At 61.6% G+C, this 57,671-nt stretch carries 42 protein-coding genes and 1 pseudogene (1 of these 43 running past the window's edge); 24 read left to right on the top strand and 19 right to left on the bottom strand.

The window, feature by feature from the left end; translation table 11 throughout:
- The 4 genes from gltB to ACF8Q6_RS03175 form a co-directional block, all read left to right on the top strand.
- Nucleotides 1–2,413, top strand: the 3' portion of a protein-coding gene (gltB, locus tag ACF8Q6_RS03190; RefSeq protein WP_004575494.1) for a glutamate synthase large subunit. 2,033 nt of this gene lie to the left of the window's left edge; only the last 2,413 of its 4,446 coding nucleotides appear in the window; its start codon lies beyond the left edge, outside the window; the stop codon is at nucleotides 2,411–2,413.
- Between the two features lie 123 nt (nucleotides 2,414–2,536).
- Entirely contained in the window at nucleotides 2,537–3,955 is a 1,419-nt protein-coding gene (locus ACF8Q6_RS03185; protein WP_003249156.1) for an FAD-dependent oxidoreductase, read from the top strand.
- Nucleotides 3,956–4,149: 194 nt separating this feature from the next.
- Nucleotides 4,150–5,214, top strand: coding sequence for a uroporphyrinogen decarboxylase (gene hemE, locus ACF8Q6_RS03180; RefSeq protein WP_003249158.1), 1,065 nt, complete (start codon nucleotides 4,150–4,152; stop codon nucleotides 5,212–5,214).
- 118 nt (nucleotides 5,215–5,332) lie between these two features.
- Nucleotides 5,333–5,680, top strand: a complete 348-nt coding sequence (locus tag ACF8Q6_RS03175; protein WP_003249161.1) for a YgiW/YdeI family stress tolerance OB fold protein — start codon at nucleotides 5,333–5,335, stop codon at nucleotides 5,678–5,680.
- A gap of 67 nt (nucleotides 5,681–5,747) precedes the next feature.
- Here ACF8Q6_RS03175 and ACF8Q6_RS03170 read toward each other — a convergent pair whose 3' ends face one another.
- Nucleotides 5,748–6,935, bottom strand: a complete 1,188-nt coding sequence (locus ACF8Q6_RS03170; protein ID WP_392493889.1) for an MFS transporter — start codon at nucleotides 6,933–6,935, stop codon at nucleotides 5,748–5,750.
- Between the two features lie 165 nt (nucleotides 6,936–7,100).
- On the opposite strand from ACF8Q6_RS03170, the gene ACF8Q6_RS03165 reads away from it, so the two are divergent.
- The gene (locus ACF8Q6_RS03165) at nucleotides 7,101–8,000 is read left to right on the top strand and encodes a LysR family transcriptional regulator (protein WP_010955618.1); all 900 of its coding nucleotides are present in this window, start codon (nucleotides 7,101–7,103) and stop codon (nucleotides 7,998–8,000) included.
- A gap of 76 nt (nucleotides 8,001–8,076) precedes the next feature.
- Nucleotides 8,077–8,850: a ParA family protein gene (locus ACF8Q6_RS03160; protein WP_392498283.1), complete on the top strand. Its 774-nt coding sequence runs from the start codon at nucleotides 8,077–8,079 to the stop codon at nucleotides 8,848–8,850.
- Here ACF8Q6_RS03160 and trxC read toward each other — a convergent pair.
- From trxC to ACF8Q6_RS03140, 4 genes are all read right to left on the bottom strand, one after another.
- On the bottom strand, nucleotides 8,847–9,281 hold the full coding sequence (trxC, locus tag ACF8Q6_RS03155; protein WP_010955616.1) for a thioredoxin TrxC: 435 nt from the start codon (nucleotides 9,279–9,281) through the stop codon (nucleotides 8,847–8,849). The two genes, ACF8Q6_RS03160 and trxC, sit on opposite strands and share 4 nt — an antisense overlap.
- A 130-nt stretch (nucleotides 9,282–9,411) precedes the next feature.
- Nucleotides 9,412–10,872: a protein adenylyltransferase SelO gene (selO, locus tag ACF8Q6_RS03150; RefSeq protein ID WP_392492000.1), complete on the bottom strand. Its 1,461-nt coding sequence runs from the start codon at nucleotides 10,870–10,872 to the stop codon at nucleotides 9,412–9,414.
- Between the two features lie 183 nt (nucleotides 10,873–11,055).
- Nucleotides 11,056–14,364 (bottom strand): mechanosensitive channel MscK, encoded by a 3,309-nt coding sequence (gene mscK / locus ACF8Q6_RS03145; protein WP_392491998.1) that lies wholly within the window; start codon nucleotides 14,362–14,364, stop codon nucleotides 11,056–11,058.
- A 35-nt stretch (nucleotides 14,365–14,399) separates the two neighbouring features.
- The gene (locus ACF8Q6_RS03140) at nucleotides 14,400–16,142 is read right to left on the bottom strand and encodes a potassium/proton antiporter (RefSeq protein WP_010955613.1); all 1,743 of its coding nucleotides are present in this window, start codon (nucleotides 16,140–16,142) and stop codon (nucleotides 14,400–14,402) included.
- Between the two features lie 177 nt (nucleotides 16,143–16,319).
- Between ACF8Q6_RS03140 and ACF8Q6_RS03135 the strand changes: the two genes are divergently transcribed.
- Nucleotides 16,320–18,470, top strand: a complete 2,151-nt coding sequence (locus ACF8Q6_RS03135) for a dermonecrotic toxin domain-containing protein (protein ID WP_392491996.1) — start codon at nucleotides 16,320–16,322, stop codon at nucleotides 18,468–18,470.
- A 42-nt stretch (nucleotides 18,471–18,512) separates the two neighbouring features.
- Here ACF8Q6_RS03135 and betA read toward each other — a convergent pair whose 3' ends face one another.
- The 3 genes from betA to betI form a co-directional block, all read right to left on the bottom strand.
- Entirely contained in the window at nucleotides 18,513–20,210 is a 1,698-nt protein-coding gene (betA, locus tag ACF8Q6_RS03130) for a choline dehydrogenase (RefSeq protein ID WP_221099887.1), read from the bottom strand.
- Between the two features lie 77 nt (nucleotides 20,211–20,287).
- Nucleotides 20,288–21,760: a betaine-aldehyde dehydrogenase gene (betB, locus tag ACF8Q6_RS03125; protein ID WP_392498279.1), complete on the bottom strand. Its 1,473-nt coding sequence runs from the start codon at nucleotides 21,758–21,760 to the stop codon at nucleotides 20,288–20,290.
- 39 nt (nucleotides 21,761–21,799) lie between these two features.
- The gene (betI, locus tag ACF8Q6_RS03120) at nucleotides 21,800–22,456 is read right to left on the bottom strand and encodes a transcriptional regulator BetI (protein ID WP_110745136.1); all 657 of its coding nucleotides are present in this window, start codon (nucleotides 22,454–22,456) and stop codon (nucleotides 21,800–21,802) included.
- Nucleotides 22,457–22,987: 531 nt separating this feature from the next.
- On the opposite strand from betI, the pseudogene ACF8Q6_RS03115 reads away from it, so the two are divergent.
- The 3 genes and pseudogenes from ACF8Q6_RS03115 (at nucleotide 22,988) to ACF8Q6_RS03105 (ending at nucleotide 29,737) form a co-directional block, all read left to right on the top strand.
- Nucleotides 22,988–24,522: pseudogene (locus ACF8Q6_RS03115) on the top strand (BCCT family transporter).
- Complete coding sequence (locus ACF8Q6_RS03110; RefSeq protein ID WP_173881252.1) at nucleotides 24,470–24,934, top strand: hypothetical protein; 465 nt, start codon at nucleotides 24,470–24,472, stop codon at nucleotides 24,932–24,934. The pseudogene ACF8Q6_RS03115 and the gene ACF8Q6_RS03110 overlap by 53 nt, the downstream one beginning before the upstream one ends.
- Before the next feature lie 117 nt (nucleotides 24,935–25,051).
- Nucleotides 25,052–29,737, top strand: a complete 4,686-nt coding sequence (locus ACF8Q6_RS03105; RefSeq protein WP_392498276.1) for a dermonecrotic toxin domain-containing protein — start codon at nucleotides 25,052–25,054, stop codon at nucleotides 29,735–29,737.
- A 39-nt stretch (nucleotides 29,738–29,776) separates the two neighbouring features.
- Here ACF8Q6_RS03105 and ACF8Q6_RS03100 read toward each other — a convergent pair whose 3' ends face one another.
- The 4 genes from ACF8Q6_RS03100 to gpmI form a co-directional block, all read right to left on the bottom strand.
- A complete protein-coding gene (locus tag ACF8Q6_RS03100) occupies nucleotides 29,777–30,544 on the bottom strand; it encodes a divergent polysaccharide deacetylase family protein (protein WP_003249191.1) in 768 nt (255 codons plus the stop codon).
- A gap of 8 nt (nucleotides 30,545–30,552) precedes the next feature.
- Nucleotides 30,553–31,869, bottom strand: a complete 1,317-nt coding sequence (locus tag ACF8Q6_RS03095) for a S41 family peptidase (protein WP_392493148.1) — start codon at nucleotides 31,867–31,869, stop codon at nucleotides 30,553–30,555.
- A gap of 169 nt (nucleotides 31,870–32,038) precedes the next feature.
- Nucleotides 32,039–33,355 (bottom strand): murein hydrolase activator EnvC, encoded by a 1,317-nt coding sequence (locus ACF8Q6_RS03090; protein WP_014592693.1) that lies wholly within the window; start codon nucleotides 33,353–33,355, stop codon nucleotides 32,039–32,041.
- Between the two features lie 140 nt (nucleotides 33,356–33,495).
- Complete coding sequence (gpmI, locus tag ACF8Q6_RS03085) at nucleotides 33,496–35,031, bottom strand: 2,3-bisphosphoglycerate-independent phosphoglycerate mutase (protein WP_135199209.1); 1,536 nt, start codon at nucleotides 35,029–35,031, stop codon at nucleotides 33,496–33,498.
- Between the two features lie 207 nt (nucleotides 35,032–35,238).
- Between gpmI and ACF8Q6_RS03080 the strand changes: the two genes are divergently transcribed.
- Genes ACF8Q6_RS03080 through secB form a run of 3 tightly spaced genes read left to right on the top strand, consistent with a single transcriptional unit; the run spans nucleotide 35,239 to nucleotide 36,433 of the window.
- Nucleotides 35,239–35,652, top strand: coding sequence for a rhodanese-like domain-containing protein (locus ACF8Q6_RS03080; RefSeq protein ID WP_392490604.1), 414 nt, complete (start codon nucleotides 35,239–35,241; stop codon nucleotides 35,650–35,652).
- A gap of 1 nt (nucleotide 35,653) precedes the next feature.
- Nucleotides 35,654–35,908 (top strand): glutaredoxin 3, encoded by a 255-nt coding sequence (gene grxC / locus ACF8Q6_RS03075; protein WP_003249204.1) that lies wholly within the window; start codon nucleotides 35,654–35,656, stop codon nucleotides 35,906–35,908.
- A 39-nt stretch (nucleotides 35,909–35,947) separates the two neighbouring features.
- Entirely contained in the window at nucleotides 35,948–36,433 is a 486-nt protein-coding gene (gene secB / locus ACF8Q6_RS03070; protein ID WP_014592692.1) for a protein-export chaperone SecB, read from the top strand.
- Between the two features lie 155 nt (nucleotides 36,434–36,588).
- Here secB and trmL read toward each other — a convergent pair whose 3' ends face one another.
- On the bottom strand, nucleotides 36,589–37,050 hold the full coding sequence (trmL, locus tag ACF8Q6_RS03065; RefSeq protein ID WP_003249209.1) for a tRNA (uridine(34)/cytosine(34)/5-carboxymethylaminomethyluridine(34)-2'-O)-methyltransferase TrmL: 462 nt from the start codon (nucleotides 37,048–37,050) through the stop codon (nucleotides 36,589–36,591).
- On the opposite strand from trmL, the gene ACF8Q6_RS03060 reads away from it, so the two are divergent.
- On the top strand, nucleotides 37,049–37,486 hold the full coding sequence (locus ACF8Q6_RS03060) for a hypothetical protein (protein WP_003249211.1): 438 nt from the start codon (nucleotides 37,049–37,051) through the stop codon (nucleotides 37,484–37,486). The two genes, trmL and ACF8Q6_RS03060, sit on opposite strands and share 2 nt — an antisense overlap.
- Nucleotides 37,487–38,003: 517 nt before the next feature.
- On the opposite strand, the gene ntrC is transcribed toward ACF8Q6_RS03060, so the two are convergent.
- From ntrC to glnA, 3 genes are all read right to left on the bottom strand, one after another.
- Entirely contained in the window at nucleotides 38,004–39,440 is a 1,437-nt protein-coding gene (gene ntrC, locus ACF8Q6_RS03055; RefSeq protein ID WP_003249213.1) for a nitrogen regulation protein NR(I), read from the bottom strand.
- Nucleotides 39,437–40,522, bottom strand: coding sequence for a nitrogen regulation protein NR(II) (gene glnL, locus ACF8Q6_RS03050; RefSeq protein WP_003249215.1), 1,086 nt, complete (start codon nucleotides 40,520–40,522; stop codon nucleotides 39,437–39,439). Before glnL ends, ntrC begins: the two co-directional genes overlap by 4 nt.
- Nucleotides 40,523–40,887: 365 nt before the next feature.
- On the bottom strand, nucleotides 40,888–42,294 hold the full coding sequence (gene glnA, locus ACF8Q6_RS03045) for a type I glutamate--ammonia ligase (RefSeq protein ID WP_003249219.1): 1,407 nt from the start codon (nucleotides 42,292–42,294) through the stop codon (nucleotides 40,888–40,890).
- Between the two features lie 450 nt (nucleotides 42,295–42,744).
- Between glnA and thiI the strand changes: the two genes are divergently transcribed.
- Entirely contained in the window at nucleotides 42,745–44,199 is a 1,455-nt protein-coding gene (gene thiI / locus ACF8Q6_RS03040; protein ID WP_003249221.1) for a tRNA uracil 4-sulfurtransferase ThiI, read from the top strand.
- A 128-nt stretch (nucleotides 44,200–44,327) separates the two neighbouring features.
- Nucleotides 44,328–46,148 (top strand): translational GTPase TypA, encoded by a 1,821-nt coding sequence (gene typA / locus ACF8Q6_RS03035; RefSeq protein ID WP_003249222.1) that lies wholly within the window; start codon nucleotides 44,328–44,330, stop codon nucleotides 46,146–46,148.
- Between the two features lie 180 nt (nucleotides 46,149–46,328).
- On the opposite strand, the gene ACF8Q6_RS03030 is transcribed toward typA, so the two are convergent.
- A complete protein-coding gene (locus ACF8Q6_RS03030) occupies nucleotides 46,329–46,733 on the bottom strand; it encodes a YkgJ family cysteine cluster protein (protein ID WP_003249225.1) in 405 nt (134 codons plus the stop codon).
- A gap of 184 nt (nucleotides 46,734–46,917) precedes the next feature.
- Here ACF8Q6_RS03030 and ACF8Q6_RS03025 point away from each other — a divergent pair, with 184 nt between their 5' ends.
- The 5 genes from ACF8Q6_RS03025 to ACF8Q6_RS03005 all read left to right on the top strand — a co-directional run bounded on the left by ACF8Q6_RS03025 (nucleotide 46,918) and on the right by ACF8Q6_RS03005 (nucleotide 52,267).
- Nucleotides 46,918–49,368 (top strand): glycogen/starch/alpha-glucan phosphorylase, encoded by a 2,451-nt coding sequence (locus tag ACF8Q6_RS03025; protein ID WP_392494424.1) that lies wholly within the window; start codon nucleotides 46,918–46,920, stop codon nucleotides 49,366–49,368.
- Between the two features lie 237 nt (nucleotides 49,369–49,605).
- The gene (locus ACF8Q6_RS03020; protein WP_003249230.1) at nucleotides 49,606–50,616 is read left to right on the top strand and encodes a class 1 fructose-bisphosphatase; all 1,011 of its coding nucleotides are present in this window, start codon (nucleotides 49,606–49,608) and stop codon (nucleotides 50,614–50,616) included.
- A gap of 3 nt (nucleotides 50,617–50,619) precedes the next feature.
- Nucleotides 50,620–51,216 carry a DUF924 family protein gene (locus ACF8Q6_RS03015; RefSeq protein ID WP_012053931.1) on the top strand — a complete coding sequence of 199 codons (597 nt, stop codon included), beginning with the start codon at nucleotides 50,620–50,622 and terminating at the stop codon, nucleotides 51,214–51,216.
- A gap of 227 nt (nucleotides 51,217–51,443) precedes the next feature.
- Nucleotides 51,444–51,698 (top strand): outer membrane protein assembly factor BamE, encoded by a 255-nt coding sequence (gene bamE, locus ACF8Q6_RS03010; RefSeq protein ID WP_003249234.1) that lies wholly within the window; start codon nucleotides 51,444–51,446, stop codon nucleotides 51,696–51,698.
- Nucleotides 51,695–52,267 carry a lipocalin family protein gene (locus tag ACF8Q6_RS03005; RefSeq protein WP_004576931.1) on the top strand — a complete coding sequence of 191 codons (573 nt, stop codon included), beginning with the start codon at nucleotides 51,695–51,697 and terminating at the stop codon, nucleotides 52,265–52,267. The genes bamE and ACF8Q6_RS03005 overlap by 4 nt, the downstream gene beginning before the upstream one ends.
- A 149-nt stretch (nucleotides 52,268–52,416) precedes the next feature.
- On the opposite strand, the gene ACF8Q6_RS03000 is transcribed toward ACF8Q6_RS03005, so the two are convergent.
- Nucleotides 52,417–53,781, bottom strand: a complete 1,365-nt coding sequence (locus ACF8Q6_RS03000; RefSeq protein WP_392493844.1) for a formimidoylglutamate deiminase — start codon at nucleotides 53,779–53,781, stop codon at nucleotides 52,417–52,419.
- Between the two features lie 144 nt (nucleotides 53,782–53,925).
- On the opposite strand from ACF8Q6_RS03000, the gene hutC reads away from it, so the two are divergent.
- Both hutC and ACF8Q6_RS02990 read left to right on the top strand, forming a co-directional pair.
- Nucleotides 53,926–54,636 carry a histidine utilization repressor gene (hutC, locus tag ACF8Q6_RS02995; protein WP_173881450.1) on the top strand — a complete coding sequence of 237 codons (711 nt, stop codon included), beginning with the start codon at nucleotides 53,926–53,928 and terminating at the stop codon, nucleotides 54,634–54,636.
- Nucleotides 54,633–55,205, top strand: a complete 573-nt coding sequence (locus ACF8Q6_RS02990; protein ID WP_392493843.1) for a HutD family protein — start codon at nucleotides 54,633–54,635, stop codon at nucleotides 55,203–55,205. The genes hutC and ACF8Q6_RS02990 overlap by 4 nt, the downstream gene beginning before the upstream one ends.
- Before the next feature lie 112 nt (nucleotides 55,206–55,317).
- Here ACF8Q6_RS02990 and ACF8Q6_RS02985 read toward each other — a convergent pair.
- Nucleotides 55,318–56,672, bottom strand: a protein-coding gene (locus ACF8Q6_RS02985; protein ID WP_392498268.1) for an IS3 family transposase whose coding sequence is annotated in 2 segments (ribosomal slippage) — nucleotides 55,318–56,153 and nucleotides 56,153–56,672 — 1,356 coding nt in all. Because the reading frame shifts where the segments join, the coding sequence is not laid out codon by codon here.
- Nucleotides 56,673–56,801: 129 nt separating this feature from the next.
- On the opposite strand from ACF8Q6_RS02985, the gene map reads away from it, so the two are divergent.
- Nucleotides 56,802–57,599: a type I methionyl aminopeptidase gene (map, locus tag ACF8Q6_RS02980; protein ID WP_012053431.1), complete on the top strand. Its 798-nt coding sequence runs from the start codon at nucleotides 56,802–56,804 to the stop codon at nucleotides 57,597–57,599.
- Nucleotides 57,600–57,671 lie beyond the last annotated feature (72 nt).

Here is a 57,671-nt window from a genome sequence, read left to right as displayed (position 1 = left end):
TGAAGTACTGGCTGACCTGATCCGTACCGGCGAAGTGCTGGGCGACCTGGACGAAGTGTTCAAGTACTACCGCAAAGGTATCTCCAAGGGCCTGCTGAAGATCCTGTCCAAGATGGGTATCTCCACCATCGCCTCGTACCGCGGTGCACAGCTGTTCGAAGCCATTGGCCTGGCCGAGGAAGTGGTCGGCCTGAGCTTCAAGGGCGTGTCCAGCCGCATCAAGGGTGCGCGCTTCGAAGACCTGGAAAACGACCAGAAGCTGCTGGCGGCCGAAGCCTGGAGCGCGCGCAAGCCGATCCAGCAAGGTGGCCTGCTGAAGTTCGTCCACGGTGGCGAATACCACGCCTACAACCCGGACGTGGTCAACACCCTGCAAGCCGCCGTGCAGCAGGGCGACTACGCCAAGTTCAAGGAATACACCACGCTGGTGGACCAGCGCCCGGTGTCGATGATCCGTGACTTGCTCAAGGTGAAGGTGGCCGACCAGCCGCTGGCGCTGGAGCAGATCGAGCCGCTGGAGGCGATTCTCAAGCGTTTCGACTCGGCGGGTATCTCGCTGGGTGCACTGTCGCCGGAAGCTCACGAAGCGCTGGCCGAGGCCATGAACCGCCTGGGCGCGCGCTCCAACTCGGGTGAAGGCGGCGAAGACCCGTCGCGCTATGGCACCATCAAGAGCTCGAAGATCAAGCAGGTGGCCACCGGCCGTTTTGGTGTGACCCCGGAGTATCTGGTCAACGCCGAAGTGCTGCAGATCAAGGTTGCCCAGGGCGCCAAACCGGGTGAGGGCGGCCAGTTGCCGGGCGGAAAGGTCAACGGCCTGATCGCCAAGCTGCGTTATGCGGTACCGGGCGTGACCCTGATCTCGCCACCGCCCCACCATGACATCTACTCGATCGAAGATCTGGCCCAGCTGATCTACGACCTCAAGCAGGTCAACCCACAGGCGCTGGTATCGGTCAAGTTGGTAGCCGAAGCGGGCGTGGGCACCATCGCCGCAGGTGTGGCCAAGGCCTATGCCGACCTGATCACCATCTCCGGTTACGACGGTGGTACCGGTGCTTCGCCGCTGACCTCGATCAAATACGCCGGCGCCCCTTGGGAGCTGGGCCTTGCGGAAACCCACCAGACCCTGCGCGGCAATGACCTGCGTGGCAAGGTGCGGGTGCAGACCGACGGCGGCCTGAAAACCGGCCTGGACGTGATCAAGGCGGCCATCCTCGGCGCCGAAAGCTTCGGCTTTGGTACCGCGCCAATGATTGCCCTGGGCTGCAAGTACCTGCGCATCTGCCACCTGAACAACTGCGCCACCGGCGTGGCCACCCAGAACGACAAGCTGCGCAAGGACCACTACATCGGCACCGTCGACATGGTGATCAACTTCTTCACCTTTGTCGCCGAAGAAACCCGCGAGTGGTTGGCCAAGCTGGGTGTGCGCAGCCTTGGCGAGTTGATCGGCCGTACCGACCTGCTCGAAGTGCTGCCAGGTGACACCGAACGCCAGCAGTACCTGGACCTGTCGCCGCTGCTGGGCAGCTCGCACATTCCGGCGGACAAACCGCAGTTCTGCGAAGTCGACAAGAACCCACCGTTCGACCTGGGCGAGTTGGCCGAGAAGATGGTTGATATGGCCATGCCGGCCATCCGCGACCAGGCGGGTGGCGAGTTCAGCCTCGACATCTGCAACTGCGACCGCTCCATCGGTGCGCGTGTGTCGGGCGAAATCGCCCGCCTGCATGGCAACCAGGGCATGGCCGCGGCGCCGATCACCTTCCGCTTCAAGGGGACTGCGGGCCAGAGCTTTGGCGTGTGGAACGCCGGTGGCCTGAACCTGCACCTGGAAGGCGACGCCAACGATTACGTCGGCAAAGGCATGACCGGTGGCAAGGTCACCATCGTGCCGCCAGCCGGCAGCCCGTTCGAAACCCAGCACAGCGCCATCGTCGGCAACACCTGCCTGTACGGTGCCACTGGCGGCAAGCTGTTTGCCGCAGGTACTGCGGGCGAGCGCTTCGCTGTGCGTAACTCCGGCGCCCATGCTGTTGTCGAGGGCACTGGCGATCACTGCTGTGAATACATGACCGGCGGCTTTGTCTGCGTTCTGGGCAAGACCGGTTACAACTTCGGTTCTGGCATGACTGGCGGCTTTGCCTACGTGCTCGACATGGACAATAGCTTCGTCGACAAGCTCAACCACGAGCTGGTGGAAATCCAGCGTATCAGTGGCGAAGCGATGGAGGCCTACCGTAGCCACCTGGCGCGTGTCCTTGCCGAGTATGTGGATGAGACCGGCAGCGAGTGGGGGCGTGAGCTCTCGGAGAACCTGGACGACTACGTGCGGCGCTTCTGGCTGGTCAAGCCGAAGGCAGCCAACCTGAAGCAGCTGTTGTCCAGCACCCGTGCCAACCCGCAGTAAAAACAGCTGCAAGTGGCAAGCCTCAAGCTGCACGTAATGGCAGTGAGAGGTTTGCCCGGCTTAAGTGATCGTCTTGCGGCTTGCAGCGTGTAGCTTGCAGCTGCTGTAAAGAGGTTTTGAAAAATGGCTGAACGTCTGAACAACGACTTCCAGTTCATCGAAGTGGGCCGAAAGGACCCGAAAAAAAAGCTGTTGCGCCAGCGCAAGAAGGAGTTCGTGGAAATCTACGAACCGTTCAAGCCGCAGCAGTCCGTGGAGCAGGCGCACCGCTGCCTGGGCTGCGGTAACCCGTATTGCGAGTGGAAGTGCCCGGTACACAACTTCATCCCCAACTGGTTGAAGCTGGTCTCCGAAGGCAACATCCTGGCTGCGGCGGAACTGTCGCACCAGACCAACACCCTGCCGGAAGTATGCGGCCGTGTTTGCCCGCAAGACCGCCTGTGCGAGGGTGCCTGCACCCTGAACGACGGTTTCGGCGCGGTGACCATCGGCTCGGTGGAGAAGTACATCACCGACACCGCCTTCGCCATGGGCTGGCGCCCGGACATGTCCAAGGTCAAGCCCACCGGCAAGCGCGTTGCCATCATCGGCGCCGGCCCGGCGGGCCTGGGCTGCGCCGACGTGCTGGTGCGCGCCGGGGTAACCCCGGTGGTGTTCGACAAAAACCCTGAGATCGGTGGCCTGCTGACCTTCGGTATCCCCGAGTTCAAGCTGGAAAAGACCGTGCTCAGCAACCGCCGTGAAGTGTTCACCGGCATGGGCATCGAGTTCCGCCTGAACACCGAGGTGGGCAAGGACGTGACCATGGAACAGCTGCTCGCCGAGTACGACGCGGTGTTCATGGGCATGGGTACCTACACCTACATGAAGGGCGGCTTCCCGGGCGAAGACCTGCCGGGCGTGCATGACGCACTGGACTTCCTGATCGCCAACGTCAACCGCAACCTGGGCTTCGAGAAGTCGCCGGAAGACTTCGTCGACATGCAGGGCAAGAAAGTGGTGGTGCTGGGTGGTGGTGACACCGCGATGGACTGCAACCGTACCTCGATCCGTCAGGGTGCCAAGGCGGTGACCTGTGCTTATCGTCGTGACGAAGCCAACATGCCGGGTTCGCGCAAAGAGGTGAAGAACGCCAAGGAAGAGGGTGTGAAATTCCTCTACAACCGCCAGCCCATCGCCATTGTGGGTGAGGACAAGGTCGAAGGTGTCAAAGTGGTCGAGACCCGCCTGGGCGAGCCTGATGCCCGTGGCCGTCGCAGCCCTGAGCCAATCCCGGGCTCCGAAGAGATCCTGCCGGCAGACGCCGTGGTAATCGCCTTCGGCTTCCGCCCGAGCCCGGCGCCGTGGTTTGAACAGCATGGCATTCAGCTGGACAGCCAGGGCCGTGTGGTTGCCCCGGAGAAGGGCAAGTTCAAGCACCAGACCAGCAACCCGAAAGTGTTTGCCGGTGGCGACATGGTGCGCGGTTCGGACCTGGTGGTGACTGCGATCTTTGAAGGGCGTACGGCTGCCGAGGGTATCCTGGACTACCTCGAAGTCTGATTGGCGACCTATTCGCGGGCAGGCCCGCTCCCACAGGGTTAAGCGTAGAACCCGTGGTAGCGGGCATGCCCGCGAAGCTTTTGTATACAAAAACGCTTGATCTGTGGCATCCAATAGACAAAACACATGGCCATGGCCGTGCCTTTTGCGCTGGTGTCTGAGAAAATGCCCGCACTATTTTTCCGGATGCCGACATGACTGCCCTGAAGAACGATCGTTTCCTGCGTGCACTGCTCAAGCAACCCGTAGACGTCACCCCGGTGTGGATGATGCGCCAGGCCGGCCGCTACCTGCCGGAGTACCGCGCCAGCCGCGCCAAGGCCGGTGACTTCATGAGCCTGTGCATGAACCCGCAGTTCGCCTGCGAGGTCACCCTGCAGCCGCTGGACCGCTACCCGCTGGACGCAGCGATCCTGTTCTCGGACATCCTTACCATTCCCGATGCCATGGGCCTGGGCCTGTACTTCGAAACCGGCGAAGGCCCGCGTTTCAAGAAGGTCATCAGCACCCCCGCTGACATCGAAGCGCTGCCAGTCCCGGACCCACAGAAAGACCTCGGCTACGTGATGGACGCGGTCAGCACCATTCGCCGTGAGCTCAATGGCCGTGTGCCGTTGATCGGCTTCTCCGGCAGCCCGTGGACCCTGGCCACCTACATGGTCGAAGGCGGCTCGTCGAAGGACTTCCGCAAGACCAAGGCCATGGCCTACGACAACCCGCAAGCCCTGCACCTGCTGCTGGACAAGCTGGCCCAGTCGGTCACCAGCTACCTTAACGGCCAGATCCTGGCCGGCGCCCAGGCCGTACAGATCTTCGACACCTGGGGCGGCAACCTGTCCGCGGCGGCCTACCAGGAGTTCTCACTGGCCTACATGCGCAAGATCGTCAGCGGCCTGATCCGCGAGCACGAGGGGCGCAAGGTGCCGGTGATCCTGTTCACCAAGAATGGTGGCTTGTGGCTGGAAAGCATCGCCGACGCAGGTGCCGACGCACTGGGCCTGGACTGGACCTGCGAGATCGGCGACGCCCGCCGCCGCGTGGGTGACAAGGTGGCGCTGCAAGGCAACATGGACCCGACCGTGCTTTACGCCAAGCCCGAGGCCATTCGCAAGGAAGTGGCGCGCATCCTGGCCAGCTATGGCCACGGCACTGGCCATGTGTTCAACCTTGGCCATGGCATTACCCCGGAAGTCGACCCGGAGCATGCCGGCGTGTTCATCAACGCCGTGCACGAGCTGTCGGCGCAGTATCACCAGTGAGGTGACACGCGGAAACCATAAGCCCGGTCATGTGCCGGGCTTTTATGTTGCATTAAGTTTTAATTCAGCGATCGTCGTTAATCTGGTCCCATCGAAACCGAAACAGGACCCGATCCTCATGAAAATCCGTTATCTTGCCCTTATCCTCGCCCCCTTGTTCAGCGCTGGCGCATTTGCCGCTGGCTACACCGGCCCTGGCGCCCAGTCGGTAACCACGGTTGCCGCCGCGAACGACGCCGCCGATGACACCCCCGTCGTGCTGCAGGGCTTCGTGACCAAGAAGATTAACAACGACGACAAGTACGAGTTCAAGGACAACACCGGCACCATCACTGTCGAGATCGACGATGAGGACCTGCCGCCGACGCCGTTCAACGACAAGACCAAGGTGAAGCTGACCGGTGAGGTGGAAAAGCACCTGATGAGCCGGGAAGTGGATGTGGATATTGTCGAGATCATCAACTGATCTGATGGCCTCTTCATGGGCACGCCCGCTCCCACAGGTTGTGGGTGCGGGCATGCCCATGAATGCATCACACCGATTTGGGTGGTAACTTGCTCAGGTGCAACGCCACCAGCAATGCCACCGCCAGCAGGCTGCCAATGAACAGCCCGATCCCGTTCCAGCCCCACTGGTGCCAGAACACCCCGCCCGCCGTACCGGCCACGCTGGAGCCGGCGTAGTAGCAGAACAGGTACAGTGACGACGCCTGCCCCTTGGCTTTCAGCGCCCGGCGGCCGATCCAGCTGCTGGCCACCGAGTGCGCACCAAAGAAGCCGAAGGTGAACACCAGCATGCCCACGATCACCATCACCAGCGGACTGGCCAGTGTCAACAGCAAGCCACCCGCCATTACCACGATACTGGCCCAGAACACCTTGCGCCGGCCCAGTTTGTCCGCCAGGGCGCCGACCTGTGCCGAACTGTAGATACCCGACAGGTAAACCACCGACAGCAAGCCGACCAGCGCCTGGTTCATGTGGTAGGGCTCGGCCAGCAGGCGGTAGCCGATGTAGTTGAACAGGGTGACGAAGGCGCCCATCAGCAGGAAGGCTTCAAGGAACAGCCAGGGCAGGCCTGCATCCTTGAAGTGCATGACAAAGCCGTCCAGCAGGCTGCGTGGGTTCATCGTCTGTGCGCGGAAATTGCGTGATTCCGGCAGCACCTTCCAGAACACCAGCGCGGCCACCAGGGCCAGGCCGCCAATGGTCAGCATCGCCGTGTGCCAGCTGACGAAGTCGATCAGTACGCCAGTGATGAGCCGCCCGCTCATGCCGCCAATCGCGTTGCCGCCGATGTACAGGCCCATGGCCAGGCCAATGTGTTGCGGGTGAATCTCTTCGCTCAGGTAGGTCATCGCCACTGCCGCCAGGCCGCTCAGCGACAGGCCGACCAAGGCGCGGGTGGCCAGTACCAGCTCCCAGCTGGGCATCACTGCGCTGGCCAAGGTGGACAGGGCGGCGCAGACCAGCGCGAACACCATCACGGGTTTGCGCCCGATGCGGTCAGAAATGGGGCCGGTGATCAGCAGGCCGAACGCCAGCATGGCGGTGGACACCGACAGCACCAGGCTGCTCTGCGCCGCGTTGATGGAAAACTCGTTGGATAGCAGAGGCATCATTGGCTGTACGCAGTACAGCAAGGCGAAGGTGGCGAAACCGCCGCTGAACAAGGCCAGCACGGTTTTCATGAAAGCGGGTGTGCCTTTTTCGATCCACATTTCGGTCAGGATGGCAGGTTGTGGCTCAAGGAGGAGGGGGGCTACTGCAGTTTTCACGGGCGGGTACCTCTGGCGCAATGAAAAAAGCATATAGCTGGCTAACGATTAGATCCAATATATTGTTCGACCTATTTGAGATGTTTTACGACTTGATTGGAGCGGATCATGGAACTGCGTCATCTGCGTTACTTCATTGCTGTGGCCGAAGAGCTGCACTTTGGCCGCGCCGCCCAGCAGCTGGGTATTTCCCAGCCGCCCTTGAGTCAGCAGATCCAGGCCCTGGAGCAGGAGTTAGGGGCCCGGTTGTTCGACCGTACCAATCGTCGTGTCGAACTGAGCGAGGCCGGGCGATTGTTCCTCGAGGAAGCGCGCCAGGTATTGGCGCAGGTGGAGAAGGCTGCGGATGTCGCCCGGCGTGCGCAGTTGGGCGAGCTGGGGGAGATGAAAATCGGTTTCACTTCCTCGGCCCCGTTCACCTCGAAAATCCCCAAGGCCATTCATGCCTTCCGTCAGCGCTTTCCGGCGGTGCACCTGAACCTCAAGGAAATGAGCAGCCGTGATGTTGCCGAAGGGGTATTCGACGAGTCCATCGAGGTGGGGTTGATGCGGCCGATGCCGCTGCCGGAGGGGTTGGTGGCCACCGAGTTGTTCCGAGAACCGTTGGTGGCGGTGATCAATGCTTCGCATCCGCTGGCTGAGGGCACTGAGCAAGGCGTCTACATGGCGGCGTTGGCCCCTGAGCCCTTCGTGTTCTTCCCGCGCAGTTATGGCAGCGGCTTGCATGCACAATTGCTGAGCCTGGCGCGACATGCGGGTTTCAGCCCCCATTTTGCGCAAGAGGCAGGGGAAGCGATGACCATCATCGGCCTGGTCTCGGCGGGGCTGGGGGTGTCGGTGTTGCCGGCGTCGTTCCAGCGCATGCGCATAGAAGGGGTGGTGTACCGCACCCTGCTCGATGAAGAGGCGATGACGGCGGTGTGGCTGGTGCAGCGCGAGCGTGGTCATTCGGTGATGGCCAAGGCATTTGCCGAGTTGTTGACAGGGCAGGTGGTCGGTCAGGCGTGATGCCGGTCAAATGGCACTGGTCATTGCCCCACTGCCGCCACATACTCGGGCATTCGTTGATACACGGAGGTCAATCATGCGGCGCGTGGTGTTCAATCAGAAAGGTGGCGTGGGCAAGTCGAGCATTGCCTGCAACCTGGCGGCGGTCAGTGCCAATGAAGGCTACCGGACCTTGTTGATCGACCTGGATGCCCAGGCGAACTCGACCCAATACCTCACCGGCCTGACCGGCGAGGACATCCCCATGGGCATCGCCGACTTCTTCAAGCAAAGCCTTTCCAGCGGGCCGTTCAGCAAGAAGAACAAGGTCGATATCTACGAAACCCCGTTCGACAACCTGCATGTGGTCACCGCCACTGCCGAGCTGGCCGACCTGCAGCCAAAGCTGGAGGCAAAACACAAGATCAACAAGCTGCGCAAGTTGCTCGACGAGCTGGACGAGGATTACGAGCGTATCTACATCGATACCCCGCCGGCGCTTAATTTCTATGCGGTTTCTGCGCTGATCGCTGCCGATCGCGTGCTGATCCCCTTCGACTGCGACAGCTTTTCGCGCCAGGCCCTGTATGGCCTGCTGGCCGAGATCGAAGACCTCAAGGAAGACCACAACGAAGACCTGGTGGTCGAAGGCATCGTGGTCAACCAGTTCCAGTCACGTGCCAGCCTGCCGCAGCAGATGCTCGACGAACTGCTGGCCGAAGGGTTGCCGGTGCTGCCGGTGTACTTGGGCAGCTCGGTGAAAATGCGCGAATCGCACCACGCCAGCCTGCCGCTGATTCACCTGGAGCCGCGGCACAAGCTGACTCAGCAGTTTATCGAGCTGCATTCGCTGCTTGAAGAAAACGCTTAAACCCCTTGGCTACGCAGCCACTCCAGCAGCGACTGGAGTGGAAACGCCCCGGCCTGGCGGCTGATTTCGCGGCCGTTCTTGAACAGCAGCAGGCTGGGGATCGAGCGTATGCCCAGTTGCCCTGCGAGGTTACGGTTGGCTTCGCTGTCGAGCTTGGCCAGGCGGCAGCGGCCAGCAAGCTTCCGGGCGGCCTCTTCGAAGGTGGGGGCGAATGACTTGCACGGGCCGCACCAGTCGGCCCAGATGTCGACCAGCAGCGGCAGGTCGCCTTTGATCTGGCTGGCATAGCTGGCTTCGGTGAGCTCGAAAGGGGTGCTCAACAGCACATCCTTTTTGCAGCGACCGCATTTCGGCGCATCGCCCAGGCGCTCGGCGGGCAGGCGGTTGAGGCCGTTGCAGTGGGGGCAGGGGATTACCAGTGGGTCGGTCATTTCATCTCCGGTGTTGGGATCACGGTTTCCTTGTGGGAGCGGGCGTGCCCGCGAACACCGGCGAAGCCGGTGCAATCCATCACGTTGCCTGCTTCGCGGGCACGCCCGCTCCCACAGGATTCGGCGTTAATCAGGAAGAGCAGCTGATTTCCAGGTGCTTGCCCCACTCCGGCGGTCGCTCGGCGTAGGCTTGCATCCCGGGCTGTTCCTCGAAAGGCCTGGCCAGGACTTGGTGCAGCCGTCGAACTTCACTGTAATCCCCCGCCTCGGCCGCTTCGATGGCTTTCTGCGCCAGGTAGTTGCGCAGCACGTACAGCGGGTTCACCGCATGCATCCGCTCGCGGCGGCCTTCGGCATTGCCGGGCTCACGCCCACAGCGGGCCAGGTAGTCTGCGCCCCAGGCATCGAAACCGGCCAGGTCGATAAAGTCATCGCGCGCCACCTTCAGCGCCTCGGCCACCGGCTGCTCACCCAGCTTGCGGAAGAACAGGCTGTAATCCACGCCACCGCGTTGCATGCACTGCAGCAGGCGCTCGACCAGCGCCATGTCATCATCTTCGGCGGTGGTCAGCCCCAGGCGCCGGCGCATCAGGTCCAGGTAATGGGCCTGGTACAGCGGCAGGAACAGGCCCAACGCTTCCTTCAGTGGCTCAACTTCGATCACGGTGGTCAGTGCCTGGGCCAGCGCGCTGAGGTTCCAGTGGGCGATGGGCACCTGGTTGGCGTAGCTGTAGCGGCCTCGATCGTCGGAGTGGTTGCAGACGAAGTTGGCGTCGAAGTCATCCAGAAACGCGTAGGGGCCAAAATCGAAGGTGATGCCGAGGATCGACATGTTGTCGGTGTTCATCACGCCGTGGCAGAAGCCATACGCCTGCCAGCGGGCGATCAGTTCGGCATTGCGCTCGACGATGGTGCGGAACATGGCCAGGTAGGGCTGCTCGGCGTCACGGCATTCGGGATAGTGCTGTTCGAGCACGTGGTCGATCAACACGCGCTGCTGCTCGGGCTGCTTGGTGTAGTAGAAGTACTCGAAATGGCCGAAACGCACATGGCTCTGCGCCAGACGCGTCAGCATGGCCGCGCTTTCACGGGTTTCGCGCCACACCGGGGTGCTGGAACCGATCACACACAGTGCCCGGCTGGTAGCGATACCCAGGGCGTGCAGGGCTTCGGAGGCGAGGAACTCGCGAATTGAGGAGCGCAGCACGGCGCGGCCGTCACCCATGCGGGAGTAGGGTGTCTGGCCGGCGCCCTTGAGGTGCAGGTCCCAGTGTTCGCCTGCGTCGTTGAGCACTTCGGCCAGCAGCAGGCCACGGCCGTCGCCCAGACGTGGGTTGTACGAACCGAACTGGTGGCCGGAATAAACCATCGCCCGAGGGTCGGCCTCTTCCCACAGTTTGTGGCCGCTGAACAGTTCGGCGAACACCGGCAGCTCGGCCTGGGCGGGGTCGAGGTCGAGCAAGGCCATGGCCGACTCGCTCGCTACCACCAGGCGCGGGTCTGCAATGGGCTCGGGCAGCACCTGGGTGGAGAACGCATCGCCCAGGCGGGCGAAGCGGTTGTCGAAGGTGAGTTGGTCGAGGGCTTTCACGGGACTGCTCCTTGGAATCGGTGCCAATGGGGCCGCTTGGCGGCCCCTCGCGGGTGAACCCGCCCCTACAAAGAACATGCAGCGCCTGAAAGCAGTGCGGTCCCTGTGTAGGAGCGGGTTTACCCGCGAACGAGGGCGAAGCCCTCGCAGCCATTTTGCACACAATAAAGTATTCGAGCCCATTCAGGCCGAAGCAGTGCCATCCAATTTCGGCTGTTCCATCGGAATCAATTGCTGTTTGCTGCCCTTGGCGTCCATCAGGAATACCTCTACCTGGCGTACCGAGATCTTGATGTTGTGGGCCTTGAACTCGCGGTTGATGTAGCGGTTGATCTCGTCCAGCGTCGGGTTGCGGTCGCCCAGGTCGCGCACGTGCATGCGCAGTTCGTGGTCCAGCGAGCTTTCGCCGAAGTTGAGGAAGTACACGATCGGTTCCGGGTCCTTGAGCACGCGTGGGTTCTCATGCGCGCCCTTGAGCAGCAGGTCGCGCACCAGGTCGAGGTCTGAGCCATAGTCGATGCCCAGCTTCAGCGTCACCCGGGTGACCGTGTCGGTCAGCGACCAGTTGATCAGTTGGCCAGTGATGAAGGTCTTGTTGGGGACGATGATGTCCTTGCGGTCGAAGTCGGTGATGGTGGTGGCGCGGATGCGGATCTTGCTTACCGTGCCCGACAGGTTGCCGATGGTGATGGTGTCGCCAATCCGTACCGGGCGCTCGAACAGGATCATGATGCCGGAGATGAAGTTGGCGAAGATTTCCTGCATGCCGAAGCCCAGCCCTACTGACAGCGCGGCCACCAGCCATTGCAGCTTGTCCCAGCTCACCCCCAGGCTCGACAGGGTGCTGACGATGCCGATGCCGACGATGGTGTACGACAACAGCGTGGTGGTGGCGTAGGCACTGCCCTGGGCCAGGTTCAGGCGAGACAGCACCAGTACCTCCAGCAGGCCTGGCAAGTTACCGGCCAGGGCGAAGGTGATGCCGACGATCACCAGCGCGCCGAGCAGGTCGCCGAGGCTGATCGGTACCATGCTGGCGGCGGCGCCGGTGCCGCTGGTGTATTCGTAGAGGACGAAATTGTTGAGGTAGGCGAACACCGAGATCAGGTCGGCCCATACCCAGTACAGGCCGGCGATGAAGCCGCCGAGCAGGGCCAGGCGGATCAGGCGCAGCGACTGCTGGTTGACCTGTTCGATATCCAGCGTTGGCTCTTCGGTGATGACTTCGCCATCCAGCCCTTCCTTGGCTGCCGCACGTTTGGTCAACGCACGCTGGTAGGCCAGGCGTCGTGCAGCCACCGACAGGCCGCGCACGAAGGCAGCCTCGATCACCAGCCAGAACAGCAGCAGGTACAGGGTGTAGATGAGTCGGTCGGTAAGCTTCAGTGCCGTGTAGTAGTAGCCGAAGCACACGGCGACGAACAGGGCGATGGGCAGGGCGGTGAACGCTACCCCCACCGCCCTGCGGAACAGCGAGGTGTCACGGTGTGCCGGGCTGCTGAGCAGCAGGCGGCTGAGCAGCCAGGCCATCAACGCATAGCAGGTCAGCACCACGCCGATGCCCAATACGTCGTCTGCCAATGCCGAAGGCTGGTGCTCGGCCACCGCCACCACGCCGACCAGTGCCAGCACCACGGTGCCCAGGCGGCGAACCCAGCCGCGCAGGAACTCGACCTGTGGTTTGTGCCAGCGGAAGTGGACTTCCGCCACGCCACCGGGTGCGAGGATACGGTAGGCGGTATAGAACACCAGCCAGGCCTGGGCCAGCTGCCACAGTGCGGCGCCCAGGTTGGCATTCTGCCCGCGGGCGTCGATCTGCAGGGCGTAGCTGCACAGCGCCAGACCAAGGCTGACCGGCATCGCCAGCAGAATGTTGATTAGGATTGCCTGGGGCGTGTGCCATTGGCTGTCACGGCGGAAGTGGCCGATATCCTGGTGCACTTTGCCTAATCGTTGGTAAAGGTATTTGCGCCGCCACAACAGCGCGCCGATCACCAACAGCAGCGGCAGGAACAGCAACGGGCGCTGGCTCAGGCCATCGGCCAGCTCTTTCAGGCTGGAGCCCCACGGCAGGTTGGCGACCTGGTCGGCCAGGCGCTCCGGCACGTATTGCAGCCAGTCCCAGTCCAGCGGCTTGTTGCTGGGGATCCAGAACATTTGCTCGTCGAGGGTGGTGCGCAGGCTCTGCGCGGTGCCCAGCAGCTGCTTCTGGTTGAGCTGCAGGGTGATCGATTCGTTGAGCAGCGCCGACAGCTCGCGGTTCAGCCGCTCCAACAGGTCGCTGCGGGTGATGGCCACTTCCAGCAGGGCCTTGCGCAGCTGCGGGGTCACATCTTCCTGCGGTTGCGCCGCCAGCAGCTTGTCGACGTAGGTGACCGGGCTGCTCATCTGCTCGCGCTGCTGGTTGACTTCGAACTGGTACAGGCGGGTGTCGGCGATCTGGTCGGCCAGGTCGCGGTCGACCTTCAGGTGCGGCAGGGTCTGTTTCTGTTTATAGAGAATCTTCGACAGCAGCAGGCTTCCCTTGAGCACGTTGATCTGCTCGTCAAGCGCCTGGTCGGCCTGGGTCAGGCTGTCGAGCTGCTGCTTGGTGCGCAGGTTCTGCTGGGTCAGTTCGTTAAGGCGGTCGGTGCTCTTGAGCAGGTAGTCGGAAAGCTTGAGGTTGATCGCGCTTTCAGTGGCCAGCAGGCTGCTGCCGCCGGCCTTCTGAGCCTCGATCGACTGCTGGGTGACGGCTTCCTGGGACTGGGCCAGGCGTTTGGCGTTGATCAGCGTCTGCAGGTCCTGAATTTCCTGCTCCAGGCGCGCAGCGCGCTCGACCAGCAGGTCGTGACGCGCATTGCCGAGGTCTTGCAGCAGGCTGTTGCCGGCCAGTTCCTGGCGGCGCAGCAGGGTCAGCGCGTTGAGCGAAGCCAACTCGGCGTTGAGCTGATTGCGCTGGTCGGCATTGATGGCTTTGCCACCGTCCTTGCCGGTTTTGAGGATGTTGTTGATCTGCTGGGTGCGGGTCTGGCTGCTGCTGATCTCCGCCTGGGCACGCTCGGGGCGGGTTTGCGAGTTGATGATCAGGCTGTTGGCTTCAGACAACGCCTTTTGCAGCTCGCCCTGCAGCGTGTTGCGCTCGCTGAGCATCTGTTCAAGCTGTGGCACGGTGAGGTTGGCGTAGCGCTGTGCCACCGGTTGTGCCTTGGTTTCCTTGAGCCTGGCCAACTCCTTCTGGCTGTCGCTGGTCTCCTTGGGGGCACTGCTCAGCTGCTGCTTGAGTGCAGCCAGTTTCTTTTCGTTGTCTTCCTTGGCAGCAAGCAGGCTCAACGTTTGTTCGAGCACCTGCTGCAGCGCCTTCTGGTCTGCCTCGGGCAGCTTGCGCTCGGCGATCTTGTCGAGGCTGTTCTGGATACTGGCGGTGGTCGGGGCTTCTGCCGCGCTAGCGGCAAAAGAAAGGGACAGGCACAACCCGAGCAGGGCTGTGCGAAGGTACACGCGCAGGGACATAGGCAGACTACTTGTGGATCCGGCTGAAACGAAGTTTAGAGGAACAATCCTGGTCCGGGTCGCGTTCCTTCGGGGAATCTGACGCCTACTTTCTGGATCTTGTTCCCGTCCATGGTTGCCACGGTCCAGATCGTGCCATGCCATTCGACCTGGTCCCCTACTACTGGAGCGCCTCCGACCTTCTGTCGGATGAACTGCGCCAACGGCATTTTCGCGTCGAGGCCATCGAGCTTCAGGCCATACAAGGCTGCCACCGCACCCAGTTCGGCATCGCCTTCGAGCACGAAGTCGCCGAAGAAACGCAGATCCAGGCCACGCTGTGGCGCCTGGCTGAACAACTTGCCGAGGGCCGGCAGGTTGTGTTCGTGGCCGATCACGCAGAGCATGTCGCCAACCTCCAGCACCGTGCTGCCCGACGGGTGCAGCAGTTGCTCACCACGGAACAGCGCGGCAATCCGTGTGCCTTCGGGCATTTTCAGCTCGCGCAGGGCGGCACCGATGCACCACTTTTCGGCGCCCAGGCGGTAGACGAACATTTCCCACTCGCTGGTGATGTGCACCTCAAGGGCGGAGCGGGAGATTGGCGCCGGGTCTGGCGGAACCGTCACTTTCAGCAGCTTGGCCACCCACGGCAGGCTGGTGCCTTGCACCAGCAGCGATACCAGCACGATGAAGAAGGCCAGGTTGAAGAACAGCTGGGCGTCTGGCAGGCCCGCCATCAGGGGGAACACCGCCAGAATGATCGGTACCGCGCCGCGCAGGCCGACCCACGAAATGAAGCCCTTTTCGCGGCCATGGAAAGCCTTGAACGGCAGCAGGGCCGCGACCACCGACAGTGGCCGCGCCACCAGGATCATCCACAGCGCCAGGCCCAGTGCCGGCAGGGCGATAGGCAGCAGGTCGTGCGGCGTGACCAGCAACCCCAGCACCAGGAACATGCCGATCTGGGCCAGCCAGGCCATGCCGTCGAGCATATGCAGGATGCCATGGCGGCTACGGATCGGCTTGTTGCCCAGCACCAGGCCGCACAGGTAAACAGCGAGGAAGCCGCTACCATGCAGGGCGTTGGTCAGCGAGAACATTACCAGGCCGCCGGCGACTACCAGAATGGGGTACAGGCCGCCGGCCAGATTGATACGGTTTACCAGTTGCAGCATCAGCCAGCCGCCGCCCAGGCCCAGCAGCGTGCCGATACCGAACTCACGCAGCAAATGGCCCAGCAGGCTCCAGTGCAGGCCGGTCTCGCCGCTGGCGATCATGTCGATCAAGGTGACAGTGAGGAATACCGCCATCGGGTCGTTGCTGCCCGACTCGATCTCGAGGGTAGCGGAAACCCGCTCGTTCAGGCCTTTGCCGCCAAGCAGCGAGAACACTGCAGCGGCGTCGGTGGAGCCGACGATGGCGCCGATCAGCAGGCCCTGGATCAAGCTCAGGTTGAACAGCCAGGCGGCGATCAGGCCGGTGAGGGCGGTGGTGATCATCACCCCGACCGTGGCCAGCGACAGCGCCGGCCACAGCGCCACGCGGAAGCTTGCCACCCGCGTACGCAGGCCACCGTCAAGCAGGATGACGGCCAGTGCCAGGTTGCCCACCAGGTAGGCGGTTGGGTAATTGTTGAAGATGATGCCGCCACCATCGACACCGGCGAGCATGCCGACGGCGAGGATGATGACCAGAATAGGGATGCCCAGGCGCGACGACAGCGAGCTGACCAGGATACTTGCACCCACCAGCAATGCGCCGATCAGGAACAGGCTGTTGATGGTGCTTGCATCCAAAGGCAGGTACTCCGAGACAGCGGGGAAGGGACGTGGTAGCGCATTTTCCAGCAAAAGCTAGCAGGTCGCGTGCCAATCGATTCTAACCTGAGGCCGACGCAGGCTGTAAAGCGATACCGCATCGTCGCTGCGGCTTGCGGCTGTAATGGTTTGCCCACTGTCAGGCAGCCAAGTGACATGAATGTCAAAGAAACCATTTCTCTCGCCCAGGTGGCCCAGCGCCTGCTCGGGCAATTTCCTGATTTGCACAGTTTGGCGCGCCAGGCGGCGGGCCATGTGCTTCGCCGCCAACTGGGGTACTGGCTGGATCCGGACGGCCTTTATTGGCACGAGTTCCAGTCGGCGGCCAGCAGTGCGTTGAGCTTCACCGGCTGGCGCCACAGTGGGCCGCCACGACGCTCTTTGAGCCTTACCGAACTGGTCATCCAGCGATTCAGCCCCCAGCAGCAGGCCAGTGCTGACGAGTTGAGTATTTATGGTGGCTTCTACCGGGTGGATGCCAGCCACGCAGTTTACGACGAGCGCAACGAAGTGCGGCTCGACCCTCAGCAAGTACTGACGGCGTTCTGGCGGTTGGACTTTGCAGGGCGCTACACCGAGGCGCTGAGCACGTTTCGGTCACGGCATGGTGAAGACTATTGTGTCCTGGCCCGCGCCCGCTTCATTGCTGCTGTGGGCCAATCTGCGTTGAGCGAACCTGAGCGCCAGGAACTAATGGGGGTGACGCTCGCTGCACCCGCACTGCCGACTACCGTAAAAGCTTTGCGACTGGCCTGGGAAGGGAGTGCTCAATCTGGTTGGAACGCGCTTGTGATCGGCGGTATCAGCGCCAAGCTGATGTTCTTGCGCAAGCTGAAGACTGGCAGGTTGTGCCTCTATCTTGCCGATGTTCAGGCTGTGGTGCAGGTGTTCGACGATCGTCATGCGTTTCAGGAGTGGATGGCTGACCAGGCCGTCACGACGGTGGGGCGAGAGCGGCTGGTCAGGCTGTTCGTCGGGGACGGGGTACTGGCGCAGTCGCTACGCCCGCGACTACGCAATTACTTCAAGTTGCTCGCACAGTCGCGAGGTGACACCGCCATCTTGGGGCAGTCCATTGAAGGGGACCTGTTCGTTCGTCTACGTGATGCGGTGATGGATGATCTGACCCGCGACGCTCACGAACGGCTGACCACCAATGCCCAGCTGCGAAAGGCTGAGTGGCTGGCAGGCGTGCAAGCGGCGAGCTTCGTGATAGCACCGATGGCGCCGTTTGGCTGGCCAGTGATATTGGCATCGCTCGGTCTGGGCACCGCCAGCCTGGCGCTGCACCTGGACCGGGCAATCAATGGCAAGCAGGGTTGGCGCACAGCAGCGTGGTGGTCAGTACTGACGGATATTCTGTTCATCCTGCTTGATATAGCCATGCTGCGAGCCAGCGAGCTGTTTCCCGATGGCCACGTCCCCCCGCGGGTGGCTGGCCAGGCGCAAGCTTCTGCCGCCAAGGTCGACTGGGGGCTTTACATGGCCCCGGCGGCGGATGAATTGCTGGCTGTGTCGGATCAGGCGCTGGCCCGCCAGCAAGCTCTGTTGGGCGCGGTACCGTGGGCTGATCTCGAGGCCTTGGGGCCCAATGGCGAGTATCTGGATGCCTTCAGTGAACCCTACCCCGTCTATCGCGATGAGCATGGCTTTGGCTCGCCCGCCATTGCCGAGTACACCAGCTCGCCGGAGCGCTACAACAACCTGTGGCGGGGTATACCGCTAGAGGGCACGCGCGCCGCGCATATCCAGCGCAGCCATGCGCTTGCTCACGCACTTGGGCAAATCGGCGTGACTAATCAAGTGAGGCTGTATCGGGCTGCCTCCAGCCTGCGGGGCACGGGTTTTCAGGCAGTTGGTGAGGGCGCCATTGAGGTGGGTGACGTGCTGGTGACCACTGACTTCACGTCATTCACTGAAAACCCCTATGCCCTCTGGGAGGTTTTCAACGACCCGCAGGCTCAAATCAGTGGCAGGGATGTTTTTGATGAAAACGCGTTGGTTTATGTGTTGGAGCCGGGCGAGGACATGCAGGCGACGCCTATCGGGCCCTTTTCAAGGCGACCGGATGAGGCGGAGTCTTTGATGATGCCCGGGCGCTACCTGCAAGTGGAAAAGGTGACGGCCGTTCAAGGGCACAATTATCGCTTTACCGAGGTGTGCCTGAAGGCGCTGGCGCAGGCGCCAAGCGGCAAGGCAGTGCGTGATATGCGCACAGGCACGCTGTTCGATCGCCAGGCACTGGCGATGCGGCTGGGCACGGAGGATGATTCGTTGATGCGCACATTCTTTGCGCTGCCCTCCTGAGCGCACGTGAAAGGGGCCGCTGAGCGGCCCCTGATCAAGGCCTCAGCCCTGCTTCACTTCACGCATCGGCTTGCCTTTCACTGGCGCATCGCCCGCCACGTAGTACTTGGCGGTGCTGCGCGGCAGTGGCTTGCGGCCACGGATCTTGTCCGAAATCTTCTCGGCGATCATGATCGTGGTGGCGTTGAGGTTGCCGGTGATGATCAGCGGCATGATCGAGGCATCGACCACGCGCAGGCCCTTCATGCCGTGCACACGGCCTTCGCCGTCGACCACCGCCATGTCGTCGGTGCCCATCTTGCACGAGCAGGACGGGTGGAAGGCAGTTTCGGCGTGCTCGCGGATGAACTTGTCCAGTTCTTCGTCGGTTTGCACGTGGGCGCCCGGGCTGATTTCGCGGCCACGGTACGGGTCCAGCGCCGGCTGGGCCATGATTTCACGGGTCAGGCGAATGCCGTCACGGAATTCCTGCCAGTCCTGCTCGGTGGACATGTAGTTGAACAGGATGCTCGGGTGCTGGCGCGGGTCTTTCGACTTGACCTGGATGCGGCCACGGGCAGGCGAGCGCATGGAGCCCATGTGCGCCTGGAAGCCATGTTCCTTCACGCCATTGGAGCCGTTGTAGTTAATCGCAACCGGCAGGAAGTGGTACTGGATGTTCGGCCACTTGAACTCAGGGCGGGTACGAATGAAACCACCGGCCTCGAACTGGTTGCTGGCGCCGATGCCGGTGCCATTGAACAACCACTCGGCACCGATGGCCGGCTGGTTCCACCACAGCAGCGATGGGTACAGCGATACCGGCTGGGTGCAGGCGTACTGCAGGTACAGTTCCAGGTGGTCCTGAAGGTTTTCACCAACGCCCGGAAGGTCGTGCACAACCGGGATGTCGAGGCTTTCCAGCAGGGCGCGCGGGCCGACGCCGGAGCGCTGCAGCAGCTGCGGCGAAGCGATGGCGCCAGAGCTGACGATCACTTCCTTGCGGGCGCGGGCTTCCACGCGTTCTTCGCTGTCGCCGACCAGGTAGGTTACGCCTACGGCACGCTTGCCGTCGAACAGCACGCGGTCGGTCAGGGCATGGGTGACGATCGTCAGGTTCGGGCGTTTCTTGGCCTGGTCCAGGTAGCCACGGGCGGTGCTGGAGCGGCGGCCGTTCTTGGTCACCGAACGGTCCATCGGGCCGAAGCCTTCCTGTTGGTAGCCGTTGAGGTCTTCGGTACGCGGGTAACCGGCTTGCACACCTGCTTCAACCATGGCGTGGAACAGCGGGTTGTTGCCAGCCTTTGGCGTGGCCACACTGACCGGGCCGTCACCACCGTGGTAGTCGTTAGGGCCGATATCACGGGTTTCGGCTTTGCGGAAGTACGGCAGGCAGTCGAGGTAGGTCCAGTCTTCCAGGCCTGGCAGTTCTGCCCAGCCGTCGAAGTCCATGGCGTTGCCGCGGATGTAGCACATGCCGTTGATCAGCGACGAGCCACCCAGGCCCTTGCCACGGCCACATTCCATACGGCGGCCGTCCATGTAAGGTTCCGGGTCGGTCTCGTAGGCCCAGTTGTAGCGGCGGCCTTGCAGCGGGAAGGCCAGGGCGGCTGGCATCTGGGTGCGGAAGTCGAAGCGGTAGTCGGGGCCACCGGCTTCCAGCAGCAATACGGTGACGCCGGCGTCTTCGGTCAGGCGGGTCGCCAGGGTGTTACCGGCCGAGCCGGCACCGACGATGATGTAATCGAATTCTTGGGACATGAAAGTACCCTCGTGTTGGCGGTGATCGGGGAGCGGGTACGCCCGTGCGCGGTGGCACGGGCGGGGCTAGACAGGGTTCAGAAAACCGAGTTGTAGCCGCCCAGCTCGACCTGGACCGACTTGATGCGAGTGTATTGAGCCAGCGAGCTGACGCCGTTTTCACGGCCGACGCCCGACTGCTTGTAGCCACCTACCGGCATTTCGGCCGGCGATTCACCCCAGGCGTTGATCCAGCAGATACCGGCTTCGAGCTTGTGGATGATGCGGTGGGCGCGGGTGATGTCGTTGGTGCAGACGCCGGCGGCCAGGCCGTAGTCGGTGTCGTTGGCACGGCGGATCACTTCTTCTTCGGTTTCGTAGGTGAGGATGCTCATCACCGGGCCGAAGATCTCTTCCTTGACGATGGTCATGTCGTCGGTGCAGTCGGTGAACACCGTCGGGGCAACGAAGGCACCTTTGGCGAAGTCACCGGCAGTCAGACGCTCGCCGCCGCACAGCACGCGGGCACCTTCTTGCTTGCCTTTGGCGATGTAGCCCAGCACGCTTTCCATGTGCTGGAAGCTGACCAGCGGGCCGAAGTTGGTGTTTTCGTCTTCCGGGTTGCCAACGCGGATGCGGGCAACGCGCTCGGCGATCTTGGCTTCGAAGGCCGCCTTCATTTCAGCCGGGATGAACACGCGGGTGCCGTTGGTGCACACCTGGCCCGAGCTGTAGAAGTTGGCCATCATGGCGATATCGGCGGCCTTGTCCAGGTCGGCGTCGGCGCAGATGATCAATGGCGACTTGCCGCCCAGTTCCATGGTGACTTCCTTGAGCGACGAGCTCGAGGCGCTGGCCATGACTTTCTTGCCGGTGGTGGTGCCGCCGGTGAACGAAACCTTTTCGATGCGTGGGTGCTCGGTCAGCCAGGTGCCGACTTCGCGGCCGCTGCCGGTCAGAACGTTGAATACGCCGTTTGGCAGGCCGGCTTCGGTGTAGATCTCGGCCAGTTTCAGGGTGGTCAGCGAGGTGACTTCCGACGGTTTGAAGATCATCGCGTTGCCAGCGGCCAGGGCCGGGGCAGATTTCCACAGGGCGATCTGGATCGGGTAGTTCCAGGCACCGATACCCACGGTTACGCCCAGCGGCTCGCGGCGGGTGTAGACGAAGGACGATTCGCGCAGCGGGATCTGCTCGCCTTCGATGGCCGGTACCAGGCCTGCGTAGTATTCCAGCACGTCGGCGCCGGTGACGATGTCGACGTAGCGGGTTTCGGAGTACGACTTGCCGGTGTCCAGGGTTTCCAGCATGGCCAGCTCGTCGTTGCGCTCGCGCAGGATGTCGACGGCGCGGCGCAGGATGCGCGAACGCTGCATGGCAGTCATCGCAGCCCAGACTTTCTGGCCACGCTCGGCGCTTTCGACGGCTTTCTCGACGTCAGCCTCGGTAGCACGTTGCACGTGGGCGAGGACTTCGCCGGTGGCCGGGTTGATGGCCTCGAACGTGGCATCGCTGCCAGCGTCGACGTAAGCGCCATCAATGTAGAGTTTTTGCGTTCCGAAACGGGCCATAGTGTCCTCGCAAGTGCAGTGTGTGGTTTGGCCTGCGCGTCACGCTCCTGCCGGGTTGGCAAGTGCCGTGCGCGCATGGTCAGCAGCCTGGTCGTTTGTGCCCAGGGTGTGCTGCTTGGCCAGTTGTAGTTCCATGTATTCGTAAGCAATCCGTATCGCCTGGTCGGTGTCGAATGCATCACCCGACAGGGCGCCACGCAGCCACAAGCCGTCGATCAGGGCTGCCAGGCCGCGGGCTGCCTTGCGCGCATGGTAAAGCGGCAGGGCGCGGCGGAACTGGCAGCACAGGTTGGAATACAAGCGGTGGTCGTTGATCCGCTGCAACCTGTGCAAATCGGGCTGGTGCATGCTGGAAGCCCAGAAGGCCAACCAGGTTTTCATTGCCGGGCCGTTTACCTGGCTGGCATCGAAGTTGCCCTCGATGATCACTTTCAGGTGGGCGCGCGGGCTGTCGTCTTTCAGGGCCTGACGACGTGCTCTGACGCCTTCGTTGAGCATGCTCATGATGTAACCCATCGTCGCTGCGATCAGGCCGTTCTTGTCCCGAAAGTAGTGACTGATGATGCCGTTCGACACACCGGCCAAACGGGCAATCAGCGCAATGCTGGCGTCCCCCAGTCCGACCTGATCGACCGCCTGCAATGTGGCTTCGATCAACTGCTGGCGCCGGATGGGTTGCATACCGACCTTGGGCATCTTGCTATCTCCTCAGGCCTGCGAGCAGACGACAGGCGGCTGACTCGGCGAAGGCCAGTCTATTTTGTTTTGATTGAACGTTCAATCAATAAAGAATAAGCTCTGCGACAATTTGTGCCATTGACAGTTTTTCAGGCGGTCGAGAAGGCACGGATTGACACCCCAGGAAATCGCGTAACCCCCGGAATACAAGGTGTTGACGGGCATGAGCGATGCGAAATGCAGATTCTGCCGTATGGCCAGTGGCCCTGCGACAGGCCCTTGGAGCGGGCGGGGTGACCTGTGACGAATGCGCGCACCTCCGTTGAGGCGTGGCATTTTCAGCAGGCCATCTGTCTGTTTTGGCAACGTATCGATTCGGGATCACGGTTTCCAGGGTTCTTTTATAACACCTGATGCAGTGGGGATATTCCACCAATTGCTCGGGAAAGACTGATTAGCCTCCACAGCCGCACTGCCCGGAGCATTCGTGCAATGAGTTCTGCCTCACTTACCAAGCCCCCCGCCGAGAGGGTACGGGTCAACCGCGTGGTGTTCTTCACCTCCGCGCTGATGATCCTTGTTCTGACTGCCTTGCTGATCGCTGTACCCGAAACTGCCGGCCAGGTGCTGGGCGTTGCCCAGAAGTGGCTGACGCGCACCTTTGGCTGGTACTACATGCTGGTCATCTGCGGATACCTGCTGTTCGTCGTCTACCTGGCTTTCTCCGACTACGGCAGCCTCAAGCTGGGTGGCAAGGACGACCAGCCTGACTTCAGCTATGGCGCCTGGGCCGGCATGCTGTTCTCGTCCGGTATCGGTATTTCGCTGCTGTACTTCGGCGCCTCCGAGCCCCTGGACCACTACTTCAACCCACCGGAGGGCACTCCTGCCAGCCTCGAGGCCGCGCGCCAGGGCCTGCAGCTGACCTTCCTGCACTGGGGCCTGCACGGCTGGGCGATCTATGCCCTGGTCGGCCTGGCCGTGGGTTACTTCGCTTACCGCCACAACCAGCCGCTGGCACTGCGCTCGGCACTGTACCCGCTGGTGGGCGAGCGTTGGGTCAAGGGCGCTGCCGGCAACGCCGTCGATATCTTCGGCATGTTCGTCACCCTGCTGGGCCTGGTGACCAACCTGGGCATCGGCGCGATGCAGGTGTCGTCCGGCCTGGAATACCTGTTCGGCATGGACCACAGCAAGACCAACCTGCTGGTGGTGATCCTGGTCATGGCTGGCGTGGCCACCGTGGCAGCGGTATCGGGTGTGGAAAACGGCATCCGCCGCCTCTCCAACCTGAACATCATGCTGTTCAGCGGCCTGTTGATCTTCGTGCTGCTGGGCGGCGAAACCCTGCACCTGCTCAACGGCTTCGTGCAGAACGTCGGCGACTACCTGAACGGCATCGTGCTGAAAACCTTCGACCTCTATGTGTATGAAGGCGAAGCCGGCAAGTCGGAGCGCTGGCTGGGCCTGTGGACCGTGTTCTACTGGGCCTGGTGGATCTCCTGGGGCCCGTTCGTCGGCATGTTCATTGCGCGTATTTCCAAGGGCCGCACCGTGCGCCAACTGGTGATGGGTGTGCTGCTGATCCCGCTGGGCTTCACCCTGGCCTGGCTGTCGATCTTCGGCAACACCGCACTGGACCTGGTGATCAACCAGGGCGCCGTGGAGCTGGGCAAGACTGCGCTGGAACAGCCTTCGATGTCGATCTACCAGCTGCTGGAATACTTCCCGGCAGCCAAGATCGTCATTGGTGTGGCAGTGTTCGTCGGTTTCGTGCTGTTCCTCACACCGGCCGACTCCGGCGCGGTGATGATGGCCAACCTGTCGTGCACAGGCGGCAAGGTCGACGAAGATGCCCCGCACTGGATGGTGGTGTTCTGGTCCGTGGTGATCACCCTGGTCACCATCGGCCTGCTGTTTGCCGGTAACTTCGAAGCCATGCAGACCATGGTCGTGCTGGCGGGCCTGCCATTCTCGGTGGTGCTGGTGCTGTTCATGTTCGGCCTGTACAAGGCCATGAAGCAGGACGTGGTGATCGAGCAGGAGCGCGCCGAACTGGCCGCCCGTGGCCGTCGCGGCTTTAGCGAGCGCCTGACCCAGCTGGAACTGCAGCCGACCCAGGCCGTGGTGCAGCGTTTCATGGACAAGCAGGTCAGTCCGGCGTTGAAAGAAGCCGCTGCACAGCTGCAGACGCAGGGCTTCGAGGTGGAAACCCGCGTTGGCCAGTCGCGCAACCTGATGGGCTTGCGGGTGATGATGGAAGAAGGCAACCCTTTCGTCTACGAAGTGAGCCTTGACGGCTATATGGCCGCGTCGAGCGAGGCGCCGGTCGAGGGTGAGCCTGAACTGCGCCAGCGCTTCTACCGCGCCGAGGTCTATCTGCATGACGGCAGTCAGGAGTACGACCTGATGGGCTTTGCCCCAGACCAGATCGTGCGTGATGTGCTCGATCAGTTCGAGAGCCATCGCCAGGTGCTTGGCCGCGTCTATAGCTGACTTCCCGGCAGGCCGCCGCACTGCCAGGTGTCGCGGCTTGCCAGCAGCAATATGTAGCACCTCATTCGATAACATCTCCAGGACGCTTTGTGGTTCATTCCACAACGAGTCCTGGTCATGCCCGCCACTCACGCGCACAACCTCAAACACGCAGTCGCCGCCCAGTTCGCCAGCCGCCCTACATTCCGGCAGGTCGCAGGTGAACAGATCATGAAGGTGATCCTGGAGCACTATCCTCTGGTTGGCGTGCATCGCCCTGAAATGACCTCGGCTGCACCGCTGTACCTGATGTCCCAGCAGCCGGATGGTGTCTGGCACCCTCAGCCGCTGGTGGATGTGGTGCTGCAGGCCCTGCTTGAGGCCAAACCACTGGACCTCATCCCAGCGGGTGACTACCGCCTTAGCCTGAACCCGCCCCGGCGCTTTTTCGCCATCGAGTCGAGCTTCGAAACTGCTGAGGGCGATTTGATCGAACCCGCGCGCCTGACCAATGGCCTCAACGCGTTGCTGCCGATGCTGCTTTGGCACTTCCAGCAAGCGCAGATCGACTATTGGAACGGCGACGCCACGATCGACCGGGACCTGTGGTTGCAGCAGTTGTTGCGCGCCAACCTGATCGACGGCCTGAAGGACGAAGCGCTGGACGACGAACAACGCAAGCTGCTGCGTGACCTGATGATGGGCAACCGTACCGGGCTCGATGTGCAGCTGGTGCGGGTAGCGTTACGTGAGGGCGAAGACACTTTCCATGAGCTGTTGCCCGGTTTGCTGATCACCGCCTCCAGTGAAGTTCGCGAACTGACACTCTGGTGTTCTCCCGAAGGCCTGGTCCGCAGTTTCGACGCCCAGGCTGCGTTCGGCGCGGCGTTGCACATGCAGATGGCGGGCCGTTACCGGTTTGATGAGTTGAGCTGGCAAGGCCTGACTGTGGAGGGCGACGCTTTCGCCCTGTACAGCGCCTTGTTACTGGAAATCTTGCTCGAGCGCGTGGCCCGCCTGCGCTGGAGTGCGATCGACAGCGTCGACCAACTGGAGCATTACTGCCATGTGGCCTGCGACCCCGCGTCCTTTTTTGCCGAGTTCAGTGACTATGGCTCCGGTGGGCTGGGCTTGGCGCTCCCCAAGGGCCTGTCGCGAGCCGATACGGATAGCCAGACCGCCTACCTACAAGCCATGCTCGACTTGTCGCTACTGCAACAGCACACTCCAGCCCAGGGCATTGAGGACGGTCTGCCGGACTTGCACACCTATGCGGCGACGCGCCTGCGCGAGGAGATGCTGCATGACCACCCGGTAGACGCCAATTACTTTCCTGATGACCTTATCCTCACTGTCGAGAGCTTTGTCAGTGACGGTCACGGGCTGGGCTTCGGCCAGAAGACCGGTGAAAAAAAATTGACCCTGACACAGCTGGCGATCGGCCGCCTGGATGCCACCGCAGGAGGGGTGGTGACACACATCGCGCACCGGGAAAACCAGCTGATCATGAAGTGGATGACCATTGATTACGTCCGTGAGCTGGTGCAGCGAGTCGACATCGGCGGCAGTTATCCACGTCATGTACAGTCGATGCTCGATCGCTCGGCGAGCCGGGCCGAACACATCTCGGCATTTGCCATACGCTGGCGTATCACCCTGATGTTCGATGCTGCGCGGGCGCGTGCCGTCAAACGGCTCGACAAGTTCGCCTACGGCGCCCTGGCAGAATTCTGCCGTAGCGGCCAAGAAGGTGCAGCCGCTGTGCGGATTGCACCGCTTGCGTTCAAACGCTCGCCGACATCAGAGAGGGTCGACGTGGCGCATGGTTTCTACGTGATCGAACTCATCGAGTTGGGTGTTTATCTGTTGTACTGCCCGCTGTACACCGAAAAGGCGCTGATTCAGTTCGGCAGCGCTCAGGCACTGTTGGATGCGATCAGCCGCCCGGGGGCGCTGCAGGACAGCGTGCTGCTGTGGATCGAGCAAGCTCAGCGCGCGGTCTACGATAATGGCGGCTTCCGGGAGCCGCACCTGCCCCAATGGCTGCTCGACCCTTACACCCTCCCGGAGAAACCGCAGCCTGTTCAGTTGGCGCTGCAATTCTGGGCGCGGGACGTGGATCGGCAGATGTTCGAAGCCAAGGGCCGGATGTTGCTGGAGCTGGCGGATCGCAGCGCCATGAGCAACAGCGAGGTGCGTTGGCGACTGGTCACGGCATTTTCCTGGGAGCTGCTGAATGTTGTGTTTCCGGTGTTACCGGGGCCGCTCACCTCGGTTGCCTGGCTCTATATCGGCATGCGCAGCCTGATCAACGATGTGCATGGCCTGGCCAGTTCACATTTCGACGAGCGCATCCAGGCGATGGTCGATGTGCTGAACAACACCTTGCTGGCGCTGATACACCTGCAGACGCCGAAACTGGCAGCCCCGCCCGTCTCTGGCGAACTGCCGCCATCGCTGCTCCAGGGGCCAGCTGCAGGCGATGGGATCGAGCTGGCGAACCTTTCCACCGCGACGCGGGAGCCCAGCGTCTCGGTCGACAGCCTGCAGGCGATGGCCAACACCCACCTCGACTTTTCCTGGCGTGGGGCTGGGGGGCTCAACGGCCTGTCGAGTGCCCAGCGCGACCAAATGCGGGCGTTGGCGGCCAGCGTTTCGCTGGAGGGGCGTGAACCGCAGAAGCAGGGCGTGGCTGCGGGGCTGGTGCGGATTGGGGATGATTTCTATGTGTCTCTGGACGGTAATGTCTACCGAGTCAGCCTTGATAACGCAGCGTTTCGCATCATCGGTCCGGACGGCACGGTTGGGCCCTACCTGATGCGCGACGGCGATGTCTGGCACCTCAATAATTCGCGCTTGTACGGTGGCAATGATCGCTCCGGCGAGTTGGCCCGCGAGCGACTGCGCAAGAAGCTTGGCGGGCCGATCGCCAAGGCTCAGGCCGAGATAGAGCGGCTTATCTTGACCGCGGAGGCTGCCACGAAGGATTTCAACGCGTTGAGCGAGCAGATTGTCGGTTTGCGTGATCCGGTAAGAAAAGTCGAGGATCGGTTGCAAAAGGCGCCACCCACCGACCCAGGCGAACGTGCGCAATTCGAGCAGGCTACCGCGTTGTTCAAGCTCAAGTTCCAGCAGTTGCAAGAGCAGACGAATACGCTGCGCAACCAGCGCCTGCCCTTGAACGAGAGATTGTTCCTTGGTTATCTCGAGGCCGAACGCAACATTACCTACGTGCTTGACAAGTCGAGCGCCTCGACGCACGTCGGCAGCGTGAGAGATCAACGGATACTCTTGGGCCAGGTCCGCAAGAACCTGATCAGCTTTGGCATGTTCTTCATCGATGAGCTCCTGGCCTTGGGTGGGTTCAGGGAATACGACCAACTCACCAATGCGCTCAATGACGCACCGCCAGAGAAACAGGCCGAGTTGTATGCCAGGTTCCGGACGATGCTGGAGAAGTTGCTTGAAGAGCAGCCCAGGATCATCAATGTCTCCAGCCAGCTGGATCGCCTGTTGGCCATCACCGATATCGACATGCAAGTGCCTTACATCAATACCACGCTGACCGTCTCGAGCATTATCGCGAGCCGCAAGACGACCACGATCAACATCCGGTTTTTCCAGGCCATGGGCCTGGTCGAGCTGGCCCTGCAGTGGCACAAAGGCACGCCTACCCAGCACTACATGATCTTCCGCCATGCGCTCGCCAGTCAGCGTCTGCGGGTGGCCGCACAAACGCATCATCTGCTGATGTTCTGTGACTTGCCTGTCGCCGAACGAATCGAGGTGCTGCAAAGTGCGTGGGACGAATACCTCGCGGCGATTCTCAACGCCGAACGGATCAAGACACTCGGCAGCAAGCTCATCGATGTCCAGCGCCTTGAGGCCTACAAGCAACAGATGGTGGAACTGAAAACCATAGCCGGTGAGGCGTTGGTCGAGGCCATGCGCGAGCAGGCGGACGGGCAGGTCCGTGGCACACGTCGTGCGGTCTATTCACGAAAGAGCCTGCAGGTGGCCCATACGCGGGCTGGTCAGATTGTCATTGGCAGCGAAGCGGTGGTCGACGGGCAGGCTGTGCTGCAAGTTGTAGCGGCTTTCAACAAGAGCGCGCTGCATCGTTTCCAGAAGCAGGGAAACACCTGGGTTGAAGAGGTAGCTGCGGGCGAACCGGAACAGCAGTCGCGGACTTCTACGCCGGAGTCCGAAAGGAACAACCGGGAGCTGGCCGAGGCCATGCTGGCACAGAACGAAAATGTCATCGCTCAAGCCAGAGCCCTGGTTGCCAAGGATGCTGACGACATGGGCCTGATGTCGATGCTGGACGGCCAGATCAACGAAGTGGCCGAGCTGCGTGAACAGCTCAGCGATGCCAACGCAGAGCACACGCTGCTGGCGGGCATGGACGATGCGCTGATTCAGTTGCGTCAGGCCCGCCGCGACTGTTTGGTAGCGCTTTACAGCAAGACGCGCTATCCAGGTTCCAGAGGGCTCAATTTTCTCCATCAACAGGGGCTGCTGGCCGTGGAATATGTCGGGCCTAGGCAGGTGGTTTCCGATGGCTATCTGGACGAGTACCGGATCAGCCTGTTGCGTGCTCCCGGTGAGGGTCGAGGTAAACCCTTGTGGGCCGCGCATTTCCATTTTGCCGACTCGCAGGCGGCGCCGACGGCGTTTGGCAAAGGCCATCTCAAGCTGTGGAGCCAGCGCAAGATGGGGTATCGCGAGCAAATGAAGGCGGCGAGCGAGGGGCAGGTACTGAGCATTTATCGGGGTAACCTGACCTACGCACAGGCCAAGGATGTCATTCCGTTCAACCTCTGAACATTCGCCCGGGTGGCACAGCGCCGCGATCAGCGAATGTTAGCGGTTGCTGTAACGGCCATGCTTGCCGTGTGCAGGCATGGCCTGGTTGCCACGTGTGGCGATCATCTGTTGCAGCGTGACCAGTTCGATCCCCAATTGCTTGAGCCGTGGAATTTGACTTTCCAGCACCGCTAGCGTCTGCGGGTAGGGGTGGCCGATCAGTACGGCCGAGCCTTGCTTGCGGGCCAGTGCAATACCCTGTTGCAGCTGAGCGTCGATGGCTTCCGGCGTGCGCACGTCATCCAGAAATACATCCCGTGACACATGCGCGACATCATGTGCTTGAGCCTCGGCTGCGGCGACCGTGGCGGCACTGGTGCGGCTGTCGACAAAGAACAGATGGCGCCGCTGCAGCTCGCCCATCAACCACGCCATGGGTTCACGCTGTGCGGTCATGCGGCTGCCCATGTGGTTGTTGATGCCGGCGGCGTAGGGCACCTTGACCAATGCTGCGTCCAGGCGCCGCGCCAGTTCTTCGATGGCGATGCCCGGGTGCCAGGCATAGGGCCCGGTGGCCGGATCCATGGGCATGTGCAGGATCACCGTCTTGCCGGCCTTGTGCGCCTGGCGGGCAAAGTCGGTGGCATGCGGGGTGTCGGGCATGATCGCCATGGTCACCGGCCCAGGCAGGGCCAGGGTACGGCTGTCACGCTCGGGGCTCTGGCCCAGGTCGTCGATGATGATGCTCATGTAGGCCTTGTTGGCCGGCGCGGCTTGCGCGATTCCGGCCATCAGGCAAAACAACAGACACAGCAGATAACGCATAGGGTGGATCAGTCGCCCTTGGTGATGTTCAGGCCCTTGAGCAGGCTCAGTGCCTGGCTCAGCTGGAAGTCGTCATCCTGCGGTCGCTCCTTGCGCTTGCTGCTGCCGGTCGGGCGGTCGGCGCCGCCGTTGCCGTTGCCCAGGTGGCCCTGCAGGTCGGCTTCCTTGAAGTTGTCGGTGTCGGCTTCGGCGGTGAGCTTGGCCGGACGCACCTCGATGTCCGGGACGATGCCCTGCGCCTGGATCGAGCGGCCGTTGGGGGTGTAGTACAGCGCAGTGGTGAGCTTCAGGGCGCGGTCGTTGGCCAGTGGCAGCACGGTCTGCACCGAGCCTTTGCCGAAGCTGTCGGTGCCCATCAGCACGGCGCGCTTCTGGTCCTGCAGGGCGCCGGCGACAATTTCCGATGCCGATGCACTGCCACCGTTGATCAGTACCACCAGCGGCACGCCTGCGCTGGCATCGGCCGGGTCGGCCGAGAAACGCAGCTCGGAGTTGGCGATGCGGCCCTTGGTGTAGACGATCAGACCTTTGGTCAGGAAGTGGTCGGCCACTTCCACTGCCGACTGCAACACGCCGCCTGGGTTGTTGCGCAGGTCCAGCACCACCCCGCGCAGTTTCTTGCCGTTGTCCTTGCGCAGCTTGGCCAGGGCCTTGCCCACTTCGTCACCGGTCTTGACCTGGAACTGGGTGATACGGATGTAGCCGTAATCGTTCTCCAGCAGCTGACTCTTCACGCTCTTGACCTGAATGACTGCACGGGTCAGGTTCACGTCGAACGGGGTGCCGCCGTCGCGCACCAAGGTCAGGGTGATTTTTTCGCCGACCTTGCCGCGCATCTTGTCGACCGCCTCGGTCATGGTCTGGCCGCGGGTCGGGGCGCCGTTGATCTTGACGATCAAGTCACCAGCCTGCACGCCGGCCCGCGAGGCTGGGGTGTCGTCGATTGGCGAAACCACCTTGATGAAGCCGTCTTCCTGGCCTACTTCAATACCCAGCCCGCCGAACTCGCCGCTGGTGCTTTCCTGCAGCTCCTGGAAGTCCTCGGGGCCAAGGTAGGCCGAATGCGGGTCAAGGTTGCTGAGCATGCCCTTGATGGCGTTTTCCAGCAGGGTCTTGTCGTCTACCGGTTCGACGTAGGCGGCCTTGATGCGGTCCAGGACCTCGGCGAAGGTGCGCAGTTCTTCCAGCGGCAGTGGCGCCTTGGCGGTCACCTCGGTGGCTGGCACTGCAGCGGCCTTGGCCGGCTCTGCGGCGGTGGCCAGGGGCGCGCCGACCGCCAGGGCGATGGACAGGGCCAGCTGGGTGAGACGAGGCGAGTGCAGCATGTCGAACGAACTCCTGATCCTGTAAGCGCTCCCTGGGGAGCATCGGCGCAGCACTCAGGCTGCGCCGTAGAAATGTGACTAGGCTTTGTACGAAAAGCCTTGATACTTGTTCATGCTGCGTTGAAAACAGCCTCGCCTGACCTGCGTCTCAAGACGTTTCGTACAGAGCCTAGCCCCGGCACCACTGCGAAGGGTCGGTAGGCCGGCCCTGCTGGCGGATAGCGAAATACAAGCCTGCCGCGTCCTGGCCACCGCTGTCGCCAACGGTGGAAATGGCCTCACCGGCCTTGACGATATCACCGGCATTCTTGAGCAGGCTCTGGTTGTGGCCGTACAGGCTCAGGTAACCGTTGCCATGGTCGAGAATGACCAGAAGCCCGGCGCCGCGCAACCAGTCCGCGAATACCACACGCCCGCCGTGCACGGCACGTACCTGAGTGCCTGGGTTGGCGCTGATCATAACCCCGTCCCATTTGGCACGGGCGTCGCTACCGCGGGCATCACCGAAGCGTGCCAGCAATCGACCATTGACTGGCCATGGAAGTTTGCCCCGCGCAGCAGAAAATGCGCCGCCGTAGTTCGCGCCATCGCTGGAAACCATCGGCCCGAGGGTGGTGCGGGCCTTTTTCGGCGGTTCCACTGGCTCTGCAGGTTCACGGGCCCGGTCGCGGGCAGCGGCGGCGGCCAGCGCTTCCTGCTGGCGGCGTTTTTCTGCTTCCTGCTGCGCCAGCAGGGCCTTCTTGCGTGCCTCTTCAGCTTCACGGGCCTGGCGGGCGAGGGTTTCCTCGATGGTCTTCAGGACTTTGGCCAGGTCGGCCTGGTCCTGTTCGCGCGCTTGCAGCTTCTGATCGCGGTCCTTCACATCGCTGTTGAGCTTTGCCAGTACCTGCTGGCGCTTGGCGCGCTCGGTTTCCAGGGCCTGGCGGCGGCTGTCGAGGTCGGTGCGCTGGGCCAGCAGTTGTTGTTGCTGGCTGGAAATTTCCTGTTCGACGTTGGCCAGTTGGCGCAAGGTCTCGTTGAAGGTGCGCAATTGCTCCAGGCGCGCCTTGCTCAGGTAGTCGTAATAGGTGAGGGTGCGGGCGAATTTCTCGGGGTTCTGCTGGTTGAGCAGCAGCTTGAGGTATTCCTCGCGACCGTTGTTCTGGTAGGCCGAACGGGCCTGAATGGCGATCAGTCGTTGTTGTTCAACGCGGGCGCTCTGGAGTTTTTTTTTCTCGGTATCAAGGCGCTCCAGCTCGCCTTCAGTCTTTTTTAGTTCTTGCTGCAGGGCCTCCACCTGCTTTTCGAGGTTGCCGATGTCGGTTTCGGTGGCTTTGAGGTCTTTTTGCACACCGGCCTTTTCTTCCTGGAGCTTGCTCAGCGTTTTCTTGAGCTCGGCAATGTCCTGGCGGGTGGCGTCCAGTTGCTGCTGGGTCTGCGCACGCTCATCGGCGAAGGCCGGGCTGAGCAGGCAAGACAGGGCTAGGAGGATCAGGGCGCGAAGCATGGGGTTTGGCGTACCAAGGATGGAGACTGGCCTAGTATGCCCGCCTGGGCAGGCAAAAAAAACGCCTCGCTGCGGATGCAGGGGGGCGTTTGTCTGGAATTCATGTGCAATTGGGGCTGCAACGCAGCCCCTTTCGACATTCAGGCGTCGACCAGAATCGAGGTACCGGTCATTTCCACCGGCTTTTCCAGCCCCAGCAGCTTCAGCATGGTTGGCGCCACGTCTGCCAGCACGCCGCCCTCGCGCACTTTCACGTTGCGCTTGCCCACATAGATGAACGGTACCGGCTCGGTCGTGTGCGCGGTGTGCGCCTGGCCGGTGCACTCGTCTTCCATCTGCTCGACGTTGCCGTGGTCAGCGGTGATCAGGGCCTCGCCGCCGACCTTCTCCAGTGCATCGACAATGCGCCCTACACAGGTATCCAGTGCTTCGACGGCCTTGACCGCCGCCTCGAACACGCCGGTGTGGCCGACCATGTCGCCGTTGGCGTAGTTGACCACGATGACGTCGAAGCGCTGCTGTTCGATGGCTTCGACGATGCGATCGGTCACCTCTGGTGCGCTCATTTCCGGTTGCAGGTCATAGGTGGCGACCTTCGGCGACGGGATCAGGATGCGTTCTTCGCCTTCGAACGGCTCTTCACGGCCACCCGAGAAGAAGAAGGTGACGTGGGCGTATTTCTCGGTTTCGGCGATGCGCAGCTGGGTCTTGCCGTTTTTCGCCAGGTATTCGCCCAGAACGTTGTTCAGGCTGGACGGGGCAAAGGCTGCCGGTGCCGGAATCTTCGCCGAATACTGGGTCAGGCCGATGTACGCCGCCATCTTCGGCAGGCGCGCACGGGCGAATTCCGTAAAGTCTGGCTCTACGAATGCACGCGACAGTTCGCGAGCGCGGTCGGCGCGGAAGTTCATGAAAATCACGGCATCGCCATCTTCGACCTTGACGGCTTCGCCAATGCGCGTGGCCTTGACGAACTCGTCGCTTTCGTCGCGGGCGTAAGCCGCTTCAAGGCCTGCCAGGGCCGTGTCAGCGGTGTACTCGGCAGCGCTGTCGACGATGAGGTTGTAGGCGGCGCTGACGCGGTCCCAGCGATTGTCGCGGTCCATGGCGTAGTAGCGGCCGATCAGGCTGGCAATGCGGCCCTTGCCCAGTTTGGCGAAGGTGGCGTCGAGCAGTTCGATGGACGACTGTGCGCTGCGTGGCGGGGTGTCCCGGCCATCGAGGAAGGCGTGCAGGTAGATCTTTTCAGCGCCACGCTGGGCGGCCAGTTCGGCCATGGCCACCAAGTGGTCCTGGTGGCTGTGTACGCCACCATCGGACAGCAGGCCGAGGATGTGCACGGCCTTGCCAGCACCGACTGCCTTGTCCACAGCACCGGTCAGTACCGGGTTTTCGAAGAACTCGCCGTCGCGGATGGCCTTGGTCACCCGCGTGAAGTCCTGATAGACGACGCGACCTGCGCCGAGGTTCATATGACCGACTTCCGAGTTGCCCATTTGCCCGTCCGGCAGGCCGACATCCATGCCCGAGCCGGAAATGAGGCCGTGCGGCTGGGTGGCGCACAGGCGGTCATAGACCGGTTTATTGGCGGCAAAGATGGCGTTGTGTTCGGGGATATCGCTATGGCCGAAGCCATCCAGGATAATCAGGACCAGGGGTTTGGGCGTGCTCGTCATCAATCAAACTCACGGTTGTTCAAAGATGATAAAGACACGCATTTTAGGGCAAATACGCCACCTGCGGCTAATATTCGTCCCATTCCACCGACCGGCGCACCTGTGGTAGCAACATGAAGGTGGTTTTGTGGCCGGCCCGTCGGGCTTTGGTGGCACCAAGGGGCTGTGTATACTGGCCGGCATTTTCAATCGCCTGGAACACCGCTGATGGTTGCTCACCTGATTCAATTCGCGACAGATCACTACATCCTGGTTGCGATCTTCCTCATTCTGCTGGTCCTGCTGCTCGTCAATGAAATCCGTCGTGGTGGCCAGAGCCTGACTAATGGCCAACTGACAGCCCTGGTCAATGCCGAGAAGGCCCTGGTGATCGATATTCGCCCGGCCAAGGAATACTCCGCCGGTCACATCGTCGGCGCGGTGAACATCCCGCAGGACAAGCTGGTCAACCGCATGACCGAGCTGGACAAGCATAAAGAAAAGACCTTGATCGTCGTCGACGCGATGGGCCAGCAGTCCGGCACCATTTGCCGCGAGCTGCTCAAAGCTGGTTACAACGCCGCCAAACTGAGCGGTGGCGTTTCCAGCTGGAAAGCCGATAACCTGCCCCTGGTGAAGTGATATGAAGCCTGTCATCGTCTACTCCAGCGACTACTGCCCCTACTGCATGCGCGCCAAGTACCTGCTCGAGAGCAAGGGCGTGGCCTTCGAGGAAATCAAGGTCGACGGCAAGCCGCAGGTTCGCGCCGAGATGAGTCAGAAAGCCGGCCGTACGTCGGTGCCGCAGATCTGGATCGGCAGTACCCATGTCGGTGGATGCGATGACCTCTATGCCCTGGAGCGCGCGGGCAAGCTCGACGCGTTGCTGGCGGCCTGATTTGCACTGCATTCAAAAACATTAGGATAAGGATCTGACATGACTGACCAACAGACCAACGGCGCTGCTGCAGAAGACAACAGCCCTCAGTTCTCCCTGCAGCGCATCTATGTGCGCGACCTGTCGTTCGAGGCCCCGAAAAGCCCGCAGATCTTCCGTCAGACCTGGGAACCGAGCGTTGCCCTGGACCTGAACACCAAGCAGAAATCCCTGGAAGGCGACTTCCACGAGGTCGTGCTGACCCTGTCGGTTACCGTCAAGAACGGTGACGAAGTGGCCTTCATTGCTGAAGTGCAGCAGGCCGGTATCTTCCTGATCGCCAACCTCGATGCGGCTTCGATGAGCCACACCCTGGGTGCGTTCTGCCCGAACATCCTTTTCCCTTATGCCCGTGAGGCCCTGGACAGCCTGGTGACCCGCGGTTCGTTCCCGGCGCTGATGCTGTCGCCGGTCAACTTCGACGCCCTGTACGCGCAAGAAATGCAGCGTATGCAGGAAGCGGGTGAAGCGCCGACTGTGCAGTAATTACTGCCGGTATCCAGAAAGCGCCTCTCGGGGCGCTTTTTTGTTACCTGTGTGGGCCTTTTCGCGGGTAAACCCGCTCCTACAGGGGATTGCGCCGTTCTCTCGGCCTGCGTAGGAGCGGGTTTACCCGCGAAGAGGCCCGCACAGGCAACACATCAGCTCCCGGCAAACCCGTTCTGCCGCCACGCCTCATACACCGTCACCGCCACGGTATTGGACAGGTTCAGGCTACGGCACCCTGGCCGCATCGGTAGGCGCAGGCGATGCTCGGCCGGCAGGCTATCCAGCACCTCGGCCGGCAACCCGCGGCTCTCTGGCCCGAACAGGAAGGCGTCGCCCGGCTGGAAGGCCACTTCGTGGAACGGGTGCGAGCCTTTGGTGGTAAAGGCGAACAACCGTGGGTTGCCAAGGCTTTCCAGGCATCCGGCCAGGCTCTCGTGGCGCTTGAGCGTGGCATACTCGTGGTAGTCCAGCCCTGCGCGGCGCAGGCGCTTGTCATCCAGTTCGAAGCTGATGGGTTCGATCAGGTGCAGGGCACAGCCGCTGTTGGCGCATAGACGAATGATGTTGCCGGTATTCGGCGGAATTTCTGGTTGAAAAAGGATGACGTGAAACATGCACGGCTCCAAACGTGAAGATGACGGGCATTCTACCCCTGAACCGGACGTGCGTTCGAAGGCCTTCCCACGGGTGATGCTGTCATTGGCGATCGTTGGCTTGATGGTAGGGCTGATGATTGGTCGCCTGACTACGCCGGACGAGCGTGAGCTGCAGCAGGTGCAAGCGACGCAGGATGGCCTGGAGCTGTGGTTCAACGAAGAGCCCAAGCTGCATGGCGAGAACGTGGAAGGGACGGTGGCGTTGCTGTTTCAGGCCCAGGGCAAGGCTCAGCAAGGGCAGCTCAGCCTGCAGGGCAAGCCGGTGAGCTGGCGGGTACAGCACAGCAAGGAAGGTTTGTTGTTGACGGTGGTGGCCGCGCGCCCCCTGCACGGCGAATGGGCCGGTGCAGAGGACGCTGGGCGCTGGCGGGTGCAAGTGAAACTGCACGAATAAAAGAGGGGATATCCCGGCCTGCCTGTACCAGGGTCCCCAAAAGGGGTGCTGCGTATAAAGGGGGGATGTCCCGGCCTGCCTGTACCAGGGTCCCCAAAAGGGGTACTGCGTATAAAGGGGGGATACCCGGCCTGCCTGTACCGAGGTCCCCAAAAGCGGCGGTGCTGCAAATAAAAGAGGGGTTCACCCGGCCTGCCTGTACCAGGGCCCCCGAAACTGGAGATGTATTGCTTATTGCAGGGGGCGTGCCAGTTTTGCAAAGGCCGTGAATACTGGGCTTTGCGGGTGATTTGGCCGGATTTTGAGGGGATTTGTGCCTTCGAGAGGTGCAGCCGGCACAGGAACGGTGCATTCAGAAGGCTGAAATGACTGGGGCCGCTTTGCGCCCCATCGCGACACAAGGCCGCTCCCACAGGATCGCATCAGCCAAGGGGGGCAGAGGTGATCCTGTGGGAGCGGCCTTGTGTCGCGATGGGCTGCAAAGCAGCCCCAGCAATCTAAAACGCTAATTCAGAGCTCAGTGGTCATCACCTTCCTCATCATCCCCCCCGGCCACATTCATCCCCAGCTCCTTGATCTTGCGCGTCAGGGTATTGCGCCCCCAACCCAGCAACAGCGCGGCATCGCGACGGCGGCCGGCGGTGTGCTTGAGTGCCGTTTCGATCATGATCCGTTCAAAGCTCGGCACTGCACTGTCCAGCAGGCTGGTCTGCCCGCGCGCCAATGCCTGGTCGGCCCACTGGCGCAGGGCCTGCTCCCAGTTGGTTACCGGCGCGGCGTCTTGTGGCAGGTTCAGCAGTTCGGGTGGCAGGTCGCCGATCAGCACTTCGCGGCTGGAGGCCATCACGGTGATCCAGCGGCAGGTGTTCTCCATCTGCCGCACATTGCCCGGCCATGGCAGGTTGCGGATGAACTCTTCAGTCTCCGGCTTGAGGATTTTCGGCTCGACTGCCAGCTCCTGGGCGGCCCGGGCAAGGAAGTGGCGGGCGAGGGCGGGGATATCTTCGCGGCGGTCGGCCAAGCGCGGAATATGGATACGGATCACGTTCAGGCGGTGGAACAAGTCTTCACGGAACTTACCGGCCTGCACCAGTGACTCCAGGTTCTGGTGGGTGGCGGCGATGATGCGCACGTCGACCTTGACCGGCACATGGCCGCCCACGCGGTAGAACTCGCCATCGGCCAGCACACGCAGCAGGCGGGTCTGGGTGTCGGCAGGCATGTCCCCGATTTCGTCGAGGAACAGCGTGCCACCATCGGCCTGCTCGAAACGGCCCCGACGCAAGTTGGCAGCACCTGTGAAGGCGCCTTTCTCATGGCCGAACAGCTCCGACTCCATCAAGTCCTTGGGGATGGCGGCCATGTTCAGGGCAATGAACGGCGATGCTGCGCGCGGGCTGTGCCGGTGCAGGGCGTGGGCTACCAGTTCTTTGCCGGTGCCGGACTCGCCATTGATCAGCACGGTGATGTTGGAGTGGCTGAGGCGGCCGATGGCGCGGAACACCTCCTGCATCGCCGGGGCTTCACCAATGATTTCCGGGGTGCGCGCCAGGTTCTGTGGCACATCCAGGCCTTGCTGCTCCTGGGCGTGCTGGTTGGCGCGCTTGACCAGCGATACCGCTTCGTCGACGTCGAATGGCTTGGGCAGGTACTCGAAGGCACCGCCTTGGTACGAGGCCACGGCGCTGTCCAGGTCGGAGTGGGCGGTCATGATGATGACCGGCAGGCGCGGGTGTTGCTCGCGGATCTGCGCCAGCAGGTCGAGGCCGCTGGTGCCAGGCATGCGAATGTCGGAAATGATCACGTCGGGTTGCTGGCGTGCCAGGCGTCCCATGACACCGTCTGCGCTGTCGAAGCTCTGGGTGGTCATGCCTTCCTGTTGCAGGGCTTTTTCCAGGACCCAGCGGATGGAGCGATCATCGTCGACGATCCATACGGTTTCACTTCGGCTCATGAGGCGGTGGCTCCTTGTTCCAGAGGCAGGTAAATCGAGAAGGCGGTATGGCCAGCGTGGCTTTCACACTCGATCAGGCCCTGGTGCTGGCTGATGATGTTCTGGGTAATGGCCAGGCCCAGCCCGGTACCGTCCGGGCGGCCACTGACCATGGGATAGAAGAGGGTGTCCTGCAGTTCCGGCGGGATGCCCGGGCCGTTGTCGATGATTTCTACCCGCGCTACCAGGCGGTGACGCACGTGGCCGATGGTGAACTGGCGCAGGGCACGGCTGCGCAAGGTGATGCGACCCAGGCGCAGCTCATTCTGCGAGCTGATCGCCTGCATGGCGTTACGCACGATGTTGAGTACGGCCTGAATCATCTGTTCTCGGTCGATCAGCACGTCCGGCAGGCTTGGGTCGTAATCGCGCACCAAAGTGATGCACCCTTGGCTTTCGGCATCGACCAGGCTGCACACCCGCTCCAGCACTTCGTGAATATTGGTCATGGCCAGCGACGGCAGCTTGTTCGAGCCGAGCATGCGGTCGACCAGGTTACGCAAGCGGTCGGCCTCTTCGATGATCACATTGGTGTAGTCGCGCAGCCCTTCCTCGGGCAGTTCGCGGGCCAGTAGCTGGGCCGCTCCGCGGATGCCGCCAAGGGGGTTCTTGATTTCGTGGGCCAGGCCGCGCACCAGCATCTTGGTGGTTTCCTGCTTGCTCAGTTGGGCCTCTTCCTTGGTGATGCGCAGCAGACGGTCCCGCGGGTGCACCTCAAGCAACAGCAGGGTCTGGCCTTGATGCAGTATCGGCGTTACCGCGTAGTCGACGGTGATGGTCTGCCCGGTCAGCGATGTAAGCTGCGCTTCACGCTTGGTGAACGGGTGCGCCTGCTCGACCGCCTGGCGCAGCGAACTGAGCGCCTCGGTCGATTCGGTGAACAGCTCGCTGATGAACTGGCCGTGGCTGCGCTGGCCACTGACGGCCAGCAGCATTTCTGCGGCCGGGTTCATGTACTCCAGGCGCAGCTCGGCGTTGAGCAGCAACGTGGCGGTGGTCAGGTTGTCCAGAAGCAGACGGTGCTGTGCATCGCTGATGGTCATAAGGCGTCGTTGACCTCGTTTGGCGCTTGCCTGGCACTGCTTTGGTCAGGGCCGGACGCGGGGTGGATCCACTGATGCGAGACTCTGGATAAGAAAATGCAAGAAACAAACCAAAGCTCCGAAAAGAAGCGGGATTTACCGATAAAGGCCTGAATCTGCGCAAATTCGGATCAGAAAGTCCTGGTGAAACGTTTAACCTGAACCAGATTGGGGAGCAATTGAGGGCATGCCGTGAATTAGTGCACCAAGATAGAGCATAGCGTGGCAGGCGAATCAGTGGTGCTGCTGCAAGGTGCGCAGAAACAAAAACGGCCTCCCAAGGGAGGCCGTTGTGATCATGTCATCGGCGCGAGGCGCCAATCAGATCAGCAGCTGTAGTACAGCTCGTATTCCAGCGGGTGTACGAAGGTACGGACCTTGATTTCTTCTTCGCTCTTCAGCTCGATGAAGGCATCGATGAAGTCGTCGGAGAACACGCCGCCCTTGGTCAGGAACGCACGGCCTTTATCCAGCTCTTCCAGAGCTTCTTTCAGGCTGCCGCACACTTGCGGGATGTTCTTGGCTTCTTCTGGCGGCAGGTCGTACAGGTTCTTGTCGGCCGCGTCGCCTGGGTGGATCTTGTTCTGGATGCCGTCCAGGCCAGCCATCAGCAGGGCCGCGAACGCCAGGTACGGGTTGGCCGATGGGTCCGGGAAGCGTGCTTCGATACGGCGGGCTTTCGGGCTGCCAACGTAAGGAATACGGATCGAGGCGGAACGGTTGCGAGCCGAGTACGCCAGCATTACCGGGGCTTCGAAGCCTGGAACCAGACGCTTGTACGAGTTGGTCGACGGGTTGGTGAAGCCGTTCAGGGCCTTACCGTGCTTGATGATACCGCCGATGAAGTACAGGGCGGTGTCGGACAGGCCGGCATAGCCTTCACCCGAGAAGGTGTTCTTGCCGTCTTTCCAGATCGACATATGCACGTGCATGCCCGAGCCGTTGTCGCCGTACAGTGGCTTCGGCATGAAGGTGGCGGTACGGCCGTAAGCGTCGGCAACGTTGTGCACGACGTATTTCAGCGCCTGTACTTCGTCAGCCTTCTTCACCAGGGTGTTGAACTTGACGCCGATTTCGTTCTGGCCGGCAGTCGCCACTTCGTGGTGGTGAACTTCAACGGTCTGGCCCATTTCTTCCAGGGCGTTGCACATGGCAGTACGGATTTCGTGGTCGTGGTCGAACGGCGGAACCGGGAAGTAGCCGCCTTTCACGCCCGGGCGGTGGCCTTTGTTGCCGCCTTCCACGTCAGCGCCGGTCATCCACGAGCCCTGCTCGGAGAAGATCTTGAACATCGAACCGGAGATGTCCGAGTGGAACTTCACTTCGTCGAAGATGAAGAACTCAGGCTCTGGGCCGGCGAATACGGTGTCACCGATGCCGGTGCTCTTCAGGTACTCTTCAGCGCGCTTGGCGATGGCGCGTGGGTCGCGATCGTAGCCTTGCATGCTCGACGGGTCGACGATGTCGCAGGTGATGATCAGGGTTGGTTCTTCGGTGAACGGGTCCAGAACGGCGGTTTCGTCGACCGGCATCAGGATCATGTCGGAAGCTTCGATGCCTTTCCAGCCAGCGATGGAGGAACCGTCGAACATCTTGCCGACTTCGAAGAAGTCTTCGTCCAGCGCATCACGCGACGGCATGGTCACGTGGTGTTGAATGCCTTTGGTGTCCGTGAAACGCAGATCAATCCACTTGACGTCATGATCTTTGATGAGTTGAACCGACTTCGACATGTTGTCCTCCGGATGGTCTAGAGCGCGGTGGGCCGCTGCCCTGGAAAAAGGGTGTTGCCGGGCGCGGATAGTCGGCCAAGCTTACCTGCCTCACAAGGGAGCAAATTGCATGCCAGTGCCCGAAAATGGCGAGGGTGGGATAAAAGGGGGCGTTTGCGGGCATTTGGCGTTGGGTTGGCGGGTAAAAATGCACCCTTACGATGCGTTTTTTGATCGTCTCGCACCAATTGGGTGCGCTGCGTGAGTGGTGTGCCAGCTTCTAGGGCCTCTTCGCGGGTAAACCCGCTCCTACGGGCGGGTTTACCCGCGAAAGGGCCGGAACAGGCACTGCAAAACCTGGCCTCTGCATTTATCTCAAAGCTTCTGATCAAAAGTTGGTCAAATCCTGAGCAATTTCCGATATAATTCGCGCCCCTCATTTTCGGCAGGCCCTGCGCGCGCTGTTAACCAATGAAACTTATCGTCAAAGTCTTCCCAGAAATCACCATTAAAAGCCGGCCGGTGCGCAAGCGCTTCATCCGCCAGCTTGGCAAGAACATCCGCAACGTGCTCAAGGATCTCGACCCTGAGCTCGCGGTCGATGGTGTCTGGGACAATCTCGAGGTGGTCACCCGCGTCGAAGACGAAAAAGTCCAGCGCGAGATGATCGAACGCCTCACCTGCACCCCGGGTATCACCCACTTCCTGCAGGTAGAGGAATACCCGCTGGGTGACTTCGACGACATCGTCGCCAAGTGCAAGCACCACTTCGGCCACCTGCTGGCCGGCAAGCACTTCGCCGTGCGCTGCAAGCGCGGTGGCCACCATGACTTCACCTCGATGGACGTCGACCGTTACGTCGGCAGCCAGCTGCGCCAGCAGTGTGGCGCCGCCGGGATCGAGCTGAAAAAGCCTGAAGTGCTGGTGCGCATCGAAATCCGCGACCAGCGCCTGTACGTGATCCACAACCAGCACAACGGCATCGGCGGTTATCCGCTGGGCGCTCTGGAGCAGACCCTGGTGCTGATGTCCGGTGGTTTCGACTCCACCGTTGCGGCGTACCAGATGATGCGCCGCGGCCTGATGACCCACTTCTGCTTCTTCAACCTCGGCGGCCGTGCTCACGAGCTGGGCGTAATGGAAGTGGCCCACTACCTGTGGAAAAAGTACGGCAGCAGCCAGCGCGTACTGTTTATCAGCGTGCCGTTCGAAGAAGTGGTTGGTGAGATCCTCAACAAGGTCGACAACAGCTACATGGGCGTGACCCTCAAGCGCATGATGCTGCGCGGCGCCGCCCATATGGCCGACCGCCTGCAGATCGACGCGCTGGTGACCGGCGAAGCGATTTCCCAGGTGTCCAGCCAGACCCTGCCGAACCTGTCGATCATCGACTCGGCCACCGACAAGCTGGTGCTGCGCCCGCTGCTGGCCAGCCACAAGCAGGACATCATCGACCAGGCCACCGAAATCGGCACCGCGGACTTTGCCAAGCACATGCCGGAATATTGCGGCGTGATCTCGGTAAACCCGACCACCCATGCCAAGCGTCACCGCATGGAGCACGAAGAAAAGCAGTTCGACATGGCCGTGCTGGAGCGCGCGCTCGAGCGCGCCAAGTTCATTTCCATCGACCATGTGATCGATGAGCTGGGCAAGGACATCGAAATCGAGGAAGTGGCCGAGGCGCTGCCAGGCCAGATCGTCATCGACATTCGCCACCCCGATGCCCAGGAAGACGAACCTCTGGTGCTGGAAGGCATCGAAGTCCAGGCCATGCCGTTCTACGCCATCAACAGCAAGTTCAAGCACCTGGACCCCACGCGCCAGTACTTGCTGTATTGCGACAAGGGTGTGATGAGCCGTTTGCACGCACACCACCTGCTCAGTGAGGGACATGCCAATGTGCGTGTTTATCGTCCGACATAAGACGCCGGGGCTGTATGGCGGCAGTATCCGCCATCGCCCTCCCGACCGCCGGGCCCGCTGAGCCTCAAACAGTACATATTGGCCGCCTACACTGGGCGGCAACCAAATCCTCTGATCGAGATACACTTGTGATCGAAAATCTGCGTAACATCGCCATCATCGCCCACGTTGACCATGGTAAAACCACTCTGGTCGACAAACTCCTGCGTCAGTCCGGCACTCTGGAGCGTAACGAGCTCAATGACGAGCGCGTCATGGACTCCAACGACCAGGAAAAAGAGCGCGGTATTACCATTCTGGCGAAAAACACCGCCATCAACTGGAACGGCTACCACATCAACATCGTCGACACCCCCGGCCACGCCGACTTCGGTGGCGAGGTTGAGCGTGTAATGTCGATGGTCGACTCCGTGCTGCTGCTGGTCGACGCCCAGGACGGCCCGATGCCGCAAACCCGCTTCGTGACCAAGAAGGCTTTCGAAGCCGGCCTGAAGCCAATCGTCGTGATCAACAAGGTTGACCGTCCGGGCGCACGTCCTGACTGGGTTCTGGACCAGATCTTCGACCTGTTCGACAACCTCGGTGCCACCGACGAACAGCTGGACTTCAAAGTGGTCTACGCCTCGGCCCTGAACGGCATTGCCGGCCTGGACCATACTGCCATGGCCGAAGACATGACCCCGCTGTACCAGTCGATCATCGACAACGTACCTGCACCGTCTGTTGACCGCGACGGCCCGTTCCAGATGCAGATCTCCGCACTGGACTACAACAGCTTCCTCGGCGTTATCGGTGTTGGCCGCATCGCCCGTGGCCGCGTCAAGCCGAACACTCCGGTTGTCGCCATCGACACCAACGGCAAGAAGCGTAACGGTCGTATCCTGAAGCTGATGGGTCACCACGGTCTGCACCGCGTTGACGTCGAAGAAGCCCAGGCTGGCGATATCGTCTGCATCAGCGGTTTCGATGAGCTGTTCATCTCCGACACCCTGTGCGCCCCGGATGCGGTAGAAGCGATGAAGCCGCTGACCGTTGACGAGCCGACCGTTTCGATGACCTTCCAGGTCAACGACTCGCCGTTCTGCGGTAAAGAAGGCAAGTTCGTCACCAGCCGTAACATCAAGGACCGTCTGGACAAGGAGCTGCTGTACAACGTTGCCCTGCGCGTTCAGGAGACCGACTCCCCTGACAAGTTCAAGGTTTCGGGCCGTGGTGAGCTGCACCTGTCGGTGCTGATCGAAACCATGCGTCGTGAAGGCTTCGAAATGGCCGTGGGCCGTCCTGAAGTGATCATCCGCGAAGTCGACGGCGTGAAGCAGGAGCCGTTCGAGAACGTCACCATCGACATCCCTGAAGAATCCCAGGGCAAGGTCATGGAAGAGATGGGTCTGCGTAAAGGCGACCTGACCAACATGGTTCCGGATGGCAAGGGCCGTGTTCGTCTGGAGTACAACATTCCAGCCCGTGGTCTGATCGGTTTCCGTAACCAGTTCCTGACCCTGACCAACGGTGCAGGCATCCTGACCTCGATCTTCGATCGCTACGACACCATGAAGTCGGGCCAGATGTCCGGCCGCCTCAACGGCGTACTGGTTTCGGTCGAGACCGGCAAGGCACTGACCTACTCGCTGGAAACCCTGCAGGCTCGCGGCAAGCTGTTCGTTGAACACGGCCAGGAGATCTACAACGGTCAGATCATCGGCCTGAACAGCCGTGACAACGACCTGGGCGTGAACCCGACCAAAGGCAAGAAGCTCGACAACATGCGTGCTTCGGGCAAAGACGAAGTCATCGCCCTGGTACCACCAGTTCGCCACACCCTCGAGCAGGCCCTGGAATTCATCCAGGACGACGAGCTGTGCGAAGTGACGCCTAAGTCGATCCGTCTGCGCAAGAAGATCCTGGACGAAGGCGAGCGTACCCGCGCAGCCAAGAAAGCCAAGAACTGAGTTAGCTCAGGCTGAATGAAAACGCCCCCGGTCGAAAGGCTGGGGGCGTTTTTGTTTGTCTGGGTCTTTTGTGCTGGTTGTACCGGCCTCTTCGCGGGTAAACCCGCTCCTACAGGATCCACAAAGGTCAAGACCTGTAGGAGCGGGTTTACCCGCGAAGAGGCCGGGGCAGGCAATAGATCAACGCCCAACCACCTTGGGCTTGTAGGCACAATACCCCGGCCGCGGCCCGACCTTGGGGTGGTTGCGGCAGGTATCCGGGCGCTTGTCATAAATGGTGCACAGCCGGCTTTTACGATCCAGGTACATGCAGTCGTCGTTGCTCATCCGGGTCAGGGTGAAGATCCCGGACTTCTGGTTGAAGCGCTCGATGATGCCTTCTTTTTGCAGGCGCTTGGCCACGTTCTTGGGGGGTTCGTCTTTTTCGAACTCGTCGACCACGCCGATACGGATCAGATCCTTGATCTTCACCTCCACCGGCAGGGTGCAGCAGGTCGAATGGCAGCCATGGCACATGTTGCTGGTATAGCGCTGCCAGGTCTCCAGGCGGTCGACTTCGGCCGCGGCGATCAGGGTCGTTTTCATCTTTATAGGGTGGATCACGGTCTTGGGGCGCGCGATGATACCGGAATTGTTCAATTTATGAACAACCTTTTGCCGGAATCGCAGAGTGGGCATGAAAACTGCGAACCGTAACTGTCGCTCTCTGTCGAAGGGTCTAGTCTCAACACTCTCCCTCCGCTTTCGTCAACTTGCCCGAGGATGCCGCATGTCCCAGGAACCCAAAGCACGTGACGCCGAAGTCGCGGATTTTCGCGCTGCTGTACTGAACAAGCTGACCTACGCGGTCGGCAAGGACCCCGAGCACGCCTTCGACCATGACTGGTTCGAAGCCATTGCCCTGGCCGCGCGCGATCACATGGTCGACCACTGGATGGATCACACCCGGCAGGCCTATCGGCGCAGCCAGAAGCGTGTCTACTACCTTTCCCTGGAGTTTCTCATCGGCCGCTTGCTGTACGACAGCCTGAGCAACCTGGGCCTGCTGGACGTCGCCCGCGATGCGCTGGAAGGGCTGAATGTGGACCTCGAACGCATTCGCCTGCTCGAGCCGGACGCCGCGCTGGGCAATGGTGGCCTTGGCCGTCTGGCTGCGTGCTTCATGGAGAGCATGTCTACCCTGGGTATCGCTGCCCATGGTTACGGCATCCGCTACGAGCACGGGCTGTTCCGTCAGGCCGTGGTCGATGGCTGGCAGCAGGAACAGACCGAGAACTGGCTGGATTTCGGCAACCCCTGGGAGTTCGAGCGCGCCGAGGTGATCTACCCGATCAGCTTTGGCGGCAGTGTCGAAACGGTGCACGATGCAAGCGGTAGCCAGCGCCAGGTATGGTGGCCTGGCGAGACGGTGCGGGCGGTGGCGTACGACACGCCGGTAGTCGGCTGGCGCGGATCCAGCGTCAACACCCTGCGCCTGTGGCGCGCGCGCGCGCTGGAAGAGCTGCACCTGGAGCGCTTCAACGCCGGTGACCATTTGGGGGCTGTGGCTGAAGTGGCGCGTGCCGAGAGCATTTCGCGTGTGCTTTACCCCGCCGACAGTACCGAGGCCGGTCAGGAACTGCGCCTTCGCCAGGAGTACTTTTTCGTCTCGGCTTCGCTGCAGGACTTGCTGCGGCGCCACCTGAACATGCACAAGGACCTGCTCAACCTGCCTGATGCAGCGGCCATCCAGCTAAACGACACCCATCCCTCGATTGCGGTGGCGGAGCTGATGCGGTTGCTGGTGGATCAGCACGAAGTGCCTTGGGAAAAGGCCTGGGAGCTGACCGTCGGCACGCTCGCCTACACCAACCATACCCTGTTGCCAGAAGCCCTGGAAACCTGGCCGGTAGCGCTGATGGAGCGCATGCTGCCGCGGCACATGCAGATTATCTACCTGATCAATGCCTACCATATCGATGCGTTGCGGGCCAAAGGCCTGCACGACTTCGACGTGCTGCGCGCGGTTTCGCTGATCGAGGAAGACAACGGCCGACGGGTGCGCATGGGCAATCTGGCGTTTCTCGGCTCGCACAGCGTCAACGGCGTGTCGGCGCTGCACAGCAAGTTGATGAAGAGCACGGTGTTCTCCGAGCTGCACAAGCTGTACCCGCAACGGATCAACAACAAGACCAATGGCATTACCTTCCGCCGCTGGTTGTACCAGTCCAACCCTCAGCTGACCGAGATGCTGGTCGAGGCGCTTGGGCCGGAACTCAAGGACGACCCGCAGATGCTTCTGGCGGGCCTGGTGCCGTTCGCCGACAAACCCGGTTTCCGCAAACAGTTCGCTGCCCAGCGGCTGCACAGCAAGCGCGCCCTGGCCAGCATCATTCAGGATCGCATCGGCGTCACGGTCAACCCCGAGGCGCTATTCGACGTTCAGGTCAAACGTATTCACGAATACAAGCGCCAATTGCTCAACCTGATGCACACCGTTGCACTGTACCAGGCCATACGCAACGACCCTGGCACCAATTGGGTGCCGCGGGTGAAGATCTTCGCTGGCAAGGCCGCGGCCAGTTACCACCAGGCCAAACTGATCATCAAGCTGGCCAACGACATCGCCCGGGTGGTGAACAACGACCCGACGGTGCGCGGCCTGCTGAAGGTGGTGTTCCTGCCCAACTACAACGTCAGCCTGGCCGAGAGCATCATCCCGGCGGCGGACCTTTCCGAGCAGATATCCACCGCGGGTTACGAAGCTTCCGGTACCAGCAACATGAAGTTCGGCCTCAATGGTGCGCTGACCATCGGCACCCTGGATGGCGCCAACGTGGAGATGTGCGAACAGGTGGGGGCCGACAACATGTTCATCTTTGGCCTGACCGCGCAGCAGGTTGAAGCGCGCAAGCGTGCCGGTGATTTTGGCGCCAATGCCGCCATAGCTGCTTCCAACCGCTTGACCGATGTGTTGCAGGCCATCCGCAGTGGTGTGTTCTCGCCAGACGACCCTTCTCGGTACACCGGGTTGATCGACGGCCTGGTGGCCTACGATCGCTTCCTGGTGTGTGCCGATTTCGATGCCTACTGGGATGCCCAGCGGCGGGTCGAGGATCTGTGGCACACACCGCAGGAGTGGTGGCGCAAGGCGGTGCTCAATACCGCGCGGATGGGCTGGTTCTCCTCGGATCGGACCATTCGCGAGTATGCGACCGAGATCTGGAAGGCGCTGGACTGAGGCGGGCCTGTGCTGGCTTGTTCGCGGGTAAACCCGCGCCTACAGGGTCCTTATCCACCTGTAGGCGCGGGCGCGCCCGCGAATGGCCTCACAACCAGACCACCGGCCTGGCGAAGGCTGAACTACCGACCTATTGTGCCGTCTGAGAGCCGTGGCGAGTCTCATCACTCGCTAGCCCGTCACTCTCCCTGTAAACTGCGGGGGTTTTTCATCCCCCCAATCCGTTCGGAGCCATACATGTCCCGCGTTACCCTGAGTCGCTATCTGATTGAGCAGACCCGCAGCAACAATACCCCTGCCGATCTGCGCTTCCTGATCGAAGTGGTAGCGCGTGCGTGCAAGGAAATCAGCCATCACGTGTCCAAAGGCGCCCTCGGCGGTGTGCTGGGCAGCATGGGCACTGAAAACGTGCAGGGCGAGGTCCAGAAGAAACTGGACGTGATTTCCAACGATATCCTGCTGGAAGCCAACGAGTGGGGCGGTCACCTGGCTGGCATGGCTTCCGAAGAAATGGACAATGCGTACCAGATCCCGGGCAAGTACCCGAAAGGCGCCTACCTGCTGGTCTTCGACCCGCTGGACGGTTCGTCGAACATCGACGTCAACGTGTCGGTCGGTACCATCTTCTCGGTTCTGCGTTGCCCTAACCAGTACCTGAGCCAGAACGAAAGCCTCAACGAAGAAGCGTTCCTGCAGCCAGGTACCGAGCAGGTTGCTGCCGGTTATGCCATCTACGGCCCGCAGACCATGCTGATCCTGACCCTGGGCAACGGCGTCAAGGGCTTCACCCTGGATCGCGAACTGGGCAGCTTCGTGCTGACTCACGAAAACATCCGCGTACCGGAGACCACCGCCGAGTTCGCCATCAACATGTCCAACCAGCGCCACTGGGAAGCCCCGGTACAGCGCTATGTGGGCGAACTGCTGGCAGGCGAGACCGGCCCGCTGAAGAAGAACTACAACATGCGCTGGATCGCCTCGATGGTGGCCGACGTGCACCGCATCCTGACCCGTGGCGGCCTGTTCATGTACCCACGTGACGCCCGCGAACCAAGCAAGCCGGGCAAGCTGCGCCTGATGTACGAAGCCAACCCGATGTCGTTCATCATCGAACAGGCCGGTGGCGCTTCCACCAACGGTTACGATCGCATCCTCGACATCAAGCCAGAAAGCCTGCACCAGCGCGTGTCGGTGATTCTCGGCTCGAAGGAAGAGGTCGAGCGCGTCACCGCTTACCACAAGGAGTAAGTCATGCTCGCACCTTGGCAGCCGTTGCTGGAGTGGTGGTTCGGTTGGGGCACCAGTGCCCAGGCCGTGGCTGACGAGAAGAGCACGCTGTGGTTCGGCAAGCATTACGATGCCGAGGCCCATGCGCTGTTTGGCGACCTGGTCGAGCATGCCCTGGCGGGTGGGCTCGAAGAGTGGCAGCAAAGCCCGCAGGGCTGGCTGGGCCTGCTGATTTTGCTCGACCAGCTGCCACGCATGATCTACCGCGACACGCCGCGCGCCTTCGAGGGCGACCGGCGTGCCCAGGTGGTCGCCATGCAGGGCCTGCAGAAGGGCTGGGATTACCAGTTGCTGCCGATCCAGCGCGTGTTCGTGCTGCTGGTACTGGAGCATGCCGAAGTGCTGGACTGGCAGAACCTGTGCGTGGAGCGTTATCGAATGTTGCTGGATGAACAGCCCGAGGCCAACCGCCGGCTGTTTGAAGGCTTCCTCGACTATGCCGAGCAGCACCAGCGGGTAATTGCCCGTTTCGGGCGCTTCCCGCACCGCAACCTGGTGCTGGAGCGGCCGAGCACCAGCGAAGAGATGGACTTTTTGCTGGAGCCTGGGTCCCGGTTCTGAGGCCCAAGAGGCCTGCTGTGCAGGCATCGCGACGCAAGGCCGCTCCCATTGGGGGCGGCCTTTTTTATTGGGCGCATGATTAATGCTTTGTGATTAATCGCACAGTAGTGGCCATCCGACCAATGGTGTAGGGACATAGGGGGTGGGGCAGGGAACCTGGGAGGGATTTTCACGTCGAAGGTCACTGCAGGCCACTCGCCTGTATCATCTTTCAGGAGTGTCCCTTCATGTCGTTGCGTTCCCTCGCCCTGTTGTCGCTGTGCGTCGTGCTGACTGCCTGCAGCAAGATCAATCAGGAAAACTATTCCAAGATCAAGGCCGGTATGAACAAGGCCGAGGTCGAGCAGTTGCTCGGCACGCCGACCGAGTGTTCTGGCGCGTTGGGCATGAGCAGCTGCACCTGGGGGGACGAGAAGAGCTTCATCAGCGTGCAGTACGCAGCTGACAAGGTGCTGATGTATTCCGGGCAGGGCCTCAAATGAGGCGTGCGTACCTGCTGATGGGGGTATGCCTGGCGTTGCTGCTGGGCGGTTGTGCAGGTTCCGTGCACGACCCGCTGGCGCCGAAAACCGCCGGCCATGTCGACCTCAAGCGCTACCAGGGCAAATGGTACGAGCTGGCGCGCCTGCCCATGCGCTTCCAGGAAGGCTGCGAGCAGTCCGAGGCCCATTACAACCTCAGGCCTGATGGCAGTTATGGCGTGCTCAACCGCTGCCGCACCATGGGTGATGAATGGCTTCGCGCCGAAGGGCATGCGAATATCCAGGAGCCGGGGCACACCGACAAGCTATGGGTCGAGTTCGATAACTGGTTCACCAGGCTGGTGCCAGGCGTGGCGCGGGGTGAGTACTGGATTCTTTATGTGGACGACCACTACCGTACGGCCATCGTCGGCAGCCCGGACCGCAAATACCTTTGGATTCTGTCGCGCACGCCGACACTGCCGGCCTGGGAGCGTGAGAACCTGCTGTCCAGGGCGCGGCAGCAGGGGTATGACACCAGCCGCTTGATCTGGCGGGCGTCCGATCAGCAAATAGTAAAAATGCATTGAGTTTTTTGGGGTTGCTTTGCAACCTTTCGCGGGCAAGCCCGCTCCCACAGGTTCTGCGCTGAACCCTGGGCTGCCCCCGAGAGATTTTGTGGGGCAGTCCAACCTGTGCGGGCTTGCCCGCGAAGGGCTGCAACGCAGCCCCGGTACACTCAGCCCAAAAGCTGGCGCAACACCTCGGCAAACGCCCGCCCGCTTTCTTCTTCTTGCGCATGCCGCCCCTGGCGCACCACCCACTGCCCATTCACCATCACATCGCGCACCTGGCGATCGCCGCCGGCAAACAGCCAACGGTTGAGAATGGCATCACCCTCCGCCATGGCGATGTAGGGGTCCTGCCCATCGAGCACCAGCCAGTCGGCACGCTTGCCCACCGCCAACTCGCCGACCGTCTGCCCCAGCGCCTGTGCACCACCGGCCAACGCCGCGTCATACAGCGTGCGTCCGACCATCGGTTGGTCGCCGCGATACAGGCGGTTGCGCCGCTGGTCCCGCAGGCGCTGGCCATATTCCAGCCAGCGCAGCTCCTCCACCACGCTCAACGACACATGGCTGTCCGAGCCAATGCCCATACGCCCGCCCTGTGCCAGGAAATCCACTGCCGGGAAGATCCCATCGCCCAGGTTGGCTTCGGTGGTCAGGCACAACCCGGCCACCGCGCCGCTGCGGGCCATGGCAGTGACTTCGTCCGGTTCGGCATGGGTAGCGTGTACCAGGCACCAGCGGCGGTCCACGTCCACGTGCTCGTACAGCCACTGCAGCGGGCGCAGGCCGCTCCAGGCCAGGCAGTCGTCGACTTCCTTCTGCTGTTCGGCGATGTGGATATGCACCGGGCACTGCCTGTCGCTGGCCGCCAGCACTTCGGCGATCTGCCCAGGCGTTACCGCCCGCAGCGAGTGGAAGCACAGGCCCAGTTGCTGCGCCGGTTGCGCGGCCAGCAGAGGGGCGAGCTGGGCTTGCAGCTGCAGGTACTGCCCGGTGGAGTTGATGAAGCGCCGCTGCCCGTCGTTCGGCGCCTGGCCGCCAAAGCCTGCATGGCTGTACAGCACCGGCAGCAAGGTCAGGCCGATGCCGCTGTCGGCTGCGGCCGCGCTGATGCGTCGCGACAGCTCGGCCGGGTCGGCGTAGGGCTTGCCGGCCTGGTCGTGGTGCACGTAGTGGAACTCCGCCACCGAGGTATAACCCGCCTTGAGCATCTCGATGTACAGCTGGCGGGCGATGACCTGAAGCTGCTCTGGACTGATCTGCCCGACCAGGCGGTACATCAGGTCTCGCCAGGTCCAGAAACTGTCATTGGGGTTGCCGGCAACTTCCGCCAGGCCTGCCATGGCGCGCTGGAAGGCATGCGAGTGCAGGTTGGGCATGCCGGGCAGCAGCGGGCCGGCCAGGCGCTCGGCGCCTTCGGCCGAAGCGCCAGGCTCGATGCTGGCCACGCGGCCATCGCGGGCGACCTCGATACGCACATGGCTGGCCCAGCCCGTAGGTAGCAGGGCGCGTTCGGCGAAGTAGGCTGACATCGGTGGAATCCTGTTATTGTTAACTTGTATATACATATACAGGCGTTTGCCTGCCGGGTAAACTGCGGCAAGCTACCGCTCATTTCATTTGCACAAGGATCCATCGCCGTGCCGACACCTCCTGTCTCCGTGCTGGTTGCCCAGATGGGCGAGGGCCCGGCGCCGCTCTACGCCCGGGTCAAACAGATGATCATCCAGCAGATCGACAACGGCAGCTGGCCACCGCATCACCGGGTACCTTCCGAGAGCGAGTTGGTCAACGAGCTGGGTTTCAGCCGCATGACCATCAACCGCGCCCTGCGTGAACTCACCGCCGAGGGCCTGCTGGTGCGCATGCAAGGGGTCGGCACCTTCGTGGCCGAGCCCAAGGGCCGTTCGGCGCTGTTCGAGGTCAACAACATTGCCGATGAAATTGCCGCGCGCGGGCACCAGCATAGCTGCCAGGTGATCACGCTTGCCGAAGAAGCGGCCGGCTCCGAGCGGGCGCTGGCTCTGGACATGCGTGAAGGTCAGCGGGTGTTCCATTCGCTGATCGTGCATTTCGAGAACGGCGTGCCGGTGCAGATCGAGGACCGCTACGTTAACGCGGCCATCGCCCCCGATTACCTCAAGCAGGATTTCACCCGGCAGACGCCTTACGCCTACCTGTCCCAGGTGGCGCCGTTGACCGAAGGTGAGCATGTGGTCGAGGCGATCCTGGCCGAGCCGGAAGAATGCCGCCTGTTGCAGATCGAGCGGGGCGAGCCTTGCCTGCTGATTCGTCGTCGCACCTGGTCCGGCCGCCAGCCGGTGACCGCTGCACGGCTGATCCACCCCGGTTCCCGTCATCGCCTGGAAGGACGTTTCAGCAAATGAGTCAGCTGCAGTTGTTGCGTGCGCACGATTACCCGCGCATGCCGTGGAAGAACGGTGGCGGTTTCACCGAAGAGATTACCCGCGACAGTGGCGAGGGCCTGGACGGTTTTGGCTGGCGTCTGTCGATTGCCGATATCGAAGAGTCGGGCGGGTTTTCCACCTTTGCCGGCTACCAGCGGATCATCACCGTGCTGCAGGGCGACGGCATGCGCCTGCTGGTCGACGGCCAGGCCAGTCGGCCATTGCTGGCGTTCGATGCGTTTGCGTTCAGCGGCGAGAGCCAGGTCAGCTGCAAGTTGCTGGGCGGGGCGATCCGCGATTTCAACCTGATCTATGCACCTGAACGTTATAGGGCGCGGCTGCAGTGGCTGGATGGCACCAGCCGGGTGTACAGCTCGGCGTCGACGGTGTTGTTGTTTGCTGCCAGCAGCCATGTTGAGGTGACCATCGTGGGGCGTGAAGCGCAGCGGCTAGGGTTGTATGACTGCCTGCGGCTGGAGGGCAATGACGAATTGCTTGGGCTGGAGGTTCAGGGGCGGTTTTGCTTGATTGAGCTCATTTCTCGCTGATGGGCTTGGCGATACATTTTCATCGCCTGTGAGATCGAGCGCCGCCCGCGCGGCGCATCGCGACGCAAGGCCGCTCCCACATTTTGGACTGCCCCCCAAAAGTTGGACAGTTTTAAGCTGCTGCCTGAGCCCTGTACTCCACAGGGCTCAGGCCATTGAGCCTCAGCTTGATGCGATCATGGTTGTAGTAGTGAATATACTCATCCAGACCCGCTCTCAGCTCATCAATACTCTCGAAACGCTTCAGGTAGAAAAACTCAGATTTGAGCGTGCCGAAGAAGCTTTCCATGGCCGCGTTGTCCAGGCAATTGCCTTTTCGAGACATGCTCTGCTTTACCCCACATTCGCTTAGCTTGCGACGGTATTGCGCCTGCTGGTAATGCCATCCCTGATCCGAATGCAGCACGAGCTTCGGTTTCTCTCCCAGGCAATCGAGCGCTTTGCCAAGCATGTTCCCAACCAGGCTATAGCACGGGCGGCTGGCCATTTCGTAGGCCACGATTTCGCCGTTGTACAAATCCATCACGGGCGACAGATAGAGCTTCTGTTGAGCTACTTTGAACTCGGTTACGTCAGTCACCCACTTCTGGTTTGGGCGTTGAGCGACAAAATTTCGCTCCAGTACATTCGCTGCCACTTTGCCGACGGTACCTCGATAGGAGCGATATTTCTTGGGGCGCACTACTGATTTCAATCCCTGCTCAGCCATCAGCCGTTCAATGACCTTCTTGTTCACCCGCTTTTCCTTCCTGATTACGAGTGCGATACGGCGATAACCATAAAGCCGTTTCTGCTCGTGATAGACGCGATGCACCAATGCCTTGAGCTCAGCATGCCGGTCTGGCTTCTGCTGCGCTTTGAGCTGGTAGTAGAAGGTGCTGCGCGCCAGCTCGACCAACTGAAGGAGGTCAGGCAAAGGAAACCTGCGCTTGAGTTTGGAAACGATCAGGACTTTTCCCCGCGTGTTCGTTCCTTTTCCTCGCGCAGAGCCTTGAGCTCCTTTAGGACAGCATTCTCCATGCGCAGGTACTCAAGTTCAGCCATCAGCTGATCTCGAGACTTCTGATCATCATTGGTATCGGTGGGTTTGGCAGGCTTGATCTTCTTCGACACGTCGATTGGCTTTCTTGGCTTGATGACAGTAGAGGGTGCAGGACTGCCACTGTAGTACTGCCGCTGCCAAATGCCTATCTGAGAGGACTGCCCAAGACCAAAATGGGCAGCGGTCTGGCGCAGTGAAAGCCGATGCTCGTGCATGTAGCTAAGCACCTGCTGCTTGAAATCACTGCTATAGCGCCGCCCATGCGAGCCTGGACCAATGCCATTATTGGCCTGATATCTGGCCACCCAGCGTCGAAGCAGACTGAAATCGATACCTAAGTGTTGAGCCACCTTTCGGAAACCGTTGCTGCCATCCAGATAGGCTGTGATGGCTGTGAGCTTGAATTGCTCGGTGTACTTACCCATAGATCCCCCAAGGGTTGGATTGGTGTCCAACTTCTTGGGGGCAGTCCAAAGACAGTGCTGCGGCGTGCCTTGCGCACCATGCGGTGGCAACCTCACGCTCCCAGGCGCTATGCTGGGGCAATTTCCAGCATGAGCAACTGCCCTCCCCCCATGTCCCAGGTGATCCTCAAGACCCCCGCCCAACTCGACCTGATGCGCCGCGCCGGCCAGCTACTGGCCCAGGTGTTCACCGAACTCGATAGCTTCATCCGCCCCGGCGTGACCACGATGCAGATCAACGACCGCGCCGAGGCGTTCATCGTCGATACGCTCAAGGCACGGCCAGCAAGCAAAGGCCAGTACGGTTTCCCTTACTCGCTCAATACGTCGGTGGACCACGTGGTCTGCCACGGCATCCCCAAGGTCGATGAGGTGCTCAAGGAAGGCTCGATCATCAACGTCGACATCACGCTGGAACAGGGCGGCTACATTGCCGATTCGTCGAAGATGTATTGCATCGGCAAGATCAGCGAAGAAGCCCGGCGCCTGGTCGACACCACCTATGACGCGTTGTGGAAAGGCATCGAGCAGGTGCGGCCTGGGGCAACGCTGGGTGATATCGGCCATGCCGTGCAGGCCCATGCCGAGGCGGCGGGTTACAGCGTGGTGCGCGAGTATTGCGGCCACGGTATTGGCCAGCAGATGCATGAAGGGCCAGAGGTGCTGCACATTGGCCAGCGCGGCATGGGCATGAAGCTGAAACCGGGGATGGTGTTTACCATCGAGCCGATGATCAACCAGGGTGGCCGCGGCACGCGCGAGTTGAAGGATGGCTGGACGGTGATCACCCGGGACCACAGCTTGTCGGCGCAGTGGGAGCACACCGTGGCGGTGACTGAGGGTGGGTATGAGGTGCTGACATTGCGGGAGGAGGAACGTCGTGGCTGAAGCTGCGGCAAACGCGTGCAGGTAGGGGTACAAAATGCAGGCACAAAAAAAGCGACCCTAGGGTCGCTTTCT

The organism is Pseudomonas sp. GLN_2, from assembly GCF_043106005.1.
In the GTDB taxonomy this organism is placed as follows: Bacteria; Pseudomonadota; Gammaproteobacteria; order Pseudomonadales; family Pseudomonadaceae; genus Aquipseudomonas; species Aquipseudomonas alloputida.
This window is presented reverse-complemented; position numbering and strand designations above follow the sequence as displayed.

Coding starts and splice junctions, on each gene's coding strand:
- hemE (WP_003249158.1), top strand. CDS start 4,150: ATGACTGCCCTGAAGAACGATCGTTTCCTGCGTGCACTGCTCAAGCAA.
- ACF8Q6_RS03005 (WP_004576931.1), top strand. CDS start 51,695: ATGAGGCGTGCGTACCTGCTGATGGGGGTATGCCTGGCGTTGCTGCTG.
- ACF8Q6_RS02990 (WP_392493843.1), top strand. CDS start 54,633: ATGAGTCAGCTGCAGTTGTTGCGTGCGCACGATTACCCGCGCATGCCG.
- ACF8Q6_RS03185 (WP_003249156.1), top strand. CDS start 2,537: ATGGCTGAACGTCTGAACAACGACTTCCAGTTCATCGAAGTGGGCCGA.
- hutC (WP_173881450.1), top strand. CDS start 53,926: ATGGGCGAGGGCCCGGCGCCGCTCTACGCCCGGGTCAAACAGATGATC.
- ACF8Q6_RS03170 (WP_392493889.1), bottom strand. CDS start 6,935: ATGTGGATCGAAAAAGGCACACCCGCTTTCATGAAAACCGTGCTGGCC.
- ntrC (WP_003249213.1), bottom strand. CDS start 39,440: ATGAGCCGAAGTGAAACCGTATGGATCGTCGACGATGATCGCTCCATC.
- grxC (WP_003249204.1), top strand. CDS start 35,654: ATGAAGCCTGTCATCGTCTACTCCAGCGACTACTGCCCCTACTGCATG.
- ACF8Q6_RS03025 (WP_392494424.1), top strand. CDS start 46,918: ATGTCCCAGGAACCCAAAGCACGTGACGCCGAAGTCGCGGATTTTCGC.
- betA (WP_221099887.1), bottom strand. CDS start 20,210: ATGTCCCAAGAATTCGATTACATCATCGTCGGTGCCGGCTCGGCCGGT.
- ACF8Q6_RS03060 (WP_003249211.1), top strand. CDS start 37,049: ATGCACGGCTCCAAACGTGAAGATGACGGGCATTCTACCCCTGAACCG.
- ACF8Q6_RS03165 (WP_010955618.1), top strand. CDS start 7,101: ATGGAACTGCGTCATCTGCGTTACTTCATTGCTGTGGCCGAAGAGCTG.
- ACF8Q6_RS03030 (WP_003249225.1), bottom strand. CDS start 46,733: ATGAAAACGACCCTGATCGCCGCGGCCGAAGTCGACCGCCTGGAGACC.
- ACF8Q6_RS03100 (WP_003249191.1), bottom strand. CDS start 30,544: ATGCGTTATCTGCTGTGTCTGTTGTTTTGCCTGATGGCCGGAATCGCG.
- trmL (WP_003249209.1), bottom strand. CDS start 37,050: ATGTTTCACGTCATCCTTTTTCAACCAGAAATTCCGCCGAATACCGGC.
- ACF8Q6_RS03095 (WP_392493148.1), bottom strand. CDS start 31,869: ATGCTGCACTCGCCTCGTCTCACCCAGCTGGCCCTGTCCATCGCCCTG.
- ACF8Q6_RS03020 (WP_003249230.1), top strand. CDS start 49,606: ATGTCCCGCGTTACCCTGAGTCGCTATCTGATTGAGCAGACCCGCAGC.
- betB (WP_392498279.1), bottom strand. CDS start 21,760: ATGGCCCGTTTCGGAACGCAAAAACTCTACATTGATGGCGCTTACGTC.
- ACF8Q6_RS03090 (WP_014592693.1), bottom strand. CDS start 33,355: ATGCTTCGCGCCCTGATCCTCCTAGCCCTGTCTTGCCTGCTCAGCCCG.
- glnA (WP_003249219.1), bottom strand. CDS start 42,294: ATGTCGAAGTCGGTTCAACTCATCAAAGATCATGACGTCAAGTGGATT.
- ACF8Q6_RS03175 (WP_003249161.1), top strand. CDS start 5,333: ATGAAAATCCGTTATCTTGCCCTTATCCTCGCCCCCTTGTTCAGCGCT.
- ACF8Q6_RS03105 (WP_392498276.1), top strand. CDS start 25,052: ATGCCCGCCACTCACGCGCACAACCTCAAACACGCAGTCGCCGCCCAG.
- map (WP_012053431.1), top strand. CDS start 56,802: ATGAGCAACTGCCCTCCCCCCATGTCCCAGGTGATCCTCAAGACCCCC.
- bamE (WP_003249234.1), top strand. CDS start 51,444: ATGTCGTTGCGTTCCCTCGCCCTGTTGTCGCTGTGCGTCGTGCTGACT.
- secB (WP_014592692.1), top strand. CDS start 35,948: ATGACTGACCAACAGACCAACGGCGCTGCTGCAGAAGACAACAGCCCT.
- ACF8Q6_RS03000 (WP_392493844.1), bottom strand. CDS start 53,781: ATGTCAGCCTACTTCGCCGAACGCGCCCTGCTACCTACGGGCTGGGCC.
- mscK (WP_392491998.1), bottom strand. CDS start 14,364: ATGTCCCTGCGCGTGTACCTTCGCACAGCCCTGCTCGGGTTGTGCCTG.
- gpmI (WP_135199209.1), bottom strand. CDS start 35,031: ATGACGAGCACGCCCAAACCCCTGGTCCTGATTATCCTGGATGGCTTC.
- thiI (WP_003249221.1), top strand. CDS start 42,745: ATGAAACTTATCGTCAAAGTCTTCCCAGAAATCACCATTAAAAGCCGG.
- glnL (WP_003249215.1), bottom strand. CDS start 40,522: ATGACCATCAGCGATGCACAGCACCGTCTGCTTCTGGACAACCTGACC.
- ACF8Q6_RS03160 (WP_392498283.1), top strand. CDS start 8,077: ATGCGGCGCGTGGTGTTCAATCAGAAAGGTGGCGTGGGCAAGTCGAGC.
- betI (WP_110745136.1), bottom strand. CDS start 22,456: ATGCCCAAGGTCGGTATGCAACCCATCCGGCGCCAGCAGTTGATCGAA.
- trxC (WP_010955616.1), bottom strand. CDS start 9,281: ATGACCGACCCACTGGTAATCCCCTGCCCCCACTGCAACGGCCTCAAC.
- ACF8Q6_RS03135 (WP_392491996.1), top strand. CDS start 16,320: ATGAATGTCAAAGAAACCATTTCTCTCGCCCAGGTGGCCCAGCGCCTG.
- ACF8Q6_RS03015 (WP_012053931.1), top strand. CDS start 50,620: ATGCTCGCACCTTGGCAGCCGTTGCTGGAGTGGTGGTTCGGTTGGGGC.
- ACF8Q6_RS03080 (WP_392490604.1), top strand. CDS start 35,239: ATGGTTGCTCACCTGATTCAATTCGCGACAGATCACTACATCCTGGTT.